Source organism: Gemmatimonadaceae bacterium (assembly GCA_037721215.1).
Lineage (GTDB): Bacteria > Gemmatimonadota > Gemmatimonadetes > Gemmatimonadales > Gemmatimonadaceae > UBA4720.
The window spans coordinates 115,343-158,556 of record JBBJNV010000004.1 but is presented as its reverse complement, the minus strand read 5'-3'; the positions used below and the strand labels follow the sequence as shown (position 1 = coordinate 158,556).

37 protein-coding genes and 1 pseudogene (1 of these 38 cut by a window edge) are annotated in these 43,214 nt (G+C 61.1%); 18 read left to right on the top strand and 20 right to left on the bottom strand.

What is annotated here, in order from left to right:
- The 4 genes from WKF55_03355 to WKF55_03340 form a co-directional block, all read left to right on the top strand.
- Positions 1 to 960: ABC transporter substrate-binding protein (locus WKF55_03355; protein MEJ7758613.1), on the top strand; the 960-nt coding region annotated here is incomplete at its 5' end.
- Positions 957 to 1,298, top strand: a complete 342-nt coding sequence (locus tag WKF55_03350) for a hypothetical protein (GenBank protein ID MEJ7758612.1) — start codon at positions 957 to 959, stop codon at positions 1,296 to 1,298. The genes WKF55_03355 and WKF55_03350, both read left to right, overlap by 4 nt.
- A gap of 292 nt (positions 1,299 to 1,590) precedes the next feature.
- Positions 1,591 to 1,884, top strand: a complete 294-nt coding sequence (locus tag WKF55_03345; GenBank protein ID MEJ7758611.1) for a hypothetical protein — start codon at positions 1,591 to 1,593, stop codon at positions 1,882 to 1,884.
- A gap of 894 nt (positions 1,885 to 2,778) precedes the next feature.
- Positions 2,779 to 3,498 (top strand): hypothetical protein, encoded by a 720-nt coding sequence (locus WKF55_03340; GenBank protein ID MEJ7758610.1) that lies wholly within the window; start codon positions 2,779 to 2,781, stop codon positions 3,496 to 3,498.
- 37 nt (positions 3,499 to 3,535) lie between these two features.
- Here WKF55_03340 and WKF55_03335 read toward each other — a convergent pair whose 3' ends face one another.
- From WKF55_03335 to WKF55_03325, 3 genes are all read right to left on the bottom strand, one after another.
- Positions 3,536 to 3,796, bottom strand: a complete 261-nt coding sequence (locus WKF55_03335) for a hypothetical protein (protein MEJ7758609.1) — start codon at positions 3,794 to 3,796, stop codon at positions 3,536 to 3,538.
- Positions 3,797 to 4,207: 411 nt separating this feature from the next.
- The gene (locus tag WKF55_03330; protein ID MEJ7758608.1) at positions 4,208 to 5,179 is read right to left on the bottom strand and encodes a GntR family transcriptional regulator; all 972 of its coding nucleotides are present in this window, start codon (positions 5,177 to 5,179) and stop codon (positions 4,208 to 4,210) included.
- Between the two features lie 39 nt (positions 5,180 to 5,218).
- The gene (locus WKF55_03325) at positions 5,219 to 6,064 is read right to left on the bottom strand and encodes a hypothetical protein (GenBank protein MEJ7758607.1); all 846 of its coding nucleotides are present in this window, start codon (positions 6,062 to 6,064) and stop codon (positions 5,219 to 5,221) included.
- A gap of 405 nt (positions 6,065 to 6,469) precedes the next feature.
- Between WKF55_03325 and WKF55_03320 the strand changes: the two genes are divergently transcribed.
- Positions 6,470 to 7,666: a hypothetical protein gene (locus tag WKF55_03320; GenBank protein ID MEJ7758606.1), complete on the top strand. Its 1,197-nt coding sequence runs from the start codon at positions 6,470 to 6,472 to the stop codon at positions 7,664 to 7,666.
- A 1,218-nt stretch (positions 7,667 to 8,884) separates the two neighbouring features.
- Here WKF55_03320 and WKF55_03315 read toward each other — a convergent pair.
- The gene (locus WKF55_03315) at positions 8,885 to 10,591 is read right to left on the bottom strand and encodes a M1 family aminopeptidase (GenBank protein ID MEJ7758605.1); all 1,707 of its coding nucleotides are present in this window, start codon (positions 10,589 to 10,591) and stop codon (positions 8,885 to 8,887) included.
- A 611-nt stretch (positions 10,592 to 11,202) separates the two neighbouring features.
- On the opposite strand from WKF55_03315, the gene WKF55_03310 reads away from it, so the two are divergent.
- Positions 11,203 to 11,877, top strand: coding sequence for an alpha/beta fold hydrolase (locus tag WKF55_03310; protein ID MEJ7758604.1), 675 nt, complete (start codon positions 11,203 to 11,205; stop codon positions 11,875 to 11,877).
- A gap of 165 nt (positions 11,878 to 12,042) precedes the next feature.
- Here the strand turns inward: WKF55_03310 and bla are convergent, their stop codons facing one another.
- Positions 12,043 to 12,876, bottom strand: coding sequence for a subclass B3 metallo-beta-lactamase (gene bla, locus WKF55_03305; GenBank protein ID MEJ7758603.1), 834 nt, complete (start codon positions 12,874 to 12,876; stop codon positions 12,043 to 12,045).
- 433 nt (positions 12,877 to 13,309) lie between these two features.
- Positions 13,310 to 13,633 carry a hypothetical protein gene (locus tag WKF55_03300; GenBank protein ID MEJ7758602.1) on the bottom strand — a complete coding sequence of 108 codons (324 nt, stop codon included), beginning with the start codon at positions 13,631 to 13,633 and terminating at the stop codon, positions 13,310 to 13,312.
- A 584-nt stretch (positions 13,634 to 14,217) separates the two neighbouring features.
- Between WKF55_03300 and WKF55_03295 the strand changes: the two genes are divergently transcribed.
- Both WKF55_03295 and WKF55_03290 read left to right on the top strand, forming a co-directional pair.
- The gene (locus tag WKF55_03295; GenBank protein ID MEJ7758601.1) at positions 14,218 to 14,616 is read left to right on the top strand and encodes a metalloregulator ArsR/SmtB family transcription factor; all 399 of its coding nucleotides are present in this window, start codon (positions 14,218 to 14,220) and stop codon (positions 14,614 to 14,616) included.
- A 64-nt stretch (positions 14,617 to 14,680) separates the two neighbouring features.
- Positions 14,681 to 15,622 (top strand): arsenite methyltransferase, encoded by a 942-nt coding sequence (locus tag WKF55_03290; GenBank protein ID MEJ7758600.1) that lies wholly within the window; start codon positions 14,681 to 14,683, stop codon positions 15,620 to 15,622.
- Here WKF55_03290 and WKF55_03285 read toward each other — a convergent pair.
- The 3 genes from WKF55_03285 to WKF55_03275 form a co-directional block, all read right to left on the bottom strand.
- Positions 15,570 to 16,013, bottom strand: coding sequence for a hypothetical protein (locus tag WKF55_03285; GenBank protein ID MEJ7758599.1), 444 nt, complete (start codon positions 16,011 to 16,013; stop codon positions 15,570 to 15,572). The genes WKF55_03290 and WKF55_03285 overlap by 53 nt on opposite strands.
- Before the next feature lie 994 nt (positions 16,014 to 17,007).
- Entirely contained in the window at positions 17,008 to 18,273 is a 1,266-nt protein-coding gene (locus WKF55_03280; GenBank protein ID MEJ7758598.1) for an arylsulfotransferase family protein, read from the bottom strand.
- Between the two features lie 170 nt (positions 18,274 to 18,443).
- Complete coding sequence (locus tag WKF55_03275) at positions 18,444 to 19,817, bottom strand: DPP IV N-terminal domain-containing protein (GenBank protein MEJ7758597.1); 1,374 nt, start codon at positions 19,815 to 19,817, stop codon at positions 18,444 to 18,446.
- Between the two features lie 214 nt (positions 19,818 to 20,031).
- On the opposite strand from WKF55_03275, the pseudogene WKF55_03270 reads away from it, so the two are divergent.
- Positions 20,032 to 20,130 (top strand): annotated as a pseudogene (locus WKF55_03270) (transposase zinc-binding domain-containing protein).
- Positions 20,131 to 20,143: 13 nt separating this feature from the next.
- Here WKF55_03270 and WKF55_03265 read toward each other — a convergent pair.
- The 7 genes from WKF55_03265 to WKF55_03235 form a co-directional block, all read right to left on the bottom strand.
- Positions 20,144 to 21,943 (bottom strand): hypothetical protein, encoded by a 1,800-nt coding sequence (locus WKF55_03265; protein MEJ7758596.1) that lies wholly within the window; start codon positions 21,941 to 21,943, stop codon positions 20,144 to 20,146.
- A 549-nt stretch (positions 21,944 to 22,492) separates the two neighbouring features.
- The gene (locus WKF55_03260) at positions 22,493 to 25,201 is read right to left on the bottom strand and encodes a TonB-dependent receptor (GenBank protein MEJ7758595.1); all 2,709 of its coding nucleotides are present in this window, start codon (positions 25,199 to 25,201) and stop codon (positions 22,493 to 22,495) included.
- 1 nt (position 25,202) lies between these two features.
- The gene (locus WKF55_03255; protein MEJ7758594.1) at positions 25,203 to 26,627 is read right to left on the bottom strand and encodes a hypothetical protein; all 1,425 of its coding nucleotides are present in this window, start codon (positions 26,625 to 26,627) and stop codon (positions 25,203 to 25,205) included.
- A gap of 146 nt (positions 26,628 to 26,773) precedes the next feature.
- A complete protein-coding gene (locus tag WKF55_03250) occupies positions 26,774 to 29,320 on the bottom strand; it encodes a serine/threonine-protein kinase (GenBank protein ID MEJ7758593.1) in 2,547 nt (848 codons plus the stop codon).
- Positions 29,313 to 29,846, bottom strand: a complete 534-nt coding sequence (locus WKF55_03245; GenBank protein ID MEJ7758592.1) for an ECF-type sigma factor — start codon at positions 29,844 to 29,846, stop codon at positions 29,313 to 29,315. Before WKF55_03245 ends, WKF55_03250 begins: the two co-directional genes overlap by 8 nt.
- Before the next feature lie 221 nt (positions 29,847 to 30,067).
- Positions 30,068 to 30,481 carry a DoxX family protein gene (locus tag WKF55_03240; protein MEJ7758591.1) on the bottom strand — a complete coding sequence of 138 codons (414 nt, stop codon included), beginning with the start codon at positions 30,479 to 30,481 and terminating at the stop codon, positions 30,068 to 30,070.
- Positions 30,482 to 30,549: 68 nt separating this feature from the next.
- A complete protein-coding gene (locus tag WKF55_03235; protein ID MEJ7758590.1) occupies positions 30,550 to 31,023 on the bottom strand; it encodes an SRPBCC family protein in 474 nt (157 codons plus the stop codon).
- A gap of 22 nt (positions 31,024 to 31,045) precedes the next feature.
- On the opposite strand from WKF55_03235, the gene WKF55_03230 reads away from it, so the two are divergent.
- The 3 genes from WKF55_03230 (at position 31,046) to WKF55_03220 (ending at position 33,794) form a co-directional block, all read left to right on the top strand.
- The gene (locus tag WKF55_03230) at positions 31,046 to 31,378 is read left to right on the top strand and encodes a hypothetical protein (protein ID MEJ7758589.1); all 333 of its coding nucleotides are present in this window, start codon (positions 31,046 to 31,048) and stop codon (positions 31,376 to 31,378) included.
- Positions 31,379 to 31,754: 376 nt separating this feature from the next.
- Positions 31,755 to 32,348 carry a lipocalin-like domain-containing protein gene (locus tag WKF55_03225; protein MEJ7758588.1) on the top strand — a complete coding sequence of 198 codons (594 nt, stop codon included), beginning with the start codon at positions 31,755 to 31,757 and terminating at the stop codon, positions 32,346 to 32,348.
- Positions 32,349 to 32,531: 183 nt separating this feature from the next.
- Positions 32,532 to 33,794, top strand: coding sequence for a cysteine desulfurase-like protein (locus WKF55_03220; protein MEJ7758587.1), 1,263 nt, complete (start codon positions 32,532 to 32,534; stop codon positions 33,792 to 33,794).
- A 97-nt stretch (positions 33,795 to 33,891) separates the two neighbouring features.
- Here the strand turns inward: WKF55_03220 and WKF55_03215 are convergent, their stop codons facing one another.
- Positions 33,892 to 34,794 (bottom strand): aldo/keto reductase, encoded by a 903-nt coding sequence (locus tag WKF55_03215; protein MEJ7758586.1) that lies wholly within the window; start codon positions 34,792 to 34,794, stop codon positions 33,892 to 33,894.
- A 104-nt stretch (positions 34,795 to 34,898) separates the two neighbouring features.
- Here WKF55_03215 and WKF55_03210 point away from each other — a divergent pair, with 104 nt between their 5' ends.
- Entirely contained in the window at positions 34,899 to 35,501 is a 603-nt protein-coding gene (locus WKF55_03210; protein ID MEJ7758585.1) for an SRPBCC family protein, read from the top strand.
- A gap of 3 nt (positions 35,502 to 35,504) precedes the next feature.
- Here WKF55_03210 and WKF55_03205 read toward each other — a convergent pair whose 3' ends face one another.
- Positions 35,505 to 36,569, bottom strand: coding sequence for an MATE family efflux transporter (locus WKF55_03205; protein MEJ7758584.1), 1,065 nt, complete (start codon positions 36,567 to 36,569; stop codon positions 35,505 to 35,507).
- A 19-nt stretch (positions 36,570 to 36,588) separates the two neighbouring features.
- Between WKF55_03205 and WKF55_03200 the strand changes: the two genes are divergently transcribed.
- From WKF55_03200 to WKF55_03190, 3 genes are all read left to right on the top strand, one after another.
- The gene (locus WKF55_03200) at positions 36,589 to 36,864 is read left to right on the top strand and encodes a hypothetical protein (protein ID MEJ7758583.1); all 276 of its coding nucleotides are present in this window, start codon (positions 36,589 to 36,591) and stop codon (positions 36,862 to 36,864) included.
- A 252-nt stretch (positions 36,865 to 37,116) separates the two neighbouring features.
- Positions 37,117 to 37,608 (top strand): OsmC family protein, encoded by a 492-nt coding sequence (locus tag WKF55_03195; GenBank protein ID MEJ7758582.1) that lies wholly within the window; start codon positions 37,117 to 37,119, stop codon positions 37,606 to 37,608.
- The gene (locus WKF55_03190; GenBank protein MEJ7758581.1) at positions 37,605 to 37,997 is read left to right on the top strand and encodes a hypothetical protein; all 393 of its coding nucleotides are present in this window, start codon (positions 37,605 to 37,607) and stop codon (positions 37,995 to 37,997) included. Before WKF55_03195 ends, WKF55_03190 begins: the two co-directional genes overlap by 4 nt.
- A 2-nt stretch (positions 37,998 to 37,999) precedes the next feature.
- Here the strand turns inward: WKF55_03190 and WKF55_03185 are convergent, their stop codons facing one another.
- Complete coding sequence (locus WKF55_03185) at positions 38,000 to 39,058, bottom strand: DUF1028 domain-containing protein (protein ID MEJ7758580.1); 1,059 nt, start codon at positions 39,056 to 39,058, stop codon at positions 38,000 to 38,002.
- A 106-nt stretch (positions 39,059 to 39,164) separates the two neighbouring features.
- Here WKF55_03185 and WKF55_03180 point away from each other — a divergent pair, with 106 nt between their 5' ends.
- Both WKF55_03180 and WKF55_03175 read left to right on the top strand, forming a co-directional pair.
- Positions 39,165 to 39,782 (top strand): sigma-70 family RNA polymerase sigma factor, encoded by a 618-nt coding sequence (locus WKF55_03180; GenBank protein ID MEJ7758579.1) that lies wholly within the window; start codon positions 39,165 to 39,167, stop codon positions 39,780 to 39,782.
- The gene (locus tag WKF55_03175; GenBank protein ID MEJ7758578.1) at positions 39,779 to 41,938 is read left to right on the top strand and encodes a serine/threonine-protein kinase; all 2,160 of its coding nucleotides are present in this window, start codon (positions 39,779 to 39,781) and stop codon (positions 41,936 to 41,938) included. Before WKF55_03180 ends, WKF55_03175 begins: the two co-directional genes overlap by 4 nt.
- 59 nt (positions 41,939 to 41,997) lie before the next feature.
- Here WKF55_03175 and WKF55_03170 read toward each other — a convergent pair whose 3' ends face one another.
- Positions 41,998 to 43,214, bottom strand: partial view of a prolyl oligopeptidase family serine peptidase gene (locus WKF55_03170; protein MEJ7758577.1) — the 3' portion only. It continues 922 nt past the right edge of the window; 1,217 of the gene's 2,139 nt are visible here — the last part of the coding sequence; its start codon lies beyond the right edge, outside the window; the stop codon is at positions 41,998 to 42,000.

Genomic DNA, 43,214 nt, shown 5'->3' with positions numbered 1-43,214 from the left:
AATGACGCGTTTCCCGCCTCCCTTGGTGGCCCGCCGGCGCTGCGCGGGCTGGTGATTGCTGTCGTTGACGAGGCAACCACGAAATTCGCCGGGTTAGCGAGCGGTGAGCTCGACATGGCGGGCATCTCGCCGACGATGGCGGGGTTGGCGAAGCGCGATGCGACGCTCCGCGTGGTGACGTATCCGATCCCCTTCGGTGTCGGACTATTCTTCAACACCACGCGCCCGCCTTTCGACGACGCACGCGTGCGACTCGCCGTCGCACGGTCGATCGATCGCTCTCGCATCGTCGAGATCGCGCTCGCCGGATTCGGCACTCCCGCATCGACACCCGTGCCACCTGAAAGCCCACTCGCCTGGCGTGAAGCGCCGCGGCAGAGCGACACGCTGCGCGCCGACTCGCTGCTGGAAGCGGCGGGCTGGCGGCGCGGTGCCGACCGACTGCGCGTGCGCGGCGGTCAGCGCTTGCGGGCCGAGTTGCTCACGGTCGGCACCGGCGACAACGTCGTCGAGCAGCTACTGCAGGCGGATCTCGCTGCCCGCGGAATCGAGTTGCGCATCCGGCAGACGGAGATGGGCACCTTTCTCACAACCGCGCGCGCGCCGGACAAACGATTCGACCTGCTGCTCGCCGGAATCCCCGGCGATCTCTCGCTGTCTTACCTCGACGCGCTCTTTGCAGGACGACAGCGGGGAAGCGCTCTTGACTACACCGGCTACCACACGGCCGCACTGGATGCTCTGCTCGACGGTGCGCGGAATGCTGCGCCTGGTGTAGCGGAGCGTGGTGCGTGGCGCGACGTGCAGGCAGCACTCGATACCATCGCGCCAGCAACGTGGATCTATCACGCACGCGGACTTCAGGGGGTCTCGCGTCGCGTGCGTGGCGCCAGCATGGACCTGCGCGGCGAGCTCGTGACGGTTCGCGACTGGACGCTCGCGCCATTTGGCACCCGATGAGCATTCTCATCTCCGCGGAAGATCTTCTCGCTCGTCGTGGCGTTGCCACAGGTGCGCTCGCACCTCTCGCGGCGGGCTTGCGCGCCGAGCTGGAGCCCCTCGTCGCGCATCCGCCGGAGGTGCCGACGTTGAAAGCGGATCTGTCTCGCGCTGCTGGACGCTGCGCGTACGACGGCGCACTTCTCACCTACGATCCACGGACCACGACCGATGTGTTCACGCTGCTTGTTGCTCGATTGGTGCGACGTCTTGCATCACGGCCCACAGAAATCCGACTAGTTAACGAGCGACCGCTACGACAGCGATCTGTGGTCGCTTGCGATACGATAAATGATTGAAGCGCTGATGTAGTCGTTGCTGAGCTTTCCACGCGTGCACGATTACGCCTGGTGATTGCCCCTGCTGTCTTCGCTTGAGCTCGACTCCGGTCTGCGGTCGATGACGGTAACTCCACGCTGCCTGCACGAGCACGTGGCGGCAGTGACTGTTGCCGGCCTTGGTGATTGAGCCGAGTCGAGTGCGGTCGCCACTCGAATCTTCTCTTGATACGAGACCCAGGTAGCACGCGAGTTGAGAGGGACGCTCGAATCGTCGCCAATCGACAATCTCTGTAGCGAGTACCATTGCTGAATGAAGCGATATCCCGCGGAAGCACTGCAGTCGCTCGACCATCGGCGCAATGTGCGGAAGCAGTGCGTGCTGCTCGATCTGACGGCGCGCCAGGAACTTGAGGATGTAGTGGCGAGACTTGAGGATCTCCTTCTGAACCGTTTCTCGGCAGCGCACTACGTCACGAACTCGCTCGTCGCTCTCGCTCGGAATTCGCACCGCAGTGAGCTCACCCGCTCGATAGAAGCGAGCGAGGTCGGCGGCATCTCTCTTGTCGTGTTTTCTCTGGACACCCGGTCGCTTCGGAAGGAGTGAGGGGGCGATGACTTCGCACTCGTAACCCCACTCTCTCATCGGCACGGTGAATCACATAGCCTGCACCGCTGGCTTCGTAGCACGCGTGAATCGCTCGCATGTGGCTCTGGCGACTCCGGTTCACACCGAGGAGCTAATCCACGGATAAACCGGAGGCCAGCCCAGTCATATTTTCTAGGCCGGCAACCACATAACGAGTAGATTCAGGCTTCCTCAACCAACAGGCGACAATTCCATGCGCAATTCCGGCAAAGCCCCAACGATGGTGGTTTGGATTATCTGTCTTGTGCTCTATTTGGTAGCGCTTGCCGCCCAATTTGGCATCGTCACAATTGATTCGCAAATTGCCGTTTGGTCATGGATTATTGGTCTCGGGCTTCTGCTAGTCGCTTGTCGTGTGCGAGGGCTGTAGAGTCGCTGCAGTTTTTAGTGCAACAGCGGCCAAACAATTCATTCATGCTGCCTAACCTGTGCTGCTGCAGACAAGGCCGCTGAGGTAGCGAACGCTACGCGTTCGCACGTGATGGATGGCCTTGCAGCAGAGCTAGAGCGTTGATATGACTGGGCTGGTGTCAAGAGTTCGTTTGGATTGTGGTGTTGCATTTGGTCATGGAACGACGTGGGCGCGAAGCAGCATCGACGGTTAATCCTGATGATATGCGCCGATTACCGAATTGCTCCGGCAGAGCGGCAAGAATTGGATTCGTCGGGAGCTGGCTCATTCCAGACTCGGGGATCCCGCTGCTGATAACTGCACGGGCCGCATAACGCGCACGGTGTTCACCACCAACACCGCATCGAGCTAGCGCCCCGATCAGAATGACTGCAAACTCTCTTAGGAGCTAGATACGAGACGGCTACAAACATGGTTTGTAAGTGACGGGGGCTTCATCGATGCGTCGGAAGGTCGTGCTCAGCTGGAGCGGCGGTAAGGACAGCAATCTCGCGCTGTCAGCGTTGCGCGCTGATGATCGATACGAGGTTGTCGGGCTTCTCACGAGCATCACGACGGGCTACGACCGCGTCAGTATCCACGGCGTGCGTCGGGAACTCGTGGAGGCACAGGCTGCGGCGGCTGGTCTGCCACTCTTTGAAGTGACGCTTGAGCCGTTGTCGTCGAATGCGGCGTATGAAGCAGCATTTGCGAACGCCCTGGCCAAGCTGCGCGTGGCGGTTCCCGAAGTACAACTCATTGCGTTCGGCGACCTGTATCTGGAGGATGTACGGGCGTACCGCGAGCAATTGCTCGGTGGAACGGGCTTCGAGCCGCTGTTTCCGCTCTGGCACCGTGATACAACGCACCTCGCTGCTGACTTTATCAACGCTGGCTTCCGCGCCGTACTGGTCTGTGTGGACACGACGCAGTTGTCAGCCACCTTCTCCGGCCGCTCGTTCGACGGGACCTTACTCGCCGAATTGCCGGATAAGGTTGATCCGTGCGGGGAGGGTGGCGAGTTCCACACCTTTGTCTGGGACGGTCCGCACTTCGGGGACCCAATTGCGGTACGCGTAGGTGAAACGATTATTCGCGACGAGCGCTTTGCTTACACTGAGCTCATGCCGGGCGGCGCGTCGTCAGGAAGCGAACGTCTGAGCAGCCGGGGAGATAGGTAACAGAAGTGTCCAGCAACATAGGTAACACTTTTGGGGTTTACCCACGGATGATGTAATCACGCTCATTCAGCGTGGCAATGAGTACGGTGTTGAAGTAAATGGACCAGACGCCGTCCTCAGTTTCTTCAAGTCCAATGTGGTGGTTGACCAGCGAGTTCGCGATGTAGAGAAGCTTGTGGTTGAACCGGAACGTTCCGCCGGTTGTGATCTTCTGATGTGGAGCGATTACAGCGCCACTAATGAAGTCGGCGTTGACGCCCTGACCAGATTGCGGAAGAAGCACAAAGACTTTGCCCAAGCATTAGCAGATTTTGCCGAAAGTCAGTTGGCCGGTTAAGAACCACCCAAGAGAGAGTCGAACTTTAACTTGCGCTGCCCGGCGCACACAGTAGCGCGACGCCTTTTACTCCTAGGAGAGCCGTGCGGCTTGAATGACTTTCAAGCCGCACAGGCTCCCTTGTGCTTTGTGAGATTAGTGACTGTTTAAAACACACGTCCCGCTTGACCATTTTGAGCATGGGCAAGGACACTACAACTTATCACTCTTTCCACAGACGACCTCGTTCTTCGACAACCGGCCGGCGACCCCGCGTGCGTCCTTCAGAAAAGACGTCATTTCGGTGTACTCGAGCTCGGAGACGAGGTTTCCGCGATCATCGATCGCCTTGGCATACTCTTCGATGGCGACACGAATACCACGCCGCTATTCCTAACGGCCGACAGCGACTTCTGTCAACCGCGTCTTGAGCACGGCATGATTGGCGCGAACGATGAACTCCAGCACCTGTCGAATCGATGACTCGTTGAAAACGTGAGCTTCTGGAATGAGTCGCTTGAGGAGCGGCAGTGAACCGATGTTCTTGCGCGCGAGGCGCGTGAGATAAGCGGGCGCAGCGACCGGTATCTGCCCGATGTCATCGTGGCCATTCACCAGGACGCGGAGATTCGCTGAGCCCGGCGCGCCTTCGAAAATGCATTCGAGCTTTGACTTGAACCGGGTGTCGGTGACGACGAAGTAAACCGTCTGTTCTTCGAGCAGCCGTCGCACTTCCAAGAAGAGATCTTCACACATCGCAAGGATCATCACCGGCACGCCGATCGCCTGTGCGATGCCACGCGCCTCCTCCGCGTGCGCGGATGTCGTCACGACACAGTCGGCGCGGCGAGCGTCGACGGGCAGGCCATTCCCGGTAGTGTCCAGATCGAGCGCGGTCACCTCCATTCCGTAGTCGCGCTCGAGTTCGTCGGAAACCGAAAAGAGCTGATCGTCGTTGCACTCGATGACAGCTGCCCGCAATCTCAGAGTGTCGATGGAACGGTGGACGCGGTTCGAGAATTCGTGCGCCGGCACGCCGTTCCGGATCGCCTCCGCCAGCATGTCGACCAGCCATGTGGAATGGGCGAAAGGGAACGACTTGTCGACGCCGCCAGGCGACGAGACATAGATGCCCGATCGCGGTCGCAGCTCGACCATTCCCCGATCCTCGAGGACTCTGTACGCAGCGAGCGCAACCCGTGGGTCGACCGAGAACTCTCGACCCACTACGCGAGTACTTGGCAGCCGGTCGCCGTACCTTAGCAGGCCGAGGTGAAGTCCGCTCGAGACACGCTGGGCAAGCGCCGCAACTACCCGTCGGCGCCGGGCACCCGCCTTGTCGCTCAGGTCATCAGCAAGCTTCATGAGTATGTCCGGTTAGTTGGGAACGCGATCGACTGGGGCTCAAGCGGCAGAACCGTCAACTGCGGTTTCGCGTCCGGGAACTACGGCCATATTCGACGTGATTACAACAGAAAGTATCTCACGAGCGGACTCCTGAGAAAAAACTCGGTCTTCCGGCAGCACGCGTTGGAGGAGTCTGTCGTCGTCGACGCGCGCGCGTGCGGCACGTGTGATGTACACCGGGGCGTCGTGGGGAATGACAGTTACGTCGTCACGGCCAATCACCAGAGCGTGAAATCCCGCGGCGCCGCTGACGGACTCGAAGATCCGGTGAAGCTTTTTCTCGAATCGCGCATCGACGACGACGAAATAAACTGCGCAGGAGCGAAGCAGCCGCGCAATCTCGGCATAAATATCAGTGCGAAGACTCACCGCGATCCACGGCCGCCCGACCCTCGCCGCCAACTCCTTGACCTCGCCAGCGTGGAAGTGCGTCGTCACCAGAATGGCGGCTCGTTTCAGCGTATCGCCGGGCGTCCGTTCAGCGAGCAGCTCGTCTACGTTCGCGCTGTCGGTTTCGAATCCGTAGTCTGACCGCATTTCCGCGGAAAGCGCGCCGAGCTGGTCGTCATTGCACTCGACGCAGAGTGCGCGCAGCCCGTCGGTGGACAATCGGCCTCTGAACCAGTCTGCGAACCGCGGTGCCGGAATTCCCATCGCGATTGCGCGCGTGACTACATCGACCGCCCATGATGCGGGCGGCGACAGCCCAGGAAGCCCCTGCGGCTTCGCGCCGAAAAATATTCCGGAGCGCTGACGAAGCTCGACGATTCCTTCCCGCTCCAACTCGCGATATGCCTGGAGGAACCACACGCCGATCGACACCCATCTCGACAGCGATTTCATTGGCGCTTGGGAGCCGGATACCAGGCTCGAGGATTCCCAGGTGGAACCCGCTGAAGAACCGCTGCCGCAGTTTACCGGCGATGTCCGTGTGTTTCGGCGTCAATCCTCTTTTCCCTCGCGCACCCGGTGAATAAGCGCCCCCGTGGACCGAAGCCAGGCTAAGTCCGGCCCTCATCCGGGTGCTCCTCCGCGGCCCGGCTCGGAGGTAAAGAATATATGTCATTGTCGACTATTGCGGCGAGAATCTGTGTACCAGCGGCCGGCGATGCACACAGCTGGTGCATATTTGAATGATGCAGTACGGCCCACGAAATGCGTAAGGTCAATCAGAAGCCGACTGAACCCGGCGACGCGGCAATACGGTCGCGTCGCCGTCTGATCGCAGGATAGACAAGGAGCCGAAAGATGAGAAGACTTAGACAACGATCTGACACGATTGCGCTTGCTGCGATCGCGGCCATTGCGTTCGCGGCGAACGGCGCGTCAGCCCAGAACGGAATGACCGAGGCGAGCGCACTGCTGGCCACGGCGGCCCAGGAATCCGGCCGGCCTGCGTACTCGCCGGCGACGGCAGTGCGGTTCAAGGCAAGCGACAACGTCTTCGTCAAAAGCGCCCTCGAAGTGAACTTCACCTATCGGGCGGCATTCGTGACCCTGCCGCTGTTCCGCGGGCTCTCGCCGCGGAACGAGCCGGTCTACTACATCATCACCGACGCCTCCGACTTTGATGTCGCGAGCAGGATGGGCATCAACTATTCGCCCAAGATGCGCCACGCAGTCGGAGACGGCGCCCAGCGGGTTACCCTCGACGCGGGCGTCATGCGCTTCCGCGGCAACGTTGACTTCGGGCCGGAGCATCTCGTCATCCCTGGGTCGCAAACTGCTCCGTTCCCGCCAAGAGTAGCCAAGGCGGGCGCTGTCGGTGATGCAGAGTGGTCGTCGATGGCGGTGCTGCCAAGCGGCGTCGTGCTGAACGTGCAGATGGTTCACAACTCATCTGGCACCCACGATCGCACGAAGTCGATCGACCTCCAGAAGCGTACCGTGACTTTGTCGCTGCTCGACGGATTTCAAGGTGGCAAACAGTACTATTACCATCTGGTCACCGACGTTTCGGAGGAGCTGCCAGCCGCGCTCGAGAACGGAGTACATACACCTCGTCTCGCCAAGGTACTGGGATACGGCCTGTCTCGGCCGTCAGACCGGTCTGCGCTTCTCGGATTTTCTCCGGTACTGAACGGGATTACCGACACAAAGACACGGATGGACCAGGGCTTCGCCGCCTCGATCGCCAATGGAGGAATCGATCCGATCAACGTCTTCCCGATCGACCCTGACAACAGCAACCGCTCGCAGTCGAACAACTACAGCCCTCTCTGGGACGCTCACGTGAACATGTGGACGCCCGCGGCGATCAGCAACGGGAGAGCGCGGCGGATCACTTCCTTTGCCGATCTGGAGGGCTTGGTCAAGGCCGGGCTCGTCACCAGTGCAAGCATCAATCCGCCTGGACCAGGCAACAGCTTCGTCGCTGGATTGAGGCCGACCAAAGCGATCATCAACTGCCCCGTGATCGCTCAGCCTAACCTGCCACCGCGGTAACCTGGCCCGCGTCATTGGGCACAAGCTGTCTGCTGGTGCCCGATGGCAATAGCGGCGCGCTACGGGAACATTCCGCAAACTTGCCATGCCGCGTCCTATATCCCTTATTGCCGACTCAGCAACAGCTTGATGCGATGAGTTTAGACGAGTTAATCAAGCTTTACAGTCAGGCCGAGCAAGTATACCGCACCGACATCTAACACACCCTGATGCCGACAATCGATTTAGGGTTGCTGGCTACGCTCGCGATCCCCCGGTGTCAGGATTGTTGTCGCATGGATCGCTGTTGGTTGAGCGATCACTCGGTACTAGAACTGGGGGGTCAGAGGAACTGTGAATGCGACCGTATAGTCCTGCCTTCAAGATTCGGATGGTGCGTCGGTTGGTGGGTCCCGAGGGGATGAGTGCGAATGCGCTGGCGCGGGAAGCGGGTATCAGCCAGTCGAACCTCTCGCGCTGGCTACGCGAATCGCGTAACGTCGGCGATAAGGACCCCTCATCCAAACGGCAGTGGACCGGCGCCCAGAAGCTCAATGTGCTGACGGCGGCACAGGGATTGAGCGAGAGTGAGCTCGGCGCCTTGCTGCGACGCGAAGGATTACACGAAACGGACCTGACGACGTGGCAAGCCGCGGCCGAAGCGGCGCTCACTGAGCCGGGGCGCGGCGCCGTGCGTTCGGTCGAGCAGCGCCGCATTCTGGAACTCGAGCGCGAGTTGCGCCGCAAGGATGCTGCCTTAGCGGAGACCGCGGCGCTCCTAGTGCTGAAAAAAAAGCCCAGGCGATCTGGGGGGACGGGGACGAGTCCACGGACCCGAGACACGAGCCATGATTCACGAGTGGATCGACGCCGCGGTACGGGCGGGAGCCCGGCGTGGTCCTGCCTGTCAGCTGCTCGGGCTCAGCGTCCGCACGGTCGAGCGATGGCGGACCGGCCACGTGGTGATGCCCGTCATGGTCCACATCGCCCTCCGGCGAACACGCTCACCCGCGCGGAACGTGACACCATCCTCGCCGTCGTGAATTCGGCGGCCTACCGCGACCTGTCCCCGCATCAGATCGTGCCGCGCCTGGCGGACGCTGGACGCTATCTCGCGTCGGAATCGACGATCTATCGGATCTTGCGTGAGGAGCGCCTGCTTCTATCGCGGGCGAGCGAAGGCGCCAGTGCGCCGACCGCCGCGCGCGCATGTCAGTCCCCGAAGCGCGCTGGTTTCCACTATTTGGCGGCAGCGTGTAACAGCCAGCCATTGGGGTCAACCTGCACGCCGGTAACTGGCCCTGATGTCTTGAAGCGAAATACTTCACTGCGTGCGTTCACCTGCACTCGCTGCGACGAGGTGGTGCCGGCGGCGGAAACGGCTAGCTCCAGGGGAAAGCGGAAGGTGGGCCATGCCGCTTTCTGGGTCTGATTGACCGTAACAACCGCCTCGCGGGCGGCCGCATCGTAGCTATGGGTGACCGCCAGTATGGGATGGCCGGGACGATAGACCCACTGCTGAAAGAACCAGCCCAGATCGCGTCCGGATTCTTCCTCGAGAGCGCGCTGCAGGTCGGGGGTGCGTGCATTGCCGTGGGCGAAGCGGCGATAATATCGGCGGATCCCCGAGAAGAAGACTTCATCGCCCAGCAAACCGCGTAGCATATGAAGAACGGCGCCGCCCTTGTTGTAGGAATTTGCATTGAGCAAAGCCACCAGGTCGTTTTTGGGTACCGCGGTGGTGTCGACGATGGCGAGGTCGGTGACTGGTGATTTGAGGTAACCCTGCCAGGACTCGGTGGTCAGTTGCCGGAAGCGGGCGAGGCCGTCGGCGCGTTCAAAGAACTGGTTGCCGAAGTAGGTGGCGAAGCCTTCGGAGAGCCAGAGGTGGCTCCAGTGTCCGGGTGTCACGGCATCGCCGAACCATTGGTGTGCGATCTCGTGCGAGACGGTTGATTCCGCCAGCGTGTTCTTGCTGAGCGCAGTCTCCGAATAGAAGATGGCTCCGGCGTTCTCCATCCCGCCAAAGCGAGTCGCGGACTGGACATTGGCCAGCTGCGGGTACGGGAAGGGCGCCACCAGGTTGGCGAAGTGTGCGATCATCTGGCCGGAGCGGCGGAAGATGTTAGCGTTGTTGAGGCTGTCCTGGGGGAACGCATAGTAGCTGACCGGTACACAGCCGTTGTGAGGGGGGGCAGCCCCACCTGGCGCGCAGCGATCGGTGACGCCGATGGCGAAGTCGGCCGCACCGATGACCATGAGATACGCCGGAATGGGCTGGTCGATCCGCCACTTCCAGGTGCGCTTCTGCTCGGTGAGGGCCGCGCCTTCCATCAAGCCTGTGCGCACTCCGTTGGCAATGACTTCCCAGGCTGCGGGGGCGGTAACCGTGTAGTCGACTGTGGCCTTGTCGCTGGGATGATCGATGACCGGAAACCAGAAACGCGCGCGATCGGGCCAGTTGTCGGCGAAGGCGCCGCGCGCTCCGTGCACGTTATTTCGAATGATGAGGCCATCGTCGGGCTCGCCGTCGTAGAGCACGGTAACGTGCAGCGTATCTCCCGGGCGCGCATCGTGTAGCGGGAAGTGAATGCGGGCGGAATCCTGGCGGAAGGACACTGCCCGGACGCTCGCGCGGCGCGCCTGAGTGGTCACGGTGCGCACGCGCAGGCCGGTAAGATCGAGCCAGACCGAATCGAGTGGAGCTGTGATCAACAGATCGGCGCGGGTACTGGCGGTGATGTGCTTGCCGGTGTCGGGCAGCTCGATCGTGATGGCGTAGTGGATGGCATCGACCCCGGATTGGTATGGTCCGGCCGGCGGCACGATGCCGACCCGTGTAGCCCGCGGCTCCGGGAGATCGAGGGGCGGAACCCTGACCCTTCCGCCGCATCCGGCCAAAACTGTGAGCGCGGCGATGATGGCGGTTGCCTGTGTGCGAATCATTCGGCTTCCTCTTTCATAGTGAAAGCGGGTCCCGACGCTTGGATTCAGACGCGTCAACCCACTTTGGACAATCTGCCCAGGGCCAGGGAATTCAATCGCTCCGGTGGGAGTATGCGGCGCGCAGCGGAGGGCGGCAACCGATCTCCGGCGCGGGACCCGCGACAGGCCGAGCACTAGCATAGCCATGGGAAGTGCCGACGTGCCGGAGTTCACACCCACACAAAAAGTTGCGCCGGTATACGCCGCAAACGCGTTCTCGAACGACGCAGTTTGCGGTCCCCTCGGCAGCACGCTGCTCGCCGGCATTTCGGCCTTGGTCCACAGGATGATCGAAAGGCGTTTTTATGGGACGACAAGCTGCGCGAACTCAACCAAGTGTGCCCGCGCACTCGAACGATCGTTGAATCCGGCGGGCGAGAGTCGGTAGCGACGGCTACGCCGTCGCATCCGTTTGCCCCGCTCGCGGGTTAACTCGCGCGTTTAGACATCAGAACGAGACGATGCCCGCTGAACCAATCGAAACGAAGCAACCGGGGGGCAGAGTGCGCCGGTGGATTCACCGGGGGTTCCTGCTTTGGGCCTGCGTATCAACATTGTGGCTCGCCAACTCCGTGCGAACTCAGGGCGTTGGCGATGACCTCATGCGAAGCGGGGAAGGAGTGTCCGTCATCGATGGCTCAGAGGCGTTGGAGTTCCTGCCCACCTCGGCGATTGGCCGGGCTGGTCTCGTCTTCCTGTGCGGGTCCGGAATTTCCGCACGGGCATACGCACCTCTGCTACGGCCAATCGCCAAGGCTGGATACTCCGTGTTCGTTGTCAGGCTCCCGTATAGATTCGCTCCCTTTGCGTCACACAAGGAGGAGGCAATAACCCGGGCCCGGCGAGTGATCGCAACGCATCCCGAGCTGGGACACTGGGTGATAGCTGGCCATTCCCTTGGAGCTGTCCTCGCTGCGCGCCTTGCTCAGGCCGATCGACGAACGACCGCCGCGTTGGTGCTGGTCGGTACAACTCATCCAAAACAGGACGACCTTTCGTTTCTCTCGATTCCCGTTACGAAGATCTACGCCACGAATGACGGCGTTGCGCCTGTGGATCGAGTCCTGGGAAACCGGAGGTTACTCCCGGCACGGACTGTCTGGGCCGCAATCGAAGGCGGCAACCACTCACAGTTTGGTCACTATGGCCATCAGCTCTTTGACGGGACGGCGACCATCAGTCGTGAGGCACAACAGGCGACCACACGCGGGAAGCTGCTCGAAGTGCTTGGCGGGGTTGCGCGATGACTCAACTTTACCAGGGCAGAAGTTAGCTTTTTTCCCCGTGCGATACGAATTGCCACAAGCAACCTGGGCAAGCCGGCTTGTTTCAAGCGAACCTCGCCGAGCAACGCCATGAAGACCGAATAATCGACGAGTGGGGAGAGATATTTATTCAGCGTCGTGTTGATGCTACTGGACGACCCCCCTGCGGAATCGCGCCTGTGCGGTGTCGATGTAGGCGCGGTACCCCTCGGGGTCGATAAACGGGTCCGCCGGGTTCTTCGCCGTGTCGCGTGCGACGAACTTGCGGTACCTGCCCCACTGTCTCGCATGCGAGCTCACCCAGATGTCGGCGGGGAGGCTACGCAGCACGCGGAAGCTGCGCTCGATGTCGGCCCCTTGTTCTGGATACCCCATCCCTTGAAGCACGATCAGGCTGCAGGCACTCACGACGTTCAGCACGCGGTCACCGTCGCGGACGGGGAACGACCACGAGGTGCAGCCGCGCGTGTGGCCGCCGGTGACGTGCGCGGTGAGCGCGCTCGGGCCGACACGGATCGTGTCGCCGTCCTCGAACCGGTGGTCGACGCGCGCGGCCGGGTAGCTGATGATCCCGATACGGATGAGGGCCCTCAACGGCAGGATGATGTCGGGGTCGTCACCGCCGGAAGCGATTGCGTTCGCGCTCGCTTCGCTGGCCCACAACTCGGCGCCGGACGCCTGCTGGAGCGCCGCCAGCCCGCCCGCGTGGTCGAAGTGCGGCTCCGAGTTCAGGAGCACTTTGACGTCCTTGATGTCGAAGCCGAGCTTTGAGATGCTCGCCATGATCATCGGCGCGGTGCCGGGATAGCCACCATCGAGCACGACGTGGCCATCGGGCCCGGTGATCAGGAAGGCCGCGGCGTCGTTCGCGCCGACGTAGTAGAAGTTGCCGGCGATGCGGAACGGTTCGGCGGGCTTCTGCCCGCCGCGGTCCGAGTCGGCCTTCCATTTCCTACCGAGAAACACGGCGAGGGCGGCCACGAGTCCGAGCAGGACCAGCCGCCTGCGCCGCTTGATAAGGTGGCGGAAGCGTCGCCCTCCGATTATTGGATTGCTCTACTCATCGTAACGACAAAGTACTCTATGATTCAAAGTATTGTCAACAGCCGTGGGGTCGTCCTTCAGGTCGTCGCTATCTGGTCAGCTGCCAGCGGAACGCGGGCTAGAGAAAAATTGAAGCAGATTAGAGAGCAAAAACTTGGGTGTTCGGCTGCGGGGGCTCGCATTCCCCCCTGACCCGAAAGACGCATTGTGAACGACCCACACGACCTGAACGCTTTGTTCAAGCACAGGAAGACGACTACGAGCAAGCGCTCTCCGAGACCGTGGGCGGCCGCGCCGGTTTATATCGAGAGGATGCATAACAACCGGTTGCAGCGTACGGGCCGCTGCGCGGCCCGCGCTGAACCGCAGCTCACTGTGTTCCTGCCGAGCGGACATATACGCCGTCCATGAAGTCGGCCAAACCCATCACAAAGTTGTACCGGACGCTCAGCGAATCGCCGCGCAGAGTGCCGGTTGCCTCCCACGGTCCCGCTGTATTGGAACCATTGAAATTGAAAGTAATCAGCGAGTCGGCGCGCGAGTACTTTCCGGGATACTCGAAAAAGCCGAATCTAGCACTCGAAAATTGCAACCCGAGCGCGCCATCCTCGTAGAGGATGTAGCGTGAGGCGAGTCTCGAACCATGGTAAGGGGAAAAAAGGCCGTAAATAGAACCCGGATCTTCGTAGATCACGCCCGCGCGGGAAAGAGCCGGAAAACCGGGCGGCAGAGCCGGCGGGGCAGACGGGGCAGTCGGGGCAGTCGGCTGGGAAACCAGCGGTGGGGCTGCGGGCTCGACTGGCCGAGTTGAATCTGTGCAGGCCGTCGAAAGGCTGATGAGGGCACTCAGCCCCACGGCAAGGGAAGAAGAGAACGTCATGAGGAGGCTCCTTGGGCAGTGTGAATCCCCAAACCTCACGCGCCGCGCTCATTCCGCACTCAGAGCTAGATCAGAGTTCAATCAGATTTCACACAGATGTTGCTTGCGAGGGGCTTTTCGTGATGCCTCCGGGGCTGGCACCCTAGTTTAAGCACGTGACCAAAGCGCCAAGGCGCAGTTCACAACTATTAGATGCTAGCGTTCGCAGCAGGACACGGCGTTCCCAGTCGAGCAGGTCGCACTGATGTCCATGGCCGAGGTGTTCGTCATGCGCGACGGCAAGATCGCTGAGCGCCGCGCCGGGGTGGTTGTTGTTTTAGGAGAACGACTACCGCTGAGCGATGGCACGCTTGCCCGATGAATCCTGTGCGGCCCCGCTTCTGTTCAGCCCCTGCGTCTTGACAAATCAAGAAATGTTGTTGTATCATGGCGACATGACCGCTACTCGTGCTCGCGACCTCGATCGCGCCGTCGGACTTTTTCATGCACTGTCCGATGCGACGCGCCTGGCTGCACTCGATATGCTGCGCAACGGCGAGAAGTGCGTGTGCGAGCTCCAGGACCAGCTCGATGTCGCGCAGTCCCGGCTTTCGTTTCACCTGAAGGTCTTGAAGGACGCGGGGCTTGTCGAAGATCGTAAGGAAGGACGCTGGTCGTACTACACCATTGTGCCGAACGCGCTGGACGAAGCGCATGACCTTGTCATCAACTTCCTTCCGAAGAGCGTCGGCACGGGCAGAACGCTCCGCGTGGTAGCGGGTTCCATCAGAAGCACCACAAAATCCTGTTGCGGCTGACAACAATTGAAACCGTTTTTTCTTGTTCCAATCATCAACATTTCTTGATTAAAGGATGGAATACATGACGACATCAGCTGAAGATCTCACCACAGTCGTTCGCGAGAAGTACGGCGAGGCCGCACGCAGAGCCGCCGAAGGCGCAAAAGCCTCATGCTGCGGGCCTGTCAACTCCTGCTGCGGAGGAGATGCGTTCAACGGTACGACTGACCCGATCACCTCGAATCTCTACGCAAACGGCGAGACCGATGAGCTACCGTCCGCGGCAGTTCTCGCATCGCTCGGCTGCGGAAACCCGACGGCGCTCGCACAGCTCGAAGAGGGAGAGGTTGTGCTCGATCTCGGATCCGGCGGCGGCATCGATGTAATTCTCTCGGCACGAAGAGTCGGCGACACCGGCAAGGCGTATGGCCTGGACATGACTGACGATATGCTCGCCCTCGCAAGGCAGAACGCGGCAGACGCAAACGTGACGAATGTCGAGTTCCTGCGAGGCCAGATCGAGTCGATCCCGCTGCCGAACAATTCAGTCGACGTAATTATCTCCAACTGCGTGATCAATCTTTCGGGAGACAAGCGGACTGTGCTTGCCGAGGCATTCAGGGTGCTGAAGCCCGGCGGCCGCTTCGCGGTGAGCGATGTCGTCGTACGGGGCGAGACGCCGCCGGAGGTACGAAAGAGCATGGAGCTCTGGATAGGCTGTGTCGCAGGCGCGCTGGAAGAGCAGGAATTTCTTTCTCTTCTCACCGAAGTGGGATTCGAGAATCCAAGTATCGAGCCTACGCGAATCTATGAGGCACGCGACGCCGCAGCCTTTCTCGCTGGAACCGGGCTCAATGTCGAAACCGTTTCGGCTCAGATCGACGGAAATTTCATGAGTGGATTTATCAGAGCGACGAAACCCGGGGGATCTGCAAAGCCAAAGAATGCCGCCACGGCACTCCAGCCGGCTTCTACTTCTCCTGCAGCAATACCGGCAGCGCCTTCGAATACCCGGGAGCAGTGAGCTGCAATGAGCTCCCAACGCCGCCCACCGTTGTGTAGTTCCCCTGAAAGCTGCCCGCAACGGTTTTACCCTCGTACACCATTCCGCTGAACGCCAGGGTCAGGGCCGGACGCTGATAGCTCCCCGCAATCGTGATAGGCACCGACGCCGCAGCATTCGTTTCCTTCATCGTTCCGCTGCCAGTCACCGCACCATTCCCCGCCTGGCTCAGCGTGAACGCCAGCGTAACCGGGTTGGCTCCTGTGCTGCTCCCCGTCCACTCACCGTTGACCGAAGCAAGAATGTCTTCCAGAGACCGGTTGATGTCCTCTTCAGTCGGTCCGGAGCAGGCGGCCAAAAACAGACTTCCCAGAACAGCAGCGCGGAGTGAAACAGTCCTTATGACATTCATTCGTCGAGATCCAAAGTGGAGGTGAGGAGCACAACGGTGTTAGCGCGGCGGCTTCTGTCCGTTGCACTCATACCATCAAACTAATTCGACTCTGCCGTCGCGAAATGCCAGCCCCCAGTCCCGGAATGCCTGGTGAGCGAGCGTCCGGGAAGCGTGAAAAGCAGATTGCAGGTGGAACCGCCGTCGCAGGACTCATGCGGCTCAACGACAAGATCCGGTCGGCGGCATTACCGCAGCGGGAACAATGAAGCTTGCGCAATACGGCGAAGCCCGGAACCCCGTTACCGTGCAGGACCTGCTCCACCGCATCGAGCATCAACCGCTCTGCACTGGCGCAGCAACGAAATACCTGACAGGACAAAGGTCGCGGTCTGCAGAACGGCGCTGAGCAGATCGAAACTGGCCTTGGCGCGATAGACAGAAAACGGGTCAAAGATTGCCCGCGTATGCGCCTGAGGCCAGCGTCTCGCCGATTCCTTTATCTCGAATGGACGCTCCGCTGACCGCTGTCAATGGACGTAGACGATGCCGTAATCAGGCGCAGTCAAGCATCCAGCCGAGCAATAAGGGTACTCTCCCGCAGTCATGAGCCTGAGTGTCGCGGATCCGGTGGTCAGGTCCAGCGAGTCCACAACCTCATGGTTCTTGTCAAGGAGAAAAAGCATCCGGTGTTCCACACCTGACCAGCTGCCATCGGACGCCGGCAAGGCAGCTGACCGCGAGCTGGTGCCGCCAGCCTCTCGGCTCACTGAACAACAAGCCGGGCGTGGGCTCGCCACGGCCACACGCTAACTTCGAAAGGCGGTGGAAATCAACGTTCCTACAACGGCCGGAACCGCTACCGGTGCGGTCGCATCCTTTCGGGCAGCTCGGAACGCGCTCAAGTACTCGTCCCCGGATGAACGAGCCCGGTCTATCGAGGAGTTGAAGGGCGGACGACGCTCGCGACTGCGACAGTGAGCTTCATGTGTAATCGAATCCGGAATGTATTAGCTTAACGCGGATCACCCGCGCCCGGTGTGTACAGCGACTGGATTCGCGTCGCACGGAATATGTAGCCCGGGTTCCCGCCGATCTTCCAAATGACATTGCCCGCGCGATCGTACTCTTCCACGCTCCCGCCATTCCCGTAGGAGACGAGCATACGTCCGCCCGGCAGACTTTGTGTCGTTCCGCCGAGCAGCGCCACGGCGCCGGTGGAGGACGCAACTGACTGGGTCAGTTGCACGCTCCGGGAGCTTTCATCGAACCGGTACCGCTCGGCGCGGGTCTGCGACCTGTCGCCAAGGTTGTCCAGCAGGACGATCTCTCCCGCGCCGGTGGCCCGGACGCCATGCTGCCGGGCGAACAGCTGCCCGCCGGCAATTTCCGCTGTGAACTGATTTCGTAATCCCCCCATTCGCCACACGACAGCGCCCGTTCGCGTATCGATCTTCGTTATTTCGCTCAAGTTGCGGAACGACACAATGAGGTTCCCGGTGGGATCGAGATCAAAGGAGTTGCCGTGCGTCCAGTTGATGACGGTGCCCGCCCTGTCGGCCGGTTCGAGGGCGCCAAGCTCGGTCTCGAAGTGATCGAACGGACTCCAGTCGAACAGCAGCTCGCCGCTCGCGCTTACGTGCTGGATTGCGGTTCCCTGCACAGGTGTCTGCGCTGAGCGCCCCGACGCCGTGAGGTCCAGAGCGCGTGTCTCATCGCACAGCAGCCAGTAGGAGCCGTCACGGAGGGCGAGCAGGTCGTGCGGACGCGGCTCCAGTCCACGCCCGCAACGCAAAGTGCGTGTGATGTTCCCCAGCACGTCGACCTCGAGCCACGCGCCTGGCGCTCCACTTGTTGCGTTCGGCCGTGCTGCGTAACGGCCGTTCGGCTGCGGCTGAAAGTTCAGCCCCGGGCCGTTTGCAAACCGGTGGTACCATACCACGCGGCCGCTGTTGTCGATGACGATCCCGTAGCTGCCTGCTGCAAACGCCACATAACCAGGCGAAGGATCGGCGCCTGACGCAGTGTACCTCGGCAGATCGGCCGGCAGGGATTCCGTAATGAGCTCGTGCGATTTGCCGGTGGTTGCGCCGCACGAGTTGACTGCGACAACCTGCATGCGATAGCTCGTCCATTCGAGAAGCCCGAGGACGGGGAGACTTACCGAAGGGCCGGACGCAACACTCGCAGAAGTCACGCTGTCCAGAGCCTGACCGACCGGGCCGAAGCGCACGCGAATGCTGTCGGTGAGTCGTACTTCGGCTACAGCGATTGCGCTCAAAACGTTAGCTGGATTGCGAACGACGCTGCTGGACGAAACCTCCGGGAGATCGCATGCGATGGGCTCAACAACCCCGTCGCAGGCCATCGTCCAAGCGCCTGCGACGACCAGAAGTCCTGCAACATTGCGGACGAACAGGTGCGGTCCTCTCGGACGGCTCCGCGTCGACCTTATGGCCGCCACGCCGGCTGGTAATGCGATCCGGTGGTGAAGCGAGTCAATTGCGTTCCGTCGGTGCGTACAGTGAAGATTCCATCTGAACCCGCGAAGAGAAGCCGCGCGCCGTCCGGCATCCATGCGGGATCGGCGCCCGTCGCTACTCTCGTCACGTTCGTGCCGTCGGCTTTCATGATTGCGATGTCTTTCTGGCCGCTGTAGCGATTTGTCTCGAAAGCGATCCAGAGCCCGTCCGGACTCCATGTGGCGTCACCGTCGAAAGACACATTGTCGGTAAGTCGCTTCAGCCCGGTGCCGTCCCTGTTCACGACGCACAGCTGGGAACTGGCCTGGATGATTTCGCAGTCGAACACCAGGAGCTTCCCATCGGGCGACCATGCGGGGTTGCGAGCCTCCTTGAAGCTTCCATCGGTCAGTTTTTTAAGATCAGATCCGTCCGGCTGGACGGTGAAAAGATTATTCCGCTCCACGAACGCAATTGCGTTTCCATCAGGGCTCCACGCCGTGCCGAACGCGTTCTTCGTGTTCGGGACAGGCGTCACCTCGCGGGTTTCACTATCCAGGATCGCCACGCCCTTGCTGGAGCATCCCCAAAAGCAGAACCCGTCCGCAAAGGCGATCCTCTTTCCATCGGGAGACCACGACGGGTCATTCCCGTCGCGGAGGGCGGTCAGGAACGCCCCCTCTGCATCTGCTGTCATGATTCGGTCAAAGTCGACGAATGCAATGCGCTTCTCGGTACGCGTGCAGGTCAGCTCGAATCGGGCGACAGCTATCGATTTCGGGACCAGCTCCACGCTCAAAGGGTTCCTGCTCAGCAGTTGACAATTTTGGGGCACGCGGGAGAGGAAGATGGACTTGGCGCCAGCACGCTGACGAACGATGGCGACGGAGTCGTTCGGCCCGAGGCTAGGCCCTGACGGCCTTCCATCTATTTCGAAGCTGACATCGAGGGGCAAATCCGCTCCGGATGTCCTCGTCACGACCGCGAATCCGATCACCTCACAGACGACGGAAAACGTGACGTCCAGCGTGACGTTCGGCTCGACCGTGATGAAGCGCGGGTGCTGCCCCTGAACCGCGCAGTTGTCGGCGATACGCTCGAGCCTCAGCTCGTAGGTGCCGGTAAAAAGGCGCGCGGCGAAGGTGCCCGTGGAGGTGATGTTTCCGCGGGATTGTCTGTTGATGGAAAGCGCGTATCCGTCACGATCAGGATCGTCGCCACTCGTTTCGACTGTGATATGGAGCAACCCCGAGGGGGGCTCTATCGGCTGAGTCGAACTCAAGGGCGTTGTATCCTCGTTGCAAGCGATCGGCACAAATCCCAGCGCGAACGCAGTTGCTGCCCGCCACACAATGCTCTTCATGGTGCCCTCCAGGCGCCTTCGTAAACCATGCTTGGAAATCCGCTCACCCATTACTCGGAAAATCCGCACGGACCGGCTCATCATCGAGCGCGGTTCGGCCACTTACGGGGCTGCCGGCGCTATCGGACGCCGGCGAGGCAGCTGATCGCGGATCTACGTCGACCTTATGGCCGTCACGCCGGCTGGTAATGCGGTCCGGTGGTGAAGCGAGTCAGAGTATAGCTTTGCGCGCGTGCGCTGTGCCGCGTGCGCGCACGATTACTTGCTCGCCTTTTCGTGCAAGGCCCGCTACTTCTGCCCAAGTTGCTCCAGCCTCCCGTGCGTCTTCACGGCCGCCATGCCGGCTGGGAGACGCTAGTGATCACTGGCGGGATTGTCGCGGAATGCGCGATACCGTTCACCGTAACAATTCGAATCCGAGCAACGTCGTCGTAGTAATCGTACTCGGTGATCGCGATCTTGCGCCCATCCGGGGACCACATCGGGTCTTCGGGTTCAAGGTATTGCAGCATGAGTCGCGTTGACCCGGAACCGTCAGCGTTTATTACGAATATGTCGCGCGAAGTCGATGATACGCCGCCAGAGAATGCGATCCTTGTTCCGTCTGGCGACCATGACGGGTGAGCGTCCGGAACCGTGTTCGTGGTGAGGCGGCTCTGCTCCGAGCCGTCCGCATTCATCACATAGATATCCCCTCCCCCCGTCCTGCCACTTCGGAACGCGATTCGGCGTCCATCGGGCGACCACGCAGGGTCATCGTCGGTCGCGCTGTCGCTCGTGAGACGCAGAGGATTCGTACCGTCGGCATTCATCACATAGATCTCGGCATTGCCGTTGCGCTCGCTGACGAAGGCAATCCTCCGGCCGTCGGGCGACCACGCTGGATGATAGTCCCCCATAGCACTGCTGGTGAGTCGGACCTGGGCCGAGCCGTCCGCGTTCATCACGTAAACTTCGCGGTTGCCGTCACGGTCGCTGGCGAAAGCAATTCTGTTTCCGTCCGGCGACCATGCTGGATCCACTTCCGACGAAGGCTCGAACGTTAGTTGCCTCTCGCCGGTGCCATTGGAGTTGATCAGCCAGATCTCGCGATTGTTGCCGGTGACAACTTTCACGAACGCAAGCTGTGCGGGAGCTGAGCACCGAACGTCTACGACAATCGAAGTCGGACTTCCCGCGCCGACGGTAACGGCACGCGGGTTCGGCATAACAGGGTCGCAATTCGGCACTACATCGTAAAGCGTGAGCAGGTAGTCACCGGGGAGCAGACGGCCGATTGTTACGGTCCCGTTGGCAGGAAATGACATGCTCCTGGAAACGTTTGGATTCTGACGCCTAATTTCAATTCCATATCCGTTCGAATCGAGCTCGACCCCGGTAGTGGTTGTCGTTACCTGCAAACTCCCCTCTGCAACGCACCTGATTGTGAACGTCACGTCGGCCGTCTGACCCTTCGCAACCGTGACCCGTGGATTGGGCTGGTCGACGGTACAGTTGGCGGACACATCGCTGATAAACACCTCATGTTGACCGACCCTGACTCCCGCGATCGTTTCCGTGCCATTTGCCGGGAGTTTGATAGGTGGGACGTATGGGACAATCACGCGATAACCGTCCGAATCCGGATAAGCACCCGATGTAACGGTCGATATGCGGATGCTCCCCGTCGGCGGCATACAGGTAATAGAGAACGACACAATAATTGGAGCCGTAGGGTCGCCGCCGGTGACACTTACCGCGCGCGGGTTGGTTCCATCGACTGAGCAGTTTGGCGCCAGGCCATCGAGCTGCACCAGATGCTCGCCCGGTGACACGTTGGGAAACAGCACCGGGATGTTGCCGGAGGCAGCGCGGCCTTCGCCGCCGTCGATGCTGACGGTATAGCCATCTTGATCGAGGTCGGCGGCAACGCCCGTCGTCGCAAAGTCCACTCGAATCGTTCTGGTTTTAGCAGTCTCCGCGGGGCCAGAGGCCTCACTGCAGCCCACTGTCAGGATTGCAGCGACGCCAAAGCAGGCGGCCGCGAGGTAGGTGTTTCGTACAATCGCGACAAATCTCAGCGCGACCGCGGTTGCTGCCCGCCACACAATGCGCTTCATGTTGCTCCCGGGGACTTTGTATGCCATTCTCGGAAATCCGCTCACCCAGTACTCGGAAAATCGGCACCAATCGGCTCATCATCATGCGTGGTTCGCCGATTTACGGGGCAGCCTGCGCAGCCCTCGACGATGTTGAATGCGATGGATTCGGCCGCACGGATCATCTGGGACTTGAGCGACGCGTAGCCGGTTCGCGGGAACCGATGGGTTTCGCGGCGAATGTTCAGTATGCGCGCGTGCGCTTTGGTCTAAACGCGGAGCCGGCCATAATCCTGCATGAGGCAAATTGCTGTCGCCGTGGCATAGCAGCCCAACCCAACGATTTCGGATCAAAGCCGAAGCGCCCACGCCCCCGAATCTGATCCAGTCGATAGGGGTTACGGATGAACGGGCAACGGTGTCACAGGAAACGCACAACGCGCCACTGACTGGGCTTAGCCCCCAAATTCACCCATTCGACCGGGCGAAGACCTTTCTTTGCAGGTTCGGTGGGGAGACGTGGCGTCCTTAACTCCACGTCCGAAAGGCCGCCGATCGACTCGTCCACTCGAGCCTCCTGGCTCGCGTCAACACCGCCTAATGGTACGCCAGCCGCAGGTAAAGCGTGCGCCCGTTCATCCCGAAAGCGGACAGGCCTCCCGGGTGGCGGAAGATTCCCTGCATCGAGATGCCCTGTGCATTCAGGCCGTCCTTGAAGTCGTTCCACTCGTCAGGGTAGACGTCGAACAGGTTCGCTCCACTGAGCGCCACCTGGAGCCGGGGACGCAGCTGGTAGGAAAGACGAGCGTCCGTAATCCATTTCGGACCCACTATCTGATCCGCATCCGGGTTGTTCAGGTCCAGTTGAGCCGTAGGTCCCGAGCGCTGATTGTGGAGGTTGAAGCTCAGCGGGCTGGCGCTGTAGTTCACGGTCAGCGCGATGGTTTGCCGCGGCTGCCCGTTCTCGACTGGTCCTCCACTGACCCTGCTCAAAAGCACGGATCGAAATCGAGCAAGCTGAGGAGGCAACGGCGCGAAGTCAGTAACCACAGTTCGCGTATTGTTGTACCCGCCCAAGAGCCGCAGCACATGCGATCGGTTGAACAGCAATGCATGGCTTGCTACGATGTCGACACCCTGCGTTCGCGTATCCGTTGCATTACTGAAGTAGTTGCCGCCACCGATGCCGCGCAGTCCATTCTGCTCGAAGAGACGGATGAGCGAAGTGTCCGTTACTGAGCCTCGCAGACCGATACGATCATTTATGGTGACCCGGTAAAGGTCGGCGGTGATCCGGGGGAACCGCGGCAAATCGAGCACGACACCCGCGCTCCGGTTCAAGGCCGTTTCGGGACGCAGCGGTGTCGCTCCAATGAGCTGCGCCTCCGGCGAATTTACAGGGAATGTGCGAACCGCCAGTACGGTGTTCACGCCGTTCACCAGCTGGAATACAGTTCGGGTGCTGGAGATGTGTTGCTGCGTGAGCGAAGGTGCGCGGAAGCCCGTGCTCACGGACCCGCGGAGCGCGAGTCCACGCAGCAGCTGAATGCGCGCGGCAACTTTCCCGTCCGACGTCGAACCGAAGTCACTGTAGTGTTCGGCGCGCACAGCGGACTGCAGTAACAGACGCTGAGCGAAACGCCCTTCCGTTTCCAGATACAATGCTGAGCTGCTGCGTCGCGCGGATACCTCATCGAGAGGTCTGAAACCGAACATGCCCTGCGCACCGACCGGTGCACGCTGCCCGGCCTGCGGGCCATCGGGAATGCGCGCGCTTCCGTCGCGCCAGGAGTCTGGCTCACCTGCCCTGATCTGATACGTCTCGACACGGAATTCCGCCCCGCCGGCCATTGAAAGCGGGAAGGAGCCAATCTTCAGGTTGCGTACGACGTCCAGGTTGCTCGTCCACTGCTGCGCAGCAACCTTTCCTGCACAGAACTCGGTCGGGCTCGCAGCCCCTAGTGACGCGTTGTTGCTGTTTTGCACCCGGTAATCAGTGGCGTTCCCGCCCCAGGCGGAGCTCAGGTCCCACCGCCAGCCGCGCAGTGACCCGCGCATCCCACTCGCCAGGGACAGATCTCTGATCTGGCTGCCGATCTCGGGGAGAAACCCTTCCGGTTGAATGGCGCGCACAGTCCGGGAATCGAGTGGCCGTCTGAAGAACGCGTCTGGCGAGACGGCGTGCCGGTCCGCCGCTCCTCCGAACATGTATGCTTCTATTCCACGCGTAACGGGCGCCACTCCGAACAGAAAGAAACTCAGTGCGTCTACTGTGCCGTTACCGAGATAGCTGGAGATTCGCGGCGGTTCCGCGTTTCGTGGATCGCCAGTGAAGTATTGCTGCCGCCTGTCCGGATATGCGCGATTCGTCCCGCTTCTATTGCGCAATTCACCAGTCAGCGTGAGATGACCACCCCTGCCAGACACGAAGCCAAGCGTCGTGCTGGCCTCGAACAGCCGTCCGTCCTGAAAGTCACGGCCCCCTTCGGAGCTGTAAACACTTCCAATCGAAGTCTGCAAGTCGCGGCGCTGTCCGGATTTCAGTATGACGTTCACAACACCGCCAATCGCATCGGAACCGTACTGCGCCGCCGCGCCATCGCGCAGCACCTCTATTCGTTCGATAGCGCTTGAAGGAATGGCGTTCAGATCCGTCAGCCCTGTAGAAGGAACCGACGGCCCGGATAGCAGGACCGAGGCGGGATGCCGGCGCTTTCCGTTCACCAGCACGAGCACGTGATGCGGTGCCAGTCCACGCAGCGTCACCGGCCGCATATGGTTGTCGCCAATCGGGATGTGCGGGACGTTCACGGACGGAACCACGCGTTGCAGCTGCTGCCATGTTTCGTTCAGACCGGTGTTTTCCAGCAACTGAGCGGAGATCACGTCGACTGGGACCGCAGATCCGGCGGCCGTTCGCTCCAGCGCGCGCGTGCCTAACGCGACGACATCGTCCAGGGGCACAGCGCTGGGTTGAAGAGCAAAGTCCAAAACGCGAGATACGCCGGAAGCGAACGACACCGTCTGAGAGACAGGCGCGAATCCCACGGCAGTGATGCGTAGCTCGGCTTGCCCCGCATCCACCACCAGACGATATCTACCGTCGCCGCCAGTGGCCGAGAATCGCCTGCCCGCGACGACGCGCACGGTCGCATTTGTCACAGGACCACCGGTGACCGTGTTCGTTACGGTACCGGTAATTACCGCCGGTGCCTGAGCGGGAACCTGCTCCGCGACGCCCGTCACCAGGACGAGCGCCGCGGTAGCAATCCACGCTTTATTTGCGAGGATCGATGCTGTTGTCACTTTAGTGCTGATTTGCAAAGAACGCAGGTCCTGGAGCCGGATCGATTGCCCGGTTCGTTTGTACGAAAGCCTGCAGACTCCCCGTGATCTCGAGCCGGTTCCCGGTTCCTTGCAACGCGGGCGACACAGGTCCGGTGGGGCCAAGGACATCCGCGTATACATTCGACCGCAAGCCGCTGCCAGTCACGTTGTGGATCACCGCGCGTACGGTGTTGCTGTCGCCGGGAGCGAAAGCACCCGTCGACATGGCTCCGACAAGCCGCAGGTCAGCAACAGGCGCTGCCCCGCCGCACGAAGGAGTTGAGATCGTCGTGCCAATGAGTTTCAGATCGACGCTATTGCCTGTGGTCGGGCCTGATGTCGCCGGTCCGAAGAATCGCCTGCCGCCGAACGCGCTGACACCAGTCGTAAAGCCTTCGATGCGATCAGCTAGAGAGTAGATGCGAAGCGTGTTGTTCCGCGTCTCGCCTATCGGCACAGGGATCGGCGCGCCCGAACCGCCCTGGGCATTCCAGCCGAGCCGCTGCGGTGCGCAGAGATTGGGACTGTCGTTACGATAGAGGTTGTGACGCGACCGGATATCGGTTACGGAGCCCTGGACGGCGTCTGGACGGCTGACGCCCCCACTCGCAATGATCCCGCCGCCGATGACATTGCCCGCCGCCAGAACCGTCACCTTGGCAACCGGCGCGAAGTTGAAGGCGAACAAGCCGCAGGCTATGCCTGTTGGATTGGATCGGATGATTGACCGGGTCAGCCGCGTGGTGATCGCAGCGCCTGCGTGAGGCGGCGGATCGCTTCCGAGGTTCGGATTCAGTGTCAACACGTACAGGCCGCACCCGGTCGCGCCGGAGGGCAATATGGTGTGGCTGTTCGGATTGATGATCTCCACTTCCTCGACCGCCGCAAAAATGCGGTCGCCCGGGGCGCGCGAAAACACGCCGATTACATTGCCGGCGCGGCCAGCTATGTCCACGATCGCGATCCGCCGAACGGTGACATGATCACCGAGCGTCAGCACGGTTCCCGGCGTGTTCGCGGTCATTGTGAGAGTCGTGCCCGTGCCCGTTGCAAAGCCGGTTGGCAGTCCGGCGTCGTCGAAGAGCATGATGCCCTCGCCTTCCAGCGTAACCCCGTCGGGCACGGTGAGCGGCTGGGTGATGCTGTAATTGCCCGCGAGGACGCGGATGCGGCGACCGGCATTTTCCGGTGCCAGAGCAGCGATGAGCTCGGCAGAGTTGCTGACAACGATCGCGTCGTGGTCGTTTGCATTGACGAGTCCGCTCGTTACGATGTCCGGCGCTGTCGGATTCGGCGTGTCGGTAGCACAGGCTGTGGCGCCAAGCGCCAGCAGCGTCATCGCGAGCACCAGGGAAATGCGGGAAATGCGTGCGGGGTCTTGTGATACGGGGCGTACGGGTCGCATGGGATCTTCTCCGTTCGTGAGGGTTCACCCATATACTCGGATTTGTGTGTCTAACCGGCTCACGCGCCGGACAAGTGGCTGGAACAGCCGAGCGCATATGCGTACGAGCAGGTGTGGCACTCTCTGCCCCGGAATCGTCATTATGCTCAGCGCTCACCGACGAAGAACTCCGCTGCAGGTGCTGGATTGATCCCGCGGTTCGTTCGCGCGAAAGTCTTGGGATTACCCACTATCTCCAGCCGGTTTCCGGTTCCCCGAAGATGCGCGGGCAACGGTCCGAAACCCGCCGCGAGGTTTGCGTACACGTTGGACCGCCTCCCGCTCCCAGTCACGCCGCGAAGCTCTGCGCGGACAGTATTGCCGTCCCCAGCCGCGAGCACGTCAGTTTTCACCCAGCCGCCAATCAGCCTGAGGTCCCTGCCTGGCGCCAATGACTCGCCAGGCAGGTCCGTCGAAGTGCCGCCTCTTCCGGTCGAGGCACACAACGGCGTCACGAACGTGGTGCCGATAAGCTGCAGGTCGATGTGGTTGCCGATGGGCGCAGCATTGAGGGCCGCACCGAAGAAGCGCCGACCGCCGGTAGCAAGCACACCCGTCGTGAAGCCCTCGATTCGATCGTTCACAGAACGCAACCGAAGCCGGTTTCTCGCCGTCTCCGGCAGTTTAAGCGGGATGGGAGCGCCCGAACCGCCGGTCAGATTCCAGCCCAGAAGGACCGAAGCGCACTGATCCTGCCACTCGTTGCGGTAAATGTTGTTCTCCGATGCTATGTGCACCTGCGAATCGTGCACTGCGTCCGGACGGCTGACGCCTCCGTTCGCTTCGTTGCTTCCCCCGATAACATTGCGATTCATCTCCAGCGAGATTCTACTGTTGGCTGAGAAGTTGAACGCGAAGAGTCCGCCTCCGCCTTCCGGTGACCGGATAACCGACCGGAGCAGTCGAACGGCGACTGCCGCCCTGTTGTGAGGCGGTGGATCCGCTCCCATACTCAAATTGCGCGTGGTGATGTAGAGGCCGCGGCCGAGCGCGCCGCCGGCCCCGATAGTCAGCGGGTTCGGATTGACGATGACCGACTCGATGATTGTCGCCGACACCCGGTCGCCCGGACGACGCGACCCCACCGCCACGACATTACCGGAACGTCCTGCCACATCCACGATCTCGACATTGCGGACAGTCACACCGTCTCCAAGCGTCAGCAAATCGCCGCCGACGCTGGTCGTCATCCTCAGTGTCGTGCGGGGCGCATTCGAAAAACCGACCGGGTGTCCGTCGGGAGCGAAGCTCATAACGCCTTCTCCCTCGATGCTGACGCTGTCGGGAACGGTCAGCGGCTGGACGATATCGTAGGTCCCGGCGCTAATGCGGAAGCGGCGGCCAGCATTCGCCGGAACGAGCGCGGCGATGAGCTCGGCGGAATTGCTGATGACCGCTGTATTCCCTACGAACCTGAGCGCCGGCACGCTCTGCGCGACCGTCGGCGAGCGATCTCCGGTCCCGCCGCCACGGTACGCACTCCAACTCACCGCGCCGATCACGGCGAGCGCGGCGAATGCAGCGACTGGAAGTATGGCCTTTCGTGCACTGCGTCGCCGGGCGCTACGATTCCAGAACGGAGTTCGATGGGCAAGCGCCTCACCACGCTTTAGCGCGACGATATCCGCGACCAGCGCTTCTGCAGACTCGTAACGATCTTCGGGATCCTTCTGCAGCAGCGCACCGATCAGATTATCGAACGGCGACGAAAGGCTTCCATTCACTGATGAAGCGCACGACGGCTCGTCGTGAAGGATGGCGTGCAGCATTGAGATCTCGTGTTCGCCGCGAAACGGAAGGACACCGGTGAGCATCTCGTACAGCATCACCCCGATCGCCCACAAGTCCGTCCGCGCGTCCACTAAGCCGGTGCGAATCTGCTCAGGCGCCATGTATGCGATCGTTCCGAGTGTCGAACGTGACCCGGTGAGACTGATGTCCCGTATCTTGGCAAGGCCGAAGTCGAGGACCTTTACCGCACCTCCCGGCAGCAGCATCACGTTCCCGGGCTTGAGATCGCGGTGGACAATCCCCGCCGAGTGAGCGGAGGCGAGACCCGTCACGACCTGGGTGATAATGTCGAGCGCCTCAGCCGCCGGGAGTGAGCCCTGACGAGCGAGGTAATCCTTAAGTGTCTCGCCAGGATACAGCGGCATGGCGAGGAACACGCCGTGATCGCTTTCCCCGATTTCGTAAATGGTGCAGAGGTTCGGGTGATCCAGGGCGGCAGCCGAGCGCGCTTCGTTTATAAAGCGCTCTTTCACCTTGCGATCGATGTGCTGATTCGGCAGGGGAAACTTCAGCGCCACAGCGCGGCCCAGCTCCAGGTCCTCGGCGGTGTAGACGACGCCCATTCCTCCGGCGGCCAGATAATCCATCACCCGGAAGTGCGACACCGTCTGCCCTATGACGCCCAGCGGATCGCGAAAGCCGGTCACCGTTGGCGGTGCACTGCGCGGCGAACCAAACTGGTATTCGCTCAGGGCGGCTTCCGAGCCAAGGTCAGCCATCAGGAGGCGCTCCACCGCCTTACGAAGGGCTGGTTCTTCCGCGCCTAGAGCCTCGAGCCGGGGGCGGCGCGCGCCGTTATCAAGCTCTACAAGTTCATCGAAGAGCGGGCGAGCTCGCTGCCACAACTCACGATCGTCATTCACGGTCGGTCTCGCCAAGCTCGATGGTGAGCCAGGCCCGTGCAGACCTGAGGTCCCGCTTTACCGTGGCCAGCGACAGATCCATCGTGCGGGCGATCTCCTCGAGCGACAGTCCGCCAAAGTAACGCTGCTCGATCATTCGGGCCTGGCGCTCATCGAGCTGCTCCAGCCGTTTAAGCGCTTCGTCGAGGTCTTCCACGCGATCCAGATCGACGCCGGTGATCGACACGTCCTCGCCCAATTCAAGAAGCGCGGCGCCTCCGCCCCGTTTGCCTGCAACGCGCGCGCGCACATGATCGACAAGCACGTTCCGCATGACCCGCGCGGCTATGGCGAGAAAGTGATCACGGTTCTGGAACTTGGCGCCTGAGGATTCCACGAAGCGCAGGTAGGCCTCGTGAACAAGGCCAGTCGTATTCAGCGAGTGCTCGCCCGGGACAGCGGCCAATCGCTGATGGGCGAGAGCTCGCAGCCGGTCGTAGACGACCGGGATGAGCTGGTCGACGTCGCCGATGTGGCTGTCACTCATCTGTCGACGATCTGAAGAGGGCATACGACGGAGTGGCGCAATAGCAAAACAGCTCCGGACGCTGGTTCGGATGGGCCTTACCTCGATCCCTCAATACTCGCTTTCCCGACAGGAAGCAAGCACCCAATGCCGCTACTACGCAATCGCGGAGTTAGCGGTGGGGTGCGAAAGCTCATTGGCACGGGCTCAACTCGTGCCTTCGGACAGCGATTCCCGAACCGCTACCCACGCCCTCCGATTACCAGTCTGTCCTCATCCCGAAACGCCATCAGCACGAGCACTCCGGCAAATACAATCAGCGACGGATAGAAAAGCGCGTTGGTCTTTCCAAGGTACCAGCCCCACGGATCGAGGACCGATCGCCAAACCCCAACGAGCGTAATGCCGGTGACAATGGCGAGAATCACGTACGCGTATTGCCGTAGAATACCAGCGATGACCATCAAGCCGAGTAGAATTTCGGCGATGCCGAGAGCAGGCATGAGCGACGCGGAACTCATGAGACCAAAGTAGAATTTCTCCGCCACTCCAATCCCGTGCGCCGGGTTCATCAGCTTGTCGGCTCCCCAGACAATCATCAGCAGTCCGAGCGAGATTCGAAGGAAAAGCAGCGTCACACCCCTGGCATTCGACATGGGAATCTCACTTGAAGAGTTCAACTTGCCCCGCTGGCTCGAGACCATTACCGGAATCCAGTCATGGGTTACAGTATGTATCTCTGGCACGTGCTCGAGCACAAGGAGCCGCGATATGGCGTTTTCACGCTGTTCATCACGCTGATCTCGATCGTGATGCTTCCACTGCGCTTCGCTTTCATTTCAGGGTGTGAGTCGAAGCACGGGCCGTCCGACGCCATCTGCGAGAGATGAGCGATCCTAGCTGACCGCTCGGAATCTCGCTTCGCCGTTTTTTCACCGATGAACTTCCGGATGTTCCCGGCCTGTCCGGCCCATCCGCTGGAGTTCATGCTGAACGCTTTCGCACGGCGCGACTCGGGGATCGCGTCGAAGCCCGACTCGACGATAGTGAGCCGCGTGCTTTCGCCCAGATCCTCGAGCGTGAACGACACCAGCGTCGGCGGCTCGGCCGAATAATCGACGTCGTTCTCGACGGCGTACGGGTGCCAGCGGAAGGAGAAGGACCGCTCCGGCTCGATTGTCTCGATCCAGATCGTCATCGTCATATGATCATAATTGCGGATGCTGATCTTTCCGCTCAATTCCGCGCCGGGGGGTGAATGGCGTCGTAAGCGACACGCCGAACCAGGCGTTGAACTGGGCGACGTCGGTGAGCGTGCGCCAGACGCGCGAGCGCGGCGAGTCAAGGGTCACATGCTTTTCGATGCGGTCGGCGGAGGCGGTTGTTGTCCCATAACGCCACTCGATGTCGAGATCGAGGAAGATCGTACCATCTTGTATGGGTTCGACACCACGGACTCCATGCTCGCGCCATTTTGCGGAGGAAAGGACCTCCGGTCAGAGCACAAGCGCATCTCTCACTCCAACGAGTTCGCCGTGCCAAGCGACGGGTGAGTTCACTGGGCTGTCATGGCGTGGAAAAACATAAACGCGCCTGAAAAAACTGAACCGTTGTTTACTGTTTGCTCGTTGCGCGCGCTGTCATATCTTTGGCTTCTGAACACCTGAGGGATTGTCATCTCTTTAAATCGTTTCTGGAAGGCATCGAAAGCTGAAGACTGGATCAGCTTTATTGCTCGTCGCCTTCACACCATTGCTGGCCTCTTGCCATGACCGTACAGGTAAAGCTCGTTCGTTGAAATCGTTGACCCTGCCCGCACGCGCACCGCGGCGGGCAAACGAACGGCTCGCCGTCTCCGCAGCCGAATTGACACTTGGCGTCCAGCGCGGATTGTAGTGTCGTCATGCGGTATCGCGGGGTAACCACGCTGTGAGCGCAATCCGTCGTTCTCTGCATGTGCCGAAACTGCTAGCTGTCTCCGCCGTCCTGGTGATCTGTTCAACGGGTTGCGCATCAGCTTCAGGAAGCGCGCCGGCGCTGGTCATCACACACTCAGCCGCAGTACCGGACGCTCGCGCACTGGTCGGAACCTGGCGCCTCGTATCGTTCGAATCACGGCTGCCTGGCGGGCAGATTCGGTATCCGATGGGGCGCGTAGTTGCGGGGCAACTCATCTACGACGCCGTTGGCAACGTATCGGCGCACATCATGGATGTCTCGCGCCCCGCGTTTGCTTCCGGCGATCGCGCGATGGGCACCGAAACAGAGGTGCGCGCGGCGTTCGTTGGATACCTGGCGTACTACGGTACCTACGCCGCCGATCACGCTCGCGGAACTGTGACACACCACATTGCAGGGGCATCGTTCCCGAACTGGATCGGTCGCGATCAGTTCCGAATCTTTTCGCTCGACGGCGACCGGCTCACGCTCACCACCCCGCCGATTCGCGCGGGAGGCGAGGACCTTGTCACCGTTCTCATATGGGAACGAACGGTAACGACTCAGCGAGGGCGGATTCCGTAATACGGACACCAGGCACGATCGGATCCGATCTCCCCGCTACCTGATTACCTCGATCGCCGCACTCTCACCGCGGCCAGGTGAACCAACTTCCGCGATGAGATGTTAAGATGCGGAGCGACGAACTGAAGAATCACTGATGTCACGGCTGTCGACAAACCTGTCCTATCCCTTCCACGGAACTGCATGATGACAACCGCCGTCGATCTTACTTCTCCAGTCGCGTCAGTCGCCGAAATCCGCGCTCAATTCCCGGCGCTCGATCGCATCCACAACGGAAATCAGGTCGCTTACTTCGATGGACCTGGCGGCACCCAGGTGCCCCGAAGTGTCGCCGATGCGATGGTGGACTATCTCTATCATCACAACGCCAACACTGAGTGGGCGTATCCCACAAGCGCAGAAACGGACGCTGCGCTGGCATCAGCTCGCATGACTTTCGCCGACTTCCTGAATGCCTCGGCCAACGAGATTGTATTCGGCGCGAACATGACGACGCTCACCTTCCATGTCTCGAGGGCGCTCGGCCGCAGGCTTTCCGAGGGAAACGAGGTCATCGTCACCGAGCTCGACCATCATGCCAACGTCGACCCGTGGCGCGAGTTGGCCCGTGAGCGGGGTGTCACCGTGCAAACCGTAGGGATGATTGCCGAGACAGGGCAGCTCGACTGGGACGAATTCGAACGGCTGCTGAGCCGGAAAACGAAGCTCGTCGCGATTGGAGCCGCGTCGAATGCGCTCGGAACGGTGAACGATGTTGCCCGCGCCACCAGGATGGCTCACGAAATGGGCGCGCTGGTTTTTGTCGACGCGGTTCACTTCGCGCCTCACTTTCTACCCGACGTGCGGGAGCTGCAATGCGATTTCCTTGCATGCTCCGCGTACAAGTTCTACGGTCCGCACGTTGGTATTCTTTACGGCAGGACCGAACTGCTGGAATCGATCGACATCCCCAGGCTGCGTCCAGCGCATGACACCGGGCCGGAAAGATGTGAAACCGGTACTCTCAATCACGAGGGAATTGTCGCGGCCGCGGCCGCCATCGACTTCTTTGCATCATTGAGCTCATCGGGAACGAGCAGGCGCGGGCGTCTCAAGGCGACATATGCCGAGCTGCACGCTCGGGGCATGGAGCAGATCTCGGCAATGTGGGAAGGTCTCTCAGCAGTCGAGGGAGTTCGCCTCTACGGGCCGCCTCCAGAAATGCCGCGCACGCCGACAGTTGCGTTCACTATCGAAGGCATGAGTTCCCGGGAAGCTGCGCGCAAGCTCGCCGATCGGGGTGTCTTCGTTTCGAACGGCGATTTTTATGCTGCTACTGTCGTCGAGCGATTGGGGCTCTCAACTGAAGGGCTCGTCCGCGCGGGCGCGGCCATCTACACAACCATGGATGAAGTATCGAGGCTGGTGGAAGGTGTCCGCCTCCTCGGCTACGCTTCCCGCGCATGAAGGCCGCCGGCGCTCCTCAACCAGACGGGCGTTGAGAAGCGGTTCGGCTTCGCGCCGCACGCGAACCCTTGATCTCGCTTTATGGAGACCGGCTCACTCACAACACTCTGAAGTAATCCGCCATCCTCCGCCGAAACGCGGCATCCGGCATTCGGCCGAAGCCGGCACCCATGTTCTCAGACATATGCGCACGCTGCGAGGTGGCAGGGATTGCACACGTGACGGCTGGGTGCGACACGACAAACCTGAGAAAGAACTGCGCCCAGTTCTGAACGCCGGCCTCCGCAGCCCAGCCCGGTAGCTGCTTCCCGCGCACGCGGTCGAATAGCCCTCCGCCATCGAGCGGCCGATTGATCATCACGGCGATCCCGCGCTCTTGCGCCAGGGGCAGCAGGCGGTCTTCGCCCGACCGATCTGCCAGGTTGTAGGTGAACTGCACAAAATCGAGCGGCACTTTCCTCATGATTTGTTCGAGCAGATCGTGCCGGCGACCGTGCGACGTGGTTACGCCGATATAGCGCAGCCGTCCGTCCGCTTTCATGTCGCGAAGTGTTTCGAGATGAGCTTCCCAGTCCAGAAGATTGTGCACCGCGAGGAGATCGAATCGCTGGATGCTCCATAGTTTCCGTGACGACTCGATCTGACTCACGCCGAGCCGCTTGCCGGGTACCCACACTTTGCTTGCGGCAAAGGCTGCTCGCCGGGGCCTCATCTGCTGAAGGAGAGCACCGACGACGGGCTCCGAACTTCCATACATCGGCGACGAGTCTATCACCCGCCCGCCGCGATCGAAAAACTCCTGAAGCACTAGCCGCAATCCGGCCCGCGATTCAGCCGAGCGGCCGACATCGAAAGTCTGCCATGTTCCCATGCCGATGACAGGTATGCGCTCGCCACTCGACGGAATGATCTTCGTGATGGGTTTTGCCGCCTGCGATTGACTCAGCACCGGCAGGGCGGAATAAGCAGCCATCGACTTGATGAAATGTCGGCGCTTCATGAATGGACGGGTATTTTGCGTGAAGTCATATTCCTTTCGACAGAGTCGCTGCGCTTGACCACGGCCACAGGGCGTATGATGCACGTTTACGACCGACGTCATCGATGAGACAATTCTCGCGTGAAATCGACATCGCGGCACCGCCACAACGTGTCTGGGAAGTTATGTGCGAAGTCGAGCGCTGGTCCGAGTGGACGTCATCGATTACAAGCATTGAGAAGCTGGATTCAGGGCCGCTATGCATTGGCGCAAGATACCGGATTCGCCAGCCGAGGTTGCCCGCCACCGAATGGACGGTAACCGAGATCGATCCGCGCAAAAGCTTCGTTTGGACTGCCCGCCGCCCGGGGGTGGTGACCACGGGGAGGCACTCAGTCGCCGCAGCGGATCAGGGCAGCAGGGTGACGCTGACGTTGCATTATGGCGGCAGGCTGGGCGGATTAATCGGCAGGAAGTTCGGCAAGCTGACCGACCGATATCTGGCGCTCGAGGCAGTGGGTCTGAAGGTGCGGATCGAGGGTCAGGGAGCGACCGCCCTCGACCCGAAGCGCCTGACGTTCGTCCCGGGCCCGTACGTCGACGTTGTCTTCGTTGCAACTGGGCAACGGTGGCCCTGGCTGGAACCCCTCCTTAGACGGCTCGGCTATTTGATGGCATGGCGAATTAGGCGTCGTGAGTTCCGCGCCGGTGATGATGACCCTCGCTGACTGCTAACCGCCCGGCTCCGCCTCGAAATTCAACCGTCGCCCGAATTCCCGCCGCAGCAGCAGCATGCTGATTACGAGCTGCACGAGCACCGACCCGACCGAGAGAAACCAGATCCAGCGGAGCTGGAATCCAGGCGACTTCGCGAGAAGAATCGAAGGAATTGCGACGAGCAGAACCCGGACACCGGAAGTGATCAGCGACGGAATCGTGTTGCCCATCGCCTGAAACATGCTCGACCCGACGAAAATCACGCCCGACGCGACAAAGCTGTACGACACGATACGAAGATACTCTGAGCCAACATCGATCACGGCGGGGTCGCTCGAGAAAAGTCCTACCAGTGGGGCCGGCGCGAGATGACAAAGGATTGCAAGGACAAACATTACGCCTGCGGCCATGATCGCCCCATGCCGAAAGGTGTCCCTGACGCGTTGCGGATGCTTCGCACCAAAGTTCTGCCCGGCAACGGGAGCCACTGAAAATCCGAGCGCGACCGCTGGCATGAAGCCGGCCTGAACAATCCGCATTCCAATTCCGAATCCGGCCTGAGCCGCGGGGCCGAACGGTCGTGTGATCGAGTACACGATGATGAGATACAGAGCAGTGATCGCAAACTCAAATCCCGCTGGAAGGCCGATGACCAGCATCTTCTTCCAGGTGGCAGGGTGGGGGCGCCAGTCGGCGATCACGAATCTCAGATACGACTCGCGCGGAAGAAAATATGTGGCCAGCCAGACGACACCGATAACGATCGCAATCAGTGAAGAGATTGCCGCACCGGCGACTCCGAACGCACGGCCCGTCCCCCAGCCGAAGATCAGAATCGGGGCGAGAATCATGTTGATCACCACAGTCGCGCTCGAGACGATCATGCCGGGTTTGAAGTTGCCGACCGCCCGCAGGGCTGAACCCATCGCCACAAGACCGAACTGCAGCGCCATCGCCGGGATGAACCACAGCAGATACTCATTGGCCAGCTCCGCTGTTCTCGCATCGGCGCCCAGGGCCTGTGAATAACTCGTGCGCGCCGCGAGTCCAACGATCAGGAAAAGCAATCCCGCTATCATCGCGAGCACTTGCGACTGGTTGAACAGAAAAGCGCGCCTGATCGTGTTCCTGCCGGCCCACAGCGTGAGACACCACCGTTGTCGTACCGACGCCGAGCATCCGCGTCAACGCGAGCACGATGAACGTCAGATTGCCGGCAATGCCCACCGCCGCGACCGCATCCGTCCCGAGTCGCCCCACCCAGTAGAGATCGATCAGGAAATACAGCGTCTGAAACGCCATCGTCACGAGCATGAAGCTCGCCGCTTTCAGGAGATGGCGTGTGACCGGTCCGGTGGTGAGATCCTGCAATGATTAACCCAATATTGGGAGCCATTCGGAGGGGCGCGTCTTATAACGCCCAGAAATCGAGTGCGATCAGAATACGGAAATGAAAAGAGGGAGCGCAAATGCGCCCCCTCTTTTCACAACCCCTCTGCTTCGTATCAGTTCAAATTCTGCACCGTCACGCCTGTGTCGTCTGAGCGCGAGGATATGCCCCGCCGGCGGCGGTAGACCATATTCCTCACTGCAGATCGGCTCCAATTCCTACGGCAGAAGGCGTCCATGTCAAAAACGCACGAGTACACAACCCGGCTGGAATGGAACGGCAATCTCGGCACAGGCACATCGACTTACGCCGGGTATGGCAGGGACTACACCGTAGCTGTGCACGGGAAGCCTGATATGCGCGGAAGCGCTGACCCGATGTTTCGCGGGAATCCCGCGCTGAACAACCCCGAAGATCTGTTTGTCGCGTCAATCTCGGCTTGTCATATGCTCACGTACCTTGCGCTGTGCGCCCGAAAAGGCGTGTCAGTCGTCGCGTACGAGGACAATGCGCAGGGTATGCTCGTGCTCGACGCCGACTGGAATGGCAAATTCGAGCGGGTCGTCCTGAACCCGGTTGTAACGATCGACGACGGGGAGAAACAGTCCGTTGCAATGGACCTGCATGAGGAAGCGCACAAGGCGTGTTTCGTCGCCGCGTCCTGCAGTGTGCCCATCCACCATGCTGCGATTGTGAGAGTTCGTTCGAAGACTGAATCTCAGCAATGAAGGACTTGGCGATAGAACTCGATGACTGTCCCGGAGCGCTGGCCGAAATGGGTGAGGCGCTGGGCCGGGCGGGGGTAAGTGTCGAGGGCGGAGGTGCCTGGGTGGTGCACGGACGCGCCATCGCGCATTTCCTTTTCACCGACGGCGAAGCTGCTCGTGATGCGCTGGAAGGCGCCGGGATTCGTGTGCTTGCCGTTCGCGACGAAGTTGTCCAGCGTCTCAGGCAGGCGGTGCCGGGTCAGCTAGGCGCGCTCACGCGGAGGATGGCCGACGCTCAGGTCAACATCGAAGTGCTATACAGCGATCACGGCAATCAATTGATCCTCGTTGTAGATGATGCAGTGAAGGGGAGGATGGTAGCAGATACGTGGTCGAAGGAGTGGGCTTGACATCATCGCCGGACGGCGGTGACCTCCATCAATTTTTCCCGGACTGCGCGCGCTTTCCCCGCGCGATTCAGCGCTGACCACAGCCGCGCGACGGTCTCCGCATCGACCAGCCCCGAAGGTGATCCCAGCGATGGGCCCGCCAGCTTCTCCGAAAAGCGGAACGCATCGACCGCTACGACTGTCTCAGCGTTGTAAACAAGCGCGGTGGAGTCGCGCGCGAGCTCCGGTGTGCCAGGGCGATAAGCGCCAAGTGCATGCAACATCACTTTGAGTTGCCAGACATCATTTCCGGCGAAATGCTCGAGCGTTCGGAAGCCGAGTGTCTGCGAGATTGTGTTGTAGATGCGGCGGAGCTCTGCCACTGGGTCGGGATGCTCGCAAACGTTGATGAAAGCAGTAATCCCGTCCGTTCGGCGGGAACGGCCCGGCCGCGGGTCGGCGACCACCACCGCGGCGGATTGCGAACGGCCCTTTCTCGCGTCGCCCCCTGCCGCGTGTCCGGCGGCGATGGCATCGATGAGACGATCTGCGAGGTGACGCGGAGTGCCGGCGGTCGCTTCGAAATTTGCGGCGACTGCGTCGAGTACCGCTGGACCGACGAGCAGATTCCCCTGAGCGACGTAGTTGGGACCGGCTCGATGACCCGCCCACGCCGTCGTTCCAGCGCCGGTATGCTGGGCGCTTCGGCCATCCGTCGAGATCACTCCGACCTGCCTCTGTGCTGCTCCGGTGTCCGCAGCGATCTGTCGCCGAAGCGCTTCGGCCGGCGCCATGCCCTTTGCCATCCGATCGAGAATCTGCGGGCCGTGTTCCGTGCGTGTTGCCGCCTGGGTTGCGACAGCGCCGACACCAGCCCGTACCCACGGCACCCCATTGCCGACGCACGCGACGCGAGTAGTGACTGCGACTCCGGATTCCTTCGTTCGCGGATCTACCGCGGCGATCGAGAACGTATTGAACTCGAGGGTTTCTCCCCAGCTCGCGGGTTCCTGTGCCGCAAGCGGCGTATTTATTGTCGCCGCCACCATGCACGCTGCGACCAGCGGAAATAATTGATTCATATTGACAATGTAGTGACTATCGCGGACGCCCCTGCCGGCGTGACACCCTGCCTGCCCGCAACGTCCCGGCACACGGGTTCAAATAGTTGACTGGCCGGTCGCCCGGTTGTATCGTCGCTCGGCCACGCACAATGGAAGGATCGTCACTTCACCATCCGAGTCTTCGGGATCAGACGTAACGCAGCTCCTTATGGCGTGGAGACGAGGCGACGAATCCGCGATAGATCGACTCCTGCCGATTATCTACGAGGAGCTGCGCCGCGTTGCAGATCGCGCGATGAGGCGAGAGTCCCCGGGTCATTCACTGCAGCCCACGGCTCTTCTGCACGAGGCATATCTCAAGCTCGTAGACCAGGACCGCGCGGTATACCGGAGCCGGGCCCATTTTTTCGCGATAGCCGCGCAGGTCATGCGCCGAATCCTTGTTGATCACGCGCGCGAGCGACTGGCTGCCAAACGCGGTGGCGGGGCGATTCAGGTGACACTCGATGGCGTAGTGGCGGGTGCGGAAGGATCGGCTTCACTCGATGTGATAGTGCTCCATGACGCACTCGACGCGCTTGGTGCGATCGATCCGTTCCAAGCCAGGCTGGTGGAGATGCGATACTTCAGCGGCCTGAACATCGAAGAAACTGCCGAGGCTCTCGATGTGTCCCCGGCGACGGTCAAGCGCGAGTGGGTGATTGCGCGCAGCTGGCTTCGCCGCGCGCTTGGTGCGGCGTGACGCCCGAGCGCTGGGAGGAGATCAAGACTGTTTTCTCGGCGGCCCTCGCGGCGGAGCCCGCAGATCGATCGGCCCTCATCGCCAGTCGCTGCGCGGACGATGAGGAATGTCGTACTGAAGTCGAGTCACTCCTCGCTGCGCATGATGGTCCCGACAGCATCCCGGGCGCGCGCAAGGCGATAGCGGAAACCGCCGCCGAAATTGCGGTTGAGCAGGATTCGGAATACCGCACGGTGCTCGAGAAAGCCCTCGCACCCCATTACGAAATCGTCCGCCAGCTTGGACGCGGTGGCATGGGTGCCGTCTATCTGGCAAAGGAAGTGGCGCTCGAACGGTTGGTAGCGATCAAGGTGCTGCGGCCCGATCTGCTCGTTTCGGTGGAGGGCCGCGAGCGCTTTCGGCGAGAGGCTCGCATTGTTGCCCAGCTTTCACATCCCGGAATTCTTCAGCTCCACACGTTTGGGGAGTTACCGGGCGTGTGGTACTTCGTGATGGGCTACGTTCGCGGAGAATCTCTCGCGGAACGCCTGAACCGTCGCGGCCGCCTTCCATGGATCGAGGCGCACAGGATAATGATGGAAGTGGCGGACGCACTGGATTGCGCGCACCGACTCTCCGTGATTCATCGCGACATCAAGCCGGCGAACGTGCTGCTCGACGAAGAATCGGGGAGGAGCGTACTCGCTGATTTCGGGATCTCGAAGATGCCGGGGCTCACTGATGGGTTGACCGAGTCGGGAATGGTTTTTGGAACTCCTGACTACATGTCTCCGGAGCAGACCCTCGGACTGGCCGACATCGACGAGAGAAGTGACATCTATTCCCTTGGTGCGGTCAGTTACGTCATGCTGTGTGGACGAGCGCCATTCGCTGGCGGCAGTTCGGTTGAGCTGATGCACGCACGACTGTCGCAAGAGCCGGCAGACCTTCTGAAGCTGGTTCCGTCGGTGCCCGAAGAGCTGGCGGCGATCGTCATGCGCTGCCTTTCACGCGACCGCGCGAATCGATGGCCGGACGCCCGCTCTCTGAAGGAGGCGCTTGTCCGCGTCAGAGGGATAGCCGACGACGGACTGCCTGAGGGAATAAAAGATCTGCCAAGTTTTGGGCCGTATGCTTTCATATGGGTATCGGCGTGGGTCTCGTTCGGGCTGCTGACGCATCGATCTCCCGCTGAGCGTGCATTGTTGCTGGTTATTGCGCTGCTCGTTCCGCTCGGTCTCATGCTTCATGTCTGGAACGTGGGGCGCAACGGGATCGGCTCGCTGCAGATGCTGCGCGTTGCGTCGTGGCCTCCCGAGTGGTGGGGGATGTGGTGGCCAAAACGGCTGCGGCGCCCGTCGGATGTATGGACCAGGCTGCCACTGCCGGCTCGAATGACCCGGCTTGCACTGAGCGGAGTGATAGTGCTTGTGCCCTTGATCATGGTGGTCCGCGAAAGACTGACGTCGGCAGGGTCTCGCGTGGCTGACACAGTGTTTTTCGCTATCGAGGGAGGGATGGTCGTGGTGGCGGCAGCGATAACACTGTTCGCGTTTGTCTGGGCACGAAAACAGCGACTCGGTGCGGTCGACTCGGCGCGGTTTCTTTTTGGGGCGACCGCGGCGTCTCCCGTGTGGAGCGAGTCGGCAATGGCTCGCCTTCTGTGGTCATCCAAAGGCCGTGTACGACCGCCGCAGATGGATAGTCCCGCCGATATCTATCGCGCGATAAGGGAGCAGCTTGCATCGCTGGCTGGCGAAAGCATGGAAGTGAGAAAGGCGGCCGAAGAACTCGCGGACAACACCCTCCGAGCTGTGCAGCGCGTCGACAAGGCGCTTGCGTCCCTCGACCGCAACGCAAACGAGTCAGAGGTCGCCAGATTATCCGAGCGCCTCACGATGCTTGGCGGACCTGCGAGTGAAAATACCGGCGAGCAGCGCGAGTTACGGGTACTGCTCCAGCAGCAGCTCGAGGTCGTACATCGAATGCGGGATTCCCATCAAATCACGCGCGGCCGACGCAGGATGCACGTTGCGGTGCTGGAGGGTCTGTGGGCCGCGGTTTCTGCAGCGTCCGGTCGGGCAGGCGATGCTACGCGTGAGGAGTTTGGCGATCGCGTTGCTGCGCTGACGGTGCAACTGGACCAGGACTCGGCGGGCACGGGGCGCGGCGTCTGACTCTGGGTCGTTCAGCGAAGCGTTGGCTCAGTCTATTGCAACGACACCCTGGATCGATTCTACTTGCGGCGGGGCGCGAGCTTGCGCAAAAGAAACTCAGCGGTCGCAGTATTGACACGCACGAAGTTCGAGTGCCGCATGAAGTGATGGGTGTCGTCAGGGATCACCAGCTCCTCGAACGGCACGCCCTGTGCCGAGAGCCGGCGCGCGAGATCCACGGTCTGGCTGAACCTGACGTTACGGTCATCGTCACCGTGAATGAGAAGCACCGGCGACTTCCAGGTCTTCATGTATGAAACCGGCGACGATGTCCACATGGTTTTGATCGCGCGGACAATATCCGGTGCCTCTTCGTAGCGCTCGCGGTTCATCAAGCCCCGCGCTCGCTCTGTCGTCCAATCGTGTACGCCGTGGATGTCGACGCCGGCAGCGAAGAGATCGGAGTTGCGTGCCAGCGCCATCGCGGTGAGAAAGCCCCCGTACGACCCGCCATATATTCCGACCCTGTCTGGATCGACAAACGGCTGCGCTCTAAGCCACTCTGCTGCTCTTCGCACATCCTGGTACTCCGATGCGCCCTGCGCGCCAGCGCGTTTCGCCTGCTGAAAGTCGCGGCCGTAGCCGATGCCGAGACGGTAGTTCACTGACAGTACGACGAAGCCTCTGCTCGCGAGATACTGGTTGAGAGCGTAGGCGTTGGTGTAGTAGTCGGAGTAATGCCAGCCGAGGAGCATCTGTCGTGGCGGGCCGCCGTGCACGTAGACGATGGCCGGCTTCCGACCAGCGCCTCCAGTGTTGAACAGTTGCGAATGAACCGCGATGCCGTCGGGCGATCTGATGATCACCTTTGATGGAACCACGAGCGCGGCTGGGAAATTGGGGGGTATGCGGTCAGCGCCGATCCACGACGGATTGCCGCCACCAGCCGGCATCACCGCGGGAAGCGGGGGGCGCTGTGTCGTAGCACCGATGTAGGCGATCGACCGCCCGTCGCCTGTTACGATCGGGCTCCACTCGAGGCCGGCGCCGGATGTCAGGACTTCGGGCGCAGCGCGATCTATGGGAACCCTTACAATATGGCGGCGGTCAACATCGTTCGAGTCACGTCCGGCGTTTCCGGCAAATAACAGGAACCGGCGGTCGGGGCTGAGTGAGATGTGTTCAGCCATGTAGCTGCCCGGCGTCAACAGGAGCGGCGCGCCACCGCTCGCCGGAATTGAATAGAGCTGCGCCTGGCCGGCTGCGTTGGAGAGGAAGGCGATTCGTTCGCCTGCCC

Excerpts from the sequence above, each read along its gene's own strand:
- WKF55_03245 (MEJ7758592.1), bottom strand. The coding sequence starts at position 29,846 with ATGAGTGACAGCCACATCGGCGACGTCGACCAGCTCATCCCGGTCGTC.
- WKF55_03340 (MEJ7758610.1), top strand. The coding sequence starts at position 2,779 with ATGCGTCGGAAGGTCGTGCTCAGCTGGAGCGGCGGTAAGGACAGCAAT.
- WKF55_03210 (MEJ7758585.1), top strand. The coding sequence starts at position 34,899 with ATGAGACAATTCTCGCGTGAAATCGACATCGCGGCACCGCCACAACGT.
- WKF55_03315 (MEJ7758605.1), bottom strand. The coding sequence starts at position 10,591 with ATGATTCGCACACAGGCAACCGCCATCATCGCCGCGCTCACAGTTTTG.
- WKF55_03220 (MEJ7758587.1), top strand. The coding sequence starts at position 32,532 with ATGATGACAACCGCCGTCGATCTTACTTCTCCAGTCGCGTCAGTCGCC.
- WKF55_03195 (MEJ7758582.1), top strand. The coding sequence starts at position 37,117 with ATGTCAAAAACGCACGAGTACACAACCCGGCTGGAATGGAACGGCAAT.
- WKF55_03330 (MEJ7758608.1), bottom strand. The coding sequence starts at position 5,179 with ATGAAGCTTGCTGATGACCTGAGCGACAAGGCGGGTGCCCGGCGCCGA.
- WKF55_03205 (MEJ7758584.1), bottom strand. The coding sequence starts at position 36,569 with ATGATAGCGGGATTGCTTTTCCTGATCGTTGGACTCGCGGCGCGCACG.
- WKF55_03185 (MEJ7758580.1), bottom strand. The coding sequence starts at position 39,058 with ATGAATCAATTATTTCCGCTGGTCGCAGCGTGCATGGTGGCGGCGACA.
- WKF55_03230 (MEJ7758589.1), top strand. The coding sequence starts at position 31,046 with ATGCTGATCTTTCCGCTCAATTCCGCGCCGGGGGGTGAATGGCGTCGT.
- WKF55_03265 (MEJ7758596.1), bottom strand. The coding sequence starts at position 21,943 with ATGGCATACAAAGTCCCCGGGAGCAACATGAAGCGCATTGTGTGGCGG.
- WKF55_03350 (MEJ7758612.1), top strand. The coding sequence starts at position 957 with ATGAGCATTCTCATCTCCGCGGAAGATCTTCTCGCTCGTCGTGGCGTT.
- WKF55_03215 (MEJ7758586.1), bottom strand. The coding sequence starts at position 34,794 with ATGAAGCGCCGACATTTCATCAAGTCGATGGCTGCTTATTCCGCCCTG.
- WKF55_03235 (MEJ7758590.1), bottom strand. The coding sequence starts at position 31,023 with ATGACGATCTGGATCGAGACAATCGAGCCGGAGCGGTCCTTCTCCTTC.
- WKF55_03320 (MEJ7758606.1), top strand. The coding sequence starts at position 6,470 with ATGAGAAGACTTAGACAACGATCTGACACGATTGCGCTTGCTGCGATC.
- WKF55_03190 (MEJ7758581.1), top strand. The coding sequence starts at position 37,605 with ATGAAGGACTTGGCGATAGAACTCGATGACTGTCCCGGAGCGCTGGCC.
- WKF55_03290 (MEJ7758600.1), top strand. The coding sequence starts at position 14,681 with ATGACGACATCAGCTGAAGATCTCACCACAGTCGTTCGCGAGAAGTAC.
- WKF55_03285 (MEJ7758599.1), bottom strand. The coding sequence starts at position 16,013 with ATGAATGTCATAAGGACTGTTTCACTCCGCGCTGCTGTTCTGGGAAGT.
- WKF55_03255 (MEJ7758594.1), bottom strand. The coding sequence starts at position 26,627 with ATGCGACCCGTACGCCCCGTATCACAAGACCCCGCACGCATTTCCCGC.
- WKF55_03275 (MEJ7758597.1), bottom strand. The coding sequence starts at position 19,817 with ATGAAGAGCATTGTGTGGCGGGCAGCAACTGCGTTCGCGCTGGGATTT.
- WKF55_03240 (MEJ7758591.1), bottom strand. The coding sequence starts at position 30,481 with ATGTCGAATGCCAGGGGTGTGACGCTGCTTTTCCTTCGAATCTCGCTC.
- WKF55_03345 (MEJ7758611.1), top strand. The coding sequence starts at position 1,591 with ATGAAGCGATATCCCGCGGAAGCACTGCAGTCGCTCGACCATCGGCGC.
- WKF55_03325 (MEJ7758607.1), bottom strand. The coding sequence starts at position 6,064 with ATGAAATCGCTGTCGAGATGGGTGTCGATCGGCGTGTGGTTCCTCCAG.